Raw genomic sequence first — 57,311 nt, 5'->3', positions numbered from 1 at the left:
GGCGGTCTGGTCGGGATAGACGCAGGGTTCCTGGCTGGGGCAGCGTTCGCACTGGATGGCGACGCCCTCGACGGGCATCTGGGCCGCGCTGGTTTCCGGTAGCGCCTGTTCGTGGCCGCAGGCGCGGCAGCAAGCGATCCAGTGAGCTTGCGTCTGCTTCAGCGTGAACATGTCCATTGTTCGTCTCCTCATCGGGATTATCCAGAGTGCCGTTAGGAGTCTAACGGGAAAACGCAGCGAAATGCGACTTTAGTCTTAATTGTTGCAGTGGCGGCGGGGCGGCAAGTTACTGTGCTGTGGCATGCCGAGATGGCATTGCGCAGCGCATGGTGCAAGCGTAGGGCGGATGCCATCGGGCCGCGAGCGCGGCACCGGATGGCCCGAACGATGTCTCGACAGGACTCGGCGTGGGGCGACAGCACGCAGTTTAGAACAACAAGACTCGGTTCAAACCAGCAGAGTCTTCGTTTTAAACCCTACAGAGCGCGACGAGTAGCGGGTCGCGCTCGTAGTCGGCGCGAGTCGTCACTGACGGCTCCAGCGTGCGCGCAGGTAGCCCACGACGCGGAATGGCGGGGTGCGCATGTTCTCTACGCTGACGCTCTGGAGCTGCTCGCCACTGACGCGGATGCGTCCTGAGGTGAGGCGCTCGAGATACTGGATCTGCAGGCGTCCCTCACGCTCGATCAGATAGAGCCCATCCTGCTGAAAACGCTCACTCGGATGCACCGCTGCCAGATCACCCTCATAGAGAAAGTCGAAGGTTTCACCCTCGGCGGGAGTGACCAGGAAGCAGTCGCGCGTCAGCAACTGAGCCGTCGACAGCTCGGCGCCGAGCTCGTCGCTGCCGGCGGCGGCTTCCCAGGGGGCGCAAACGCGCGAGCGCAGCGCCAGCATCCCTTGTGGCTTGGCCGGGGCATCCACCGCCAGGGCGTTCAGGGAGTCGTCGTCGAGCAATTGACGAATCGAGCAGTCGAGCGCAGAGGTGAGGGCGACCAGGCGTGCATGCCCGATCTGCTTGATGGTACCGGATTCCCAGTAGGAGATCGTGACGTCAGAAACGCCGACCCGGCGCGCCAATGCGGCTTTGCTCAGTCCGGCCTGGAGTCGAAGTTGTTTGATTCTTGGTCCTAGCCCGTCCATCCGTCCATCTCGCCTGCATAATGATGCGTTAGCATATCCACTCATCACCGAAGTTTGTTTCGGGTTGGTTGGAACGACGTTCTCGACATTTATCGTAACGTGTCGGAATGTAAGAGAAATTCAGGCTGTCGAGTGGTTGCCGGAAAGTCTCGGATCGCCTTGGCCGTGCGTTGGACGAGACGCTAGGGGCAGGGCAATCGTTCTGCACGATAATGAATCTTAGTGCCTTTCGTTCCACTTGAACAATTTGTGTCGAAGTTTACCCGCGTCGCCGTGAACGCTTGGGCCTGCAGGTAGCCAATGAGGGCGCGTATACTAGGGGGCGTCGGGAGGCCCTCGCGCGAGTCGCGTGGGGCATCTTCACAGGCCCAGGCCTGCTCTTTCATCAACGGATTGGATTCATGACTGTACGCACGCGTATCGCGCCTTCCCCGACCGGTGACCCCCATGTCGGGACGGCCTATATTGCGCTCTTCAATCTCTGCTTCGCACGCCAGCATGGCGGGCAGTTCATCCTGCGGATCGAAGATACCGACCGCCAGCGCTCGACGCTGGAGTCGGAACAGATGATCCTCGATTCGCTGAGCTGGATGGGACTGAGCTGGGACGAGGGCCCGGACGTGGGTGGCCCTCACGGCCCCTACCGCCAGAGCGAGCGCGGCGAGATCTACGCTGAGCACGCCCAGCAGCTGCTGGATGCCGGCCACGCCTTCAAGTGTTATCGCACCAGCGACGAGCTGGACGCGCTGCGCGAAGCGCGGCGCGAGGCGGGCCAGCATCTGGCGCTCAAGTCAGGCGATCTGGCCCTGGACGAGGCCGAGCGCGCCCGCCGCGAAGCGGAGGGCTACCCCTACGTGATTCGCATGCACGTGCCGGACAGCGGGACCTGTGAGATCGATGACATGTTGCGTGGTCGGATCGAGGTCGACTGGGCCCAGGTCGATGCCCAGATTCTGCTCAAGTCCGACGGCATGCCCACCTACCACCTGGCCAACGTGGTCGATGACCATCTCATGGGGATCACCCATGTGCTGCGCGGTGAGGAGTGGATCAACTCGGCGCCCAAGCATCAGCTGCTCTACGCCTACTTCGGCTGGGAAATGCCGGTGCTCTGCCACATGCCGCTGCTGCGCAATCCCGACAAGTCGAAGCTGTCCAAGCGCAAGAATCCGACCTCGATCAACTACTACCGGCGTATGGGCTATCTGCCCCAGGCGTTGACCAACTATCTGGGCCGCATGGGCTGGTCGATGCCGGACGAGCGCGAGAAGTTCTCGCTCGACGAGATGATGGCCAGTTTCGATATCCAGCGCGTCTCGCTGGGTGGGCCGGTGTTCGATCTCGACAAGCTCACCTGGCTCAACGGGGTCTATATCCGTGAGGATCTGGACGACGCCGGGCTGCTCGAGGCGCTGCGCAGCTGGGCCTTCAACGAGAGCTACGTGGGCCAGATCCTGCCGCAGATTCGCCCGCGGATCTCGACCCTGTCGGATGCCATTCCGCTGGCCGGGCACTTTTTCTCCGGGCTGCCCTCGATCAGTGCCGAGAGCTTCGACGGCGTAGCGCTGGAGCGAGAGTCGCTGGTCGAGCTGCTGCAGTTTCTGACCTGGCGTCTCGAGGCGGTCGGCCGCTGGGAGAAAGCCGCACTGCTCGAGGTGTGCCAGTCGCTCTCGGCGGCGCTCGAACTGAAGATGAAGGCCTTTCTGGCCCCGGTGTTCATCGCTGTCACCGGTAGCGCGCACTCCACCTCGGTGCTCGATGCGATGGCGATCATCGGCTCCGACATGACGCGGGCGCGCCTGCGCCATGCCATCGAGGTGCTCGGCGGGGTCTCCAAGAAGCAGGCCAAGCGGCTCGAGAAGCGCTACCGCGAGCTTTGAGGAGAGGCTTGAACGGATCCGTCGACGCTTAAATAAAGTGTTGACGGATCAGTTAGATACCCGTATAGTTCGCCCCGTTCCTGAGACGGGGCCTTAGCTCAGCTGGGAGAGCGCGACACTGGCAGTGTCGAGGTCAGCGGTTCGATCCCGCTAGGCTCCACCAAGGAACTCGCGACCGACGTCGCATTTTTGCGTCCCATTCGTCTAGTGGTCCAGGACACCGCCCTTTCACGGCGGTAACAGGGGTTCGAACCCCCTATGGGACGCCACTTCTACTTCTCTTCTCCTGCTCTCTTTCGACCGTCAACCTGCATGGCTGGCTGTTGATAACTCTTTTCGATCGATCCAAAACGCTTGACAACGTGATTGATTGTCCACTGCGCTCCGCTGCCGCCCTGGCTCCTGCGGGCAAGTGGCTGAAATGCGTATATATCCTGTTTTTTTCTTTTAAATCAAAACCTTAAGATTGGTCAAAATTTGAACAATCTGTCTTCAGGGCGCCTGTCTGGGGGCCTGGGTGACATTATTTGTAGGTTTTTAACAGGCTTATCCACAGAATGTGTGGACATCTGCTGCGGCCAAAAAAAACCGCCGATGGTATCGGCGGTATGGGTAGTGGTGGCGCCAGGGCCGGCGGCCCCGGCGCCGGCCGGGGTCAGCGCGAGCTGGGGTAGTCGCGCTTGGCGTGGCCAGTGTAGAGCTGGCGCGGGCGACCGATGCGGTAGCCGTTGCTGATCATCTCGTTCCAGTGGGATATCCAGCCGACGGTGCGTGCCATCGCGAAGATCACGGTGAACATGTTGGTCGGAATGCCGATCGCCTTGAGGATGATGCCGGAGTAGAAGTCGACGTTGGGGTAGAGCTTGCGCTCGATGAAGTACTCGTCTTCCAGGGCGATCTGTTCGAGACGCTTGGCGATCTTGAGCTGCGGGTCGTCGGCGATACCGAGCTCTCTGAGTACCTCGTCGCAGGTCTCCTTCATCACCTTGGCGCGCGGATCGAAGTTGCGATAGACCCGGTGGCCGAAGCCCATCAGCTTGAACGGATCGTTCTTGTCCTTGGCCTTGTCGATGAAGCGCTGGATGTTCTCTTCGGAGTCGTCGCCGATTTCGTCGAGCATCGCCAGCACCGCTTCGTTGGCGCCGCCGTGGGCCGGGCCCCAGAGCGCGGCGATACCTGCGCTGATGCAGGCGAAGGGGTTGGCGCCGGTGGAGCCGGTCAGGCGTACCGTCGAGGTCGAGGCGTTCTGCTCGTGGTCGGCGTGGAGCATGAAGATGCGGTCCATCGCCTTGGCCATGATCGGATTGACCTCGTAGTTCTCGCACGGGTTGCCGAACATCATGTGGAGGAAGTTTTCCGCGTAGTTGAGGTCGTTGCGCGGATACATGAACGGCTGGCCGATATTGTACTTGTGGCACATGGCGGCCAGCGTCGGCATCTTGGCGATCAGGCGAATGGCGCTGACATTGCGCTGCTCGGCGTCGTTGATGTCGAGATTGTCGTGGTAGAAGGCGGCCAGCCCGCCGACCACGCCACACAGGATTGCCATCGGGTGGGCGTCGCGACGAAAGCCCTTGTAGAAATTGACGATCTGCTCGTGAACCATGGTGTGACGGCTGACCGTCTCGGAGAAGTCGCGGTACTGCTCGGCGGTGGGGAGTTCGCCGAACATCAGCAGGTAGCTGAGCTCCACGTAATTGGAGTTGTCGGCCAGCTGCTCGATGGGGTAGCCACGGTGAAGCAGTACGCCGGCGCCGCCATCGATGTAGGTGATGCCCGACTCGCAGGCGGCGGTGGCGACGAAGCCTGGGTCGTAGGTGAACAGTCCTTCGCCGGTCAGGCTGCGCACATCGACGACATCCGGCCCGAGTGTGCCGGAATAGACCGGAAATTCAATCGTCTTGTCGACACCATCGACGGAAAGTTTCGCTTTTCTGTCAGCCATGTAAGGCCTCCCTATCGTGACATAACCCTTTGTCTTTCCTGCTATGCGGGCAAAAAATAGTTCGCCCACTATAGGTTTCCGCGAAGGTTTGTCAATTCGCCCAAGTGGCTTTGACAACAGCTTCTATATGCAGGTTCGCGCATTGTCGACAGTTTACGCGGAGTCGCGCGTTGTCGACACTTTGCTCGGTCGATGCGTCTCGTGATCTGCCTCTGCCGGGCGCGCCGGCCTTCGAAGTGAGGCTGGCGTGCCGTGTGTCGCGGCGAGATGCCGGACACGGCCAGGATTGTCGCTATACTGATACAGGTAGAGCCGCCTCGGTCGGGTCCGACTCTGCCGGGGCGGCCGGCGAAAGAGTCCGCGCTGCATCTTTTTGCGGTCGGGATCTGGAGTGTAGTCGCTGACGCCCTGGGTGTCGCCGTGGCGTCCGCGACCCTCCGCTGAGAAAGGGGGGATGGCGCCAGTGGCGGTGTTTCTGGGGGCTGCCGCGGGCAGGCAGTCAGGGGTCGTTCTGGGCATGACCAAAGTTGTAGCCGTTTGTCATGCCGGCCCTCAAACCCTATAATCATCTCCCGCGCGATATGGCATCGTCAGCTCGGCCTGGGCCGCAGGGAAACCCGTTCCGCGACCGAGATCCTGCTTCTAAAAACCACAGCCCAAACGGGCCAGACCCGTCTGGGTCAAGAGAGTGTTGAACAGCCGTGAATAGCAAACGTCCAGTAAACCTCGACCTGTCTACCATCCACTTTCCACTCCCCGCACTGACCTCCATCACTCACCGCGTCACCGGCGTCATTCTGTTCGTCGGGCTGATCTTCGGCTTCTGGGCCCTGGATAAGTCGCTCTCCTCGCCGCAGGGGTTCGAGACAGTGAGCGATGTGCTGGCGCACAACGTACTGGCCAAGCTGGTCGCCTGGGGCCTGCTCTCGGCGCTCGGATTCCACTTCGTGGCCGGTATCAAGCACCTGCTGATGGACGCTGGCTACGGCGTCGATCTCGAAGGCGGTACGCGTAAGGCGCAGATCACGGTCGTGATCAGTGCCGTTCTGGTGGTCCTGGCAGGAGTCTGGGTATGGTAACCAACATCACGAATCTCGGTCGCAGCGGCCTCTCCGACTGGCTGATCCAGCGCGTCTCGGCGCTCGTCCTGGCGGTCTATGCGCTGTTTTTGGTCGCCTATCTGCTGTTCCACCCCCACCTCGATTACGTCACCTGGAGCGGGCTGTTCGCGCAGACCTGGATGCGTATCTTCTCGCTGCTGGCCTTCATCTCGATGGCCGCACACGCCTGGGTCGGTCTGTGGACCATCTCCACCGACTACCTCAAGCACACCGGCGCACGTTTCGGTTTCCAGGCCGTCGTGATTCTCGCCATCTTCGTTTTTCTGGTGTGGGGCGTACAAGTCCTCTGGGGAGCCTGATCCATGTCTACCATGCGAAACCTGACATTCGACGCCATCATCATCGGCGGTGGCGGTTCCGGCCTGCGCGCGGCGCTCGAGCTGGCCAAGTCCGGCAAGAAGACGGCGGTGCTGTCGAAGGTCTTCCCGACCCGCTCGCACACGGTCTCGGCCCAGGGTGGCATCACCTGCGCCATCGCCTCCGCCGACCCCAACGACGACTGGCGCTGGCACATGTACGACACCGTCAAGGGCGGTGACTACATCACCGACCAGGACGCCGCCGAGTACATGTGCACCGAAGGCCCCAAGGCGGTCTTCGAACTCGAGCACATGGGGCTGCCATTCTCGCGCTTCGACAACGGCCGCATCTACCAGCGTCCGTTCGGCGGTCAGTCCAAGGATTTCGGCAAGGGCGGCCAGGCGGCACGTACCTGTGCCGCGGCCGACCGTACCGGCCACGCGCTGCTGCACACGCTGTACCAGAACAACCTGAAGAACAACACGGTGTTCCTCGACGAGTGGTACGCCATCGACCTGGTCAAGAATGCCAACGGCGACGTGGTCGGCTGCATCGCGCTGTGCATCGAGACCGGCGAAGTGGTGCACGTCAAGTCCAAGGCCACCGTGCTGGCCACCGGCGGTGCAGGCCGTATCTACGCCTCCACCACCAACGCCCTGATCAACACCGGTGACGGTATCGGCATGGCGCTGCGCGCCGGCTTCCCGGTGCAGGACATCGAGATGTGGCAGTTCCACCCGACCGGCATCCACGGTGCCGGCTGTCTGGTGACCGAGGGCTGTCGTGGCGAGGGCGGCTACCTGATCAACAAGGATGGCGAGCGTTTCATGGAGCGCTACGCGCCCAACGCCAAGGACCTCGCCGGCCGTGACGTGGTCGCCCGTGCCATGGTCATGGAAGTGCTGGAAGGGCGCGGCTGCGGCGAGAATGCCGACCACGTCATGCTCAAGCTCGACCACCTGGGCGAAGAGGTGCTGATGAAGCGCCTGCCGGGCATCGTCGAGCTCTCCAAGACCTTCGCTCACGTCGATCCGGTCAAGGAGCCGATCCCGGTCACCCCGACTTGCCACTACATGATGGGCGGTATCCCGACCAACGTTCACGGTCAGGCGCTGACCCAGGACAAGGACGGCAACGACGCCATCATCAATGGTCTGTTCGCGTGTGGCGAGGCGGCCTGTGTCTCGGTTCACGGCGCCAACCGTCTGGGCGGCAACTCGCTCCTCGACCTGGTGGTCTTCGGTCGCGCTGCGGGCATCTACATCGAGAAGGCGCTCAACGAGGGCATCGACTACCTCGACGCCTCGCAGTCGGACGTCGACAGCGCCATGGCGCGCCTGTCGCGCTGGAACGAGTCCAGCGGCGGCGAGTCGGTCTCCGAGCTCAAGGCCGAGCTGCAGAGCACCATGCAGAACGCTTTCGGGGTCTTCCGTCAGGAGGACAACATGCAGGAGGGCGTGAGCAAGCTGGCCGAGCTGCGCGGGCGTATCGCCGAAGCGCACCTGAGTGACAAGTCCAACGCCTTCAACACCGCGCGAGTCGAAGCGCTGGAGCTCGACAACCTGCTCGAGGTGGCCGAAGCGACCGCCATCGCGGCGCTGGAGCGCAAGGAGAGCCGCGGTGCTCACTCGCGCTACGACTATCCGGATCGTGACGACGTCAACTGGCTCAAGCACTCGCTGTTCCATCCGGGCGACAAGCGCGTGACCAAGCGTGAGGTCAACTTCACGCCGAAGACGGTCGATACCTTCGAGCCGAAAATCCGTACCTACTGAGGGGGTTGTCACTCATGTCCAGTCTTCAGGTTTCCGTTTACCGCTACAACCCCGAGACCGACTCCGCGCCCTATATGCAGGAGTTCCAGATCGACACCCAGGGGCGTGATCTGATGGTTCTCAACGTGCTGACCATGATCAAGGATCAGGACAGCTCGCTGGCCTTTCGTCGCAGCTGCCGCGAGGGGGTCTGCGGCTCCGACGGCATGAACATGAACGGCAAGAATGGTCTGGCCTGCATCACCGCACTGTCCGAGGTGGTCAAGGACAACAAGCTGGTGCTGCGCCCGCTGCCCGGACTGCCGGTCATGCGCGATCTGGTGGTCGACATGGGGCTGTTCTACAAGCAGTACGAGCGCATGCAGCCGTATCTGCAGAACGACACCGCAGCACCGGCGATCGAGCGACTGCAGTCGCCGGAGGAGCGCGACAAGCTCGACGGCCTCTACGAGTGCATCCTGTGCGCCTGCTGCTCGACCTCGTGCCCGTCGTTCTGGTGGAACCCGGACAAGTTCGTCGGCCCGGCCGGCCTGCTGCAGGCCTATCGTTTCCTCGCCGACTCGCGTGACAACGCCACCCAGGCGCGTCTGGCCGAGCTCGAGGACCCGTTCAGCCTGTTCCGTTGCCGCGGCATCATGAACTGCGTCTCGGTGTGTCCCAAGGGTCTCAACCCGACCCGGGCCATCGGCAAGATTCGGGAAATGCTGCTGTCCAACGCCACCTGAGTGTGGGTGCGGGCATCTACGACTTAAATCGTAGCGCGCGGCTTGTTATCATGTGCCGCGCTCGCCGACTGCGACACGGTGTCGCAGTCGAGCCGACTATCAGAATGCTGGCCGGTGCCTCGTGCACCGGCTTTTAACGATCATGACGCCGCTTCGCCTACATGGTCGTAACGCCGTCTCGCGACGGTGACGGAGTGACGCCGTGACGCAGATCGCGACCGGCGCCGACAACACCCCATCAGTGCAGGGTGAACGAGATATGCAAGAAGGCATAATGGAGTTGATGTGGCGCACTTCCCACATGAGCGGCGGTAACGCTCACTACGTGGAAGCGCTCTACGAGCAGTATCTGAACGATCCCTCGACTGTCCCCGACGAGTGGCGCCAGGCCTTCGATCAGTTGCCCCGGTTGGAAGGTACCCCCGCTCATGATGTCCCCCTGAGCCCCATCCGGGAGCAGTTCTACCAGCTGGCGCGTGAGCGTCGTCCCGGGCAGGCCGCCCCCAGCACCGCCGGCAGCAGCGAGAATCGCAAGCAGGTCAAGGTACTGCAGCTGATCAACGCCTACCGCTTCCGCGGCCACCAGCGCGCCGACATCGACCCTCTCGGTCTGCGCCAGGCCGAGACCGTGCCCGACCTCGATCTCTCCTTCCACGACCTCACCCAGGCCGACATGAAGACCGTGTTCCAGACCGGTTCGTTCTTCCTGGGCAAGGACGAGGCGCCGCTCAAGGAGATCGTCGAGGCGTTGGATCAGACCTACTGCCGGTCGATCGGCTGTGAGTTCATGCACATCGTCAACACCGAGGAGAAACGCTGGCTGCAGCAGCGTTTCGAGTCGGTGCGCTCCAAGCCCAAGTACAGCCAGAGCGATCGCGAGCATCTGCTCGAGCGGCTCACCGCCGCCGAAGGGTTGGAGAGCTACCTGGCTTCCAAGTATCCGGGCACCAAGCGCTTCGGGCTGGAAGGTGGCGAGTCCTTCATTCCGATGATGGACGAGGTGATCCAGCGCAGCGGCACCTACGGCGTCAAGGAAGTGGTCATCGGCATGGCCCACCGCGGCCGCCTCAACCTGCTGGTCAATATTCTCGGCAAGAGCCCGTCGGAGCTGATCGACGAGTTCGACGGCAAGAAGCGGCTCGAGCGCGGTTCCGGTGACGTCAAGTATCACCAGGGTTTCAGCTCCAACGTCATGACCCCTGGCGGCGAGGTGCACCTGGCGCTGGCTTTCAACCCCTCCCATCTGGAGATCGTCTCCCCGGTGGTCGAGGGGTCGGTGCGGGCGCGCCAGGATCGTCGCGACGACGTCGACGGCGAGCAGGTGCTGCCGGTGGTGATCCACGGCGACGCCGCCTTTGCCGGTCAGGGCGTGGTCATGGAGACCTTCCAGATGTCGCAGACCCGCGGCTACAAGACCGGCGGCACGCTGCACATCGTGATCAACAACCAGGTCGGGTTCACCACCTCGCGTGCCGATGACGCGCGCTCCACCGAGTACTGCACCGACATCGCCAAGATGGTTCAGGCGCCGATCTTCCACGTCAACGGTGACGATCCGGAAGCGGTGCTGCACGCGACCCAGGTGGCGGTGGATTATCGCAAGGCGTTCAAGCGCGACGTGGTCATCGACCTGGTCTGCTACCGCCGTCGCGGTCACAACGAGGCCGACGAGCCCTCCGGCACCCAGCCGCTGATGTACGCCAAGATCAAGTCGCACAAGTCGACGCGCACGCTCTACGTCGAGCAGCTGATCAAGGAGGGCGTGCTCACCGAAGAGCAGGCCAAGCAGATGGGCGAGCAGTATCGCGACGATCTGCTGGCCGGCAATCACGTGGCCAACGCCCTGGTGAAACAGCCCAACACTGGCCTGTTCGTCGACTGGACGCCGTATCTGGGCCACGAGTGGAGCGGTGACACCGATACCAGCTGCGACCTCGAGCACCTGCGCCAACTGGCGCAGAAGATGAGCGAGATCCCCAATGGGGTCGAGGTTCAGCGTCAGGTATCACGGGTCTACGAAGAGCGTCGCAAGATGCTCGCCGGTAACCAGCCGCTCAACTGGGGCTTTGCCGAGACCCTGGCCTACGCCACCCTGGTCGACGCCGACCACCCGGTACGGCTGACCGGCCAGGACGCCGGCCGCGGGACCTTCTCCCACCGCCATGCCGTGGTCCACAACCAGGAAGACGGTTCGACCTACATTCCGCTGCAGCACATCAAGGAAGGGCAGCCGAACTTCACCATCCACGACTCCTTCCTCTCGGAGGAGGCGGTACTGGCGTTCGAGTACGGCTACGCTACCACCACGCCCAATGCGCTGATCATCTGGGAGGCCCAGTTCGGGGACTTCTTCAACGGTGCCCAGGTCGTGGTCGACCAGTTCATCTCCTCGGGCGAGTCGAAGTGGGCGCGCCTGTGCGGGCTGACGCTGCTGCTGCCGCACGGTTACGAAGGCCAGGGGCCGGAGCACTCCTCCGCGCGCCTCGAGCGCTTCCTGCAGCTGTGCGCCGAGCACAACATGCAGGTGTGCGTGCCGACCACCCCGGCGCAGATCTTCCATCTGCTGCGACGCCAGGTGATCCGTCCCCTGCGTAAGCCGCTGATCGTGATGTCGCCCAAGAGTCTGCTGCGGCACAAAGATGCCACCTCGACCATGGAAGAGCTGTCCGACGGCCGCTTCCAGATGGTCATCCCGGATGTCGGCGAGCGCGATCCGAAGGCGGTGAAGCGGGCAGTCATCTGCTCGGGCAAAGTCTACTACGACCTCGCCAGCTACCGCACCGAGAACCAGCGCGACGATACCGCGATCATTCGTGTCGAGCAGCTCTATCCCTTCCCCAAGGAAGAGCTGTTCGATGCGCTCAAGGCCTTTCCGAACCTGGAACAGGTCGTCTGGTGTCAGGAAGAGCCGCTCAACCAGGGCGCCTGGTATCAGAGCCAGCATCATCTTCGCCTGGTGGCGAGCATGGTGCGCGAAGGGTTGGACCACAGCCTCAAGTTCGCGGGTCGTCCGGCATCCGCCGCGCCTGCCGCGGGCTACATGTCGGTCCATGTGGCACAACAGAGCCAGCTGGTCGACGACGCCTTCAACGCCTGAGGCGCCATGCTGCCGGAACAGACGCGACAGAGAAGAGATTAAGGATACGACATGGCTACTGATATCAAAGCGCCGACTTTCCCCGAATCCGTTGCCGAGGGAACCGTTGCCACCTGGCACAAGAAGGTGGGCGACAGCGTCGAGCGCGATGAACTGATCGTCGAGATCGAGACCGACAAGGTGGTGCTCGAGGTGGTGGCGCCGGAAGCCGGCACGCTCTCCGAGATCAAGATCGAAGAGGGTGATACCTGCGAGTCCGAGCAGGTGCTGGGCGTGCTCGGTGCCGCTGGCGAAGGTGGCAAGGGTGCCGAGGCCAAGGCCGACGACGCCAAGAGCAGCGACGCCAAGTCCGACGATGCCAAGTCCAACGATGCCAAGTCCAACGATGCCAAGGACGACAAGAAATCGTCTGCCAAGAAGCCGGCCGGCGGTGGCAAGCAGCACGAGGTCAAGGCGCCGAGCTTCCCGGAGTCGGTGCAGGAAGGCACCGTCGCCAGCTGGACCAAGAAGGTCGGCGAAGCGGTCAAGCGCGACGAGGTGCTGGCCGAGATCGAGACCGACAAGGTCGTGCTGGAAGTGGTCGCGCCGGCCGATGGCGCCCTGGCCGAGATCAAGGTCCAGGAGGGCGAGCAGGTCGAGTCCGAGGCGCTGCTGGCGGTGTTCAGCGAAGGTGCCGAGGGTGGTGCCAGCGATGACGCGCCCGCCGAGCAGGCCTCCAGCGACGACGACGGCGAGGCGGATGCCAAGGTCGACGGCAAGATCCTGGCCCCGGCGGCGCGCAAGCTGGCGGCCGAGAACGACCTCGACGTGGCCAAGATCGAAGGTACCGGCAAGGGCGGTCGCGTCCTGAAGGAAGACGTGCAGAAGGCCATCGACAGCGGTTCGGCCAAGAAGTCTGCTGCGCCCAAGGCCGACAAGCCGGCCGGCGCCGCCAAGGCCGCACCGGCGGTCGAGGGCGAGCGTCCCGAGCAGCGCGTGCCGATGAGCCGTCTGCGTCAGACCATCGCCAAGCGTCTGGTCCAGGCTCAGCAGACCGCGGCCATGCTCACCACCTACAACGAGGTGGACATGAGCGCGGTGATGGCGCTGCGCAGCCAGTACAAGGACACCTTCCAGAAGGCCCACGACGTCAAGCTCGGTTTCATGGGCTTCTTCGTCAAGGCGGCGACCGAGGCGCTCAAGCGCTTCCCCGACGTCAACGCCTCGATCGACGGCACCGATATCGTCTATCACGGCTACCAGGACATCGGTGTCGCCGTCTCCACCCCGCGTGGTCTGGTGGTGCCGGTGCTGCGTGATACCGACAGCATGAAGCTGGCCGATATCGAGAAGGCGATCGGCGACTTCGGTAGCCGCGGCCGCGACGGCAAGCTCGGCATCGAGGACATGCAGGGCGGCACCTTCACCATCACCAACGGCGGTATCTTCGGCTCGCTGATGTCGACGCCGATCCTCAATCCGCCGCAGACCGCGATCCTGGGCATGCACAAGATCCAGGAGCGCCCGATGGCGGTCAACGGCAAGGTCGAGATTCGCCCGATGATGTATCTGGCGGTCTCCTACGACCACCGCATGATCGACGGCAAGGACGCGGTCCAGTTCCTGGTGGCGATCAAGTCGCTGCTCGAGGATCCGGCGCGTCTGCTGCTGGACATCTGACCGCCCGACATTCGGATCCGCCGGGGTGCGCCCCGGCGGATGGCACACGAGACGAACAGGAAATCTTTCATGGCCGATAAATTCGATGTGATCGTCATTGGCGCCGGCCCTGGTGGCTATGTAGCCGCGATCCGCGCCGCGCAACTGGGCCTCAAGACGGCCTGTGTCGAGAAGTGGGTGAACAAGGAAGGCAAGACCGTCCACGGTGGCACCTGCCTCAACGTGGGCTGCATTCCGTCCAAGGCACTCCTCGAGACGTCGCACAAGTTCGTCGAGACGCGCGATCACTATGCCGAGATCGGCATCAACGTCGGCGACGTCGCCACCGACGTCAAGAAGATGATGGAGTTCAAGAACAGCGTCATCGCCAAGAACACCGGCGGTATCAGCATGCTGTTCAAGTCCAACGGCGTCACCGCGCTGGAAGGTACCGGCAAGTTGCTCGACGGCAAGCAGGTCGAAGTGACCGGCCAAGACGGCAAGAGCCAGACCTACGCCGCCGACAACGTCATCATCGCTTCCGGCTCGGTGCCGGTGAACATTCCGCCGGCGCCGATGACCGATGACATCATCGTCGACTCCGCCGGTGCGCTCGAGTTCAGCGAAGCGCCCAAGCGCCTGGGCGTGATCGGGGCCGGCGTCATCGGTCTCGAGCTGGGCAGCGTGTGGAGCCGTCTGGGCAGTGAAGTGACCGTGCTCGAGGCGCTCGACAGCTTCCTGCCGATGGTCGATCAGGCGATCTCCAAGGAGACCCTGAAGCTGCTCAAGAAGCAGGGCCTGGACATCAAGCTGGGCGCGCGCGTCACCGGCTCCGAGGTCAAGGGCAAGGGCGACAAGCGCGAAGTCGTGGTCCAGTACACCGACAGCGACGGCGAGCAGGAGCAGACCTTCGACAAGCTGATCGTGTGTGTCGGCCGCAAGCCCTACACCGACAAGCTGCTCGACGATGGCGCCGGCGTGAAGCTCGACGAGCGCGGCTTCATCTTCGTCGACGACCAGTGCCGTACCAGCGTCTCCGGCGTCTACGCCATCGGTGACGTGGTGCGCGGCCCGATGCTGGCGCACAAGGCCTCGGAAGAGGGCGTGATGGTCGCCGACATCATCGCCGGCCAGAAGCCGGAGATGAACTACGACACCATCCCCAGCGTCATCTACACCGCGCCGGAAGTGGCCTGGGTCGGCATGAACGAGCAGCAGGCCAAGGAGCAGGGGATCGAGGTCAGCACCGGTACCTTCCCGTTCTCCGCCAGCGGCCGTGCGCTCGCCAACAACGCCCCGGAAGGGATGGTCAAGGTCGTCGCCGACGCCAAGACCGATCGCATCCTCGGCGTGCACATCCTCGGTCAGCACGCCGGCGAACTGATCGCCCAGGGCGTCATCGCCATGGAGTTCGGCTCCAGCGCCGAGGATCTGGCCCTGACCTGCTTCGCTCACCCGACGCTTTCCGAAGCGGTCCACGAAGCGGCGCTGGCCGTCGACGGTCACGCCATTCACATGGCCAACCGCAAGAAGCGCAAGTAAGTCCTACTCTTCGCGCATCTTGCCAGAGGTGCCGTTCTGGTTTCGGAGCGGCACGGGGGCGGGGGCCTTTCAGCGGCCCCTGCCATTCGAGTCACATGCAACCTAATGGCATGAATCGATGAACCTTCACGAGTATCAGGGCAAGCAACTGTTTGCCGATTACGGTCTTCCGGTGTCCAAGGGCTTTGCCGTCGACACCCCCGAAGAAGCGGCACAGGCCTGCAAGAAAATCGGCGGCGACAAGTGGGTCGTCAAGGCCCAGGTCCATGCCGGCGGTCGCGGCAAGGCCGGCGGTGTCAAGCTGGTCGAGAGCCCGGAAGCCGCCAAGGCGTTCGCCGAGCAGTGGCTGGGCAAGAACCTGGTGACCTACCAGACCGACGAAAAGGGTCAGCCGGTCGCCAAGATTCTGGTCGAGAACTGCACCGACATCGCCAGCGAACTCTACCTGGGTGCGGTGGTCGATCGCGCCACTCGTCGCGTGGTCTTCATGGCCTCCACCGAGGGCGGTGTCGAGATCGAGAAGGTCGCCGAGGAGACGCCCGAGAAGATCCTCAAGGCCGAGATCGATCCGCTGGTCGGCGCTCAGCCGTACCAGGCGCGTGAGCTGGCTTTCCAGCTGGGCCTGAACAAGGACCAGATCAAGCAGTTCACCAAGATCTTCCTGGGTCTCTCCAAGCTGTTCCACGACAAGGATCTGGCCCTGCTGGAGATCAACCCGCTGGTGATCACCGACGAAGGCAACCTCCACTGCCTCGACGCCAAGATCAACCTGGACGCCAACGCCCTCTACCGTCACCCAGACCTGCAGGCGATGCGCGATCCGTCGCAGGAAGACGAGCGCGAAGCCCACGCCCAGGAGTGGGAACTCAACTACGTCGCACTCGACGGCAACATCGGCTGCATGGTCAACGGTGCCGGTCTGGCCATGGGTACCATGGACATCGTCAACCTGAACGGCGGTAGCCCGGCCAACTTCCTCGACGTCGGTGGCGGCGCGACCAAGGAGCGGGTGGCGGAAGCGTTCAAGATCATCCTCTCCGACACCAACGTCAAGGCCGTGCTGGTCAACATCTTCGGCGGCATCGTGCGTTGCGACATGATCGCCGAAGGTATCATCGGTGCCGTCGAACAGGTCGGCGTCAACGTGCCGGTGGTGGTGCGTCTGGAAGGTAACAACGCCGAGCTGGGTGCCGAGAAGCTGGCCTCCAGCGGTCTGAACATCATCGCTGCTACCAGCCTGACTGACGCGGCTCAGCAGGTCGTCAAAGCGGCGGAGGGCAAGTAATGAGTATCCTGATCGACAAGAGCACCAAGGTCATCTGCCAGGGCTTCACCGGTGGCCAGGGGACCTTCCACTCCGAGCAGGCGATCGCCTACGGCACCAACATGGTTGGCGGCGTCACCCCGGGCAAGGGCGGCCAGGAGCATCTGGGCCTGCCGGTGTTCAACACCGTCAAGGAAGCGGTCGAGCAGACCGGCGCCGAGGCCAGCGTGATCTACGTGCCGGCCGCCTTCTGCAAGGATTCGATCCTCGAAGCCGCCAACGCCGGCATCAAGCTGATCGTGTGCATCACCGAAGGTATCCCGACGCTGGACATGCTCGACGTCAAGGTCAAGTGTGACGAGCTGGGCGTGCGCCTGATCGGCCCCAACTGCCCCGGCGTAATCACCCCGGGTGAGACCAAGATCGGCATCATGCCGGGTCACATCCACAAGCCGGGCAAGGTCGGTATCGTGTCGCGCTCCGGCACCCTGACCTACGAAGCGGTCAAGCAGACCACCGATCACGGCTTCGGCCAGTCCACCTGTGTGGGCATCGGCGGCGACCCGATCCCGGGTTCCACCTTCATCGACATCCTCGAGATGTTCGAGAAGGACCCGCAGACCGAAGCGATCGTGATGATCGGCGAGATCGGCGGCACCGCCGAAGAGGAAGCCGCGGCCTACATCAAGGCCAACGTCTCCAAGCCGGTGGTCTCCTACATCGCTGGTGTTACCGCACCTCCGGGCAAGCGCATGGGCCACGCCGGTGCGATCATCTCCGGTGGCAAGGGCACCGCGGACGAGAAATTCGCCGCGTTGGAAGACGCCGGTGTCAAGACCGTGCGTTCGCTCGCCGAGATCGGTGATGCGCTGAAAGCCGTTACCGGCTGGTAAGCGCTTCACGGCGCGCAGCTTGCGCCGCGACAACGGCCCGCCAGGCACTGCCTGGCGGGCCGTTTACGTTGTGGGCTAACGTTCTGGACTAAGGTTGTAGGCTGGCTTTGTGGGCTAGCTATGCCAGGAGTTGAGCCGACGGCGCTGTCGCCTGAGAAACAGGGCGTGGCCGGGAAACAGAGCGGCACGAGAAATCAGCGCGGTACCGAGAGCCAGCAGATAGCTTGAGTCGGCGATCTCTCGGATGCAAGATCAGGCATGTGCGACGCCGATCGCGCTAGACGTTCCCTCTCAAGATAATCCTATGGGGTGGTGCAAGATAGCTGTTGGATTATCCGGGTTTAGCATGGGTTCAATGGGCCGGTAATGAAAAGAGCTTTTCAGGCAAATGAAAAGGCTGGCGAAATGCCAGCCTAAATCACGATCGATCATTGTCGTATCACTAGAACTGGAAGATAGCGCTTGCCTGCAGGCGGCTTGCGTCATCAGAGTTGCCGTTGATCTGTTCGACCTCAGCATTTTGGTACTCAAGACCCACTGTAAGGCGCTGCGTGATATCCCATATAACGTTGACAAAGGCATAGTCGATGGTCTCGAACTGGCTGCCGTATTTTTTGGGCATGTCCTGATCGAGACGGGAAAATCCGACAGAACTGAACCAGTCATCGGTCCAGTTATGGTTCAGGGAAATACCGAAGGCCCGCGTCTCGATGGCCTTGAGCTTGTTGTCATCGTTGACGTATACATCGGGGGCGTTACGGTGCCCAGTATTGCCGGGGTTGCCCATGTAGTTGCCGATACCTTCGCCGTAGGTGGCACTACCATGCAGGCTTGTCATGGGTGTGAAGGGCAGGTTGAATTGCGCCTGAATCCCGTAACCTGTGGTCTCGTCATCCACGGTGTTGGTGATGTTGTTGGTAGAGAGTTGGCGTGCCACCCCGGAAAGCGCGAGCAGGCGCTTGTATTCGTAACGTACCGTCAAGTCGGGAAGTTGGCTTTCACCATCGGCGACGCCGGCGTCGTCACGTGCGATCACCGTATCCGGATCTTCCACGGAGAACGATAGATGCCCCGCACCTACCGGCAGGGTATAGCGCAACTGCGCCTGACGCTCGAAGGCATAACCCTTGGGATCGCCAAGCGCTAGGGTACGTGTCCCGCCCACGAAGCTCATGAAGTTCGTCCAGGTGCGCCCAGCGAGGAAGCCGTTGAGCTCACCGTAGGCCTGACGCAGGTTGAAGGAACCGTCGGGAATGAAGTGGCCTTCGAGATACGTCGTCAGGCGGCCGTAATCGGTCATCGTGTGTGTGCGGAAGTTGAGCCGTGACTCATAGGCGGTAAAATCGCTACGTCCATCGGTACGCTTCGATGAATCCATGATCGCATAGGGGTTGGTGGACTTGCCGAGGTCATAGTCGAAGTCGTAGAGCATATCGAGCTTGATGTAGCCACCAAAGGCGACGTCGGTCTTGGTGCCGGGAATATTGATGGTCGACCGATGGTTCCACGGCGGACCTACACGACTAGGTTCACCGGTGACAACGGGTTGCCCCGCTTCGACGACGTCAAAAGCGTGAGCGGGAACGGTCGTCACGATGGCCATGCCTGAAGCGAGTGATACCCAGAGCGCGAGCTTGGTCATCTTGAATTTTGTTATCGCGGATCGCATTTGTGAGCTGCCCTTTGTAGGAAGTTATGAGCGGTTTTCGCTTGAACGAGTATGCGGTCCTGAGGCGTGGAGAAAATTAATTTTTCATCGTCTCCCTATGCATTTTCCTGATGGCGTCTTAATGAAATTCCACTGAATTAAGTCGTGAAAGGGAGTGAGTGTGAGAGGTCGCCGATGCTTGTTTTGTTGCAAACTTTGCTGCCCTGCTAATTGTTTTCTCGTTATGTTTTGTTCGAAATGAAAGTTTCGCTTTTTCTTATGAATTATGGAGGCTGAAAAAGTTCTTCGCAAAAGTCCGGGTAGCTCTCGGGTTTCCGCGAAGAACCAAAATAAAGCGCCAGCTTATTAAGTCTCTGCTGAGATGCGTCATCGGTATTTCGACGGCACGCCACGAGGTAGGTGACCTGCCGATTAAGGGGCTTTTGACATTCTTACAGACTTTCGCTGCATATGGCGGCATAGATATGGAGATTGGAATTGCTGATGACGGCGCCGAGCTTTTCCAGCGAGAAGAAGACGACGCCATAATGGACCATGCTTCGCCAGTCGTGCTCGCGGATCAGATGCAGCCTTCTCGAAGAGCGTTTCGGGATAGACGAGACAGCGCCCCATGCCCACGAATGCCGGGCAGATCGCGCGCCCCACTGTTTTCGTTGGCAACCGCATAGAGGTCGTCGAAGCCCATTGGGAAGGCGGAGTAGTGGTCTATATCTTCTTCCTGCTTCTCATGATCGACGGCGAAGCCGGCCATTGGGGTGTGGGGAAACGACGAGCCCGCCGATGATGTGTGCCATTTTCGATACCTCGTTCCCAAGGTAAACACTGCATAAATATCTGCGTAGGTGAATCGCTGAGTTACGCGGCGCCTGCAATCCCCACCTATACCCTATAGGTGTCGGATCCCGCGTGATTGACCACCCGCTTGGTAAATAACTCAGGGTGCTTGGCCTGCCATTCCTTCATCACCTCAATCGGCGAATGATGGTGTAGCGCCTTTTGTGGAATGTGGTGATTGTACAGCCACGTATAGCGTTTCAGCGTCTGCTCCAGGTCTTCGCCTGAGGCGTATCTTCGAGTCGCCAGCACGTCGCTGATATGGCCGTCAAAGTGCTCCACCATGCCGTTCGTCTGAAGCCTATCCGGCTTGATCAGACGATGCTCGATACCATGGGCTTGGCACTCTTGGTCGAACGCATGGTCACCACTGGGCTTGCGCTCACCGACCCGTGTGAAGCGATCGGTGAAGCATTTGGCATTGTCCATGAGCACTGTCCGAATTTTGAACGTTGCCTTCTGTTCCACCTGCCTCATGAACGCCTGCGCCTCCTTCGTGGCCTGACTGCACCTGACTTCTAGATAGACCCAGCGGGTGGCACGGTCGATGGCGACGTAAAGGTAGCGTTTCTGCTGCTCGTCAGGCATCTGAGGTAAGTGTTTGATGTCGATGTGCAGAAGCCCGGATCGTAGTCCTTGAAAGGCTTGTGCCGAGGCTTCTCATCATCGCCGGCATCTTGCCGAGCCAGTTCTGCCAGTGTTGGAACTTCGCGCCGCTGGAGCATACGATGCAGGCCTGAGCGAGATAACCGGGGGGCGGGAACTCACGCGCCACGACAAGGAGATCATCCAAGCCAAGGCGAAGGAATTCGCGCGCTGCGATCAGCACCTCCTCCTGCTCGGACGTGAGCGTGGCCAGCAGGTTGTGACGCGTGTGTGATCGGTCGTGCACATCGTCACGGTACCGCCAGCGCCGAATGGTTGCGGTGGCGACGCCATACTGGCGGGCCAGATCGCTATCCGTGATGCTGGAGGGCGCTGCCTGGATCTCGGCACGGATCTTCGGTGTCGTGGTCGCTTGTTTATGCAGCTTGATGTTCATGAACCTGCTCCCGGATGAATTGCTGAAGAAGCTCTCTGGCAGCTAGCAGAGGATAGCTTCTGCAGGCGATTTGATCATCCGGGATCCCTCATATAGGCTTCGGTTGCGGTGTTCCGTGCGTATTGAAATTCACCTGCCTGTCGATGTGTTCAGTCTTTTCCAAGGGGAAGTCAGTCGCTGTTATTGAGCGCTAGCAGCGCCATACCCGTCGTCATCGGGGCGTAGTAGAAGCGGTGAACTTCCTCGACGCGCTCGGTCATGGCGCCGCGCATCACGAACCACATGATGACTTCACCGCCCTCGGCGCCGGCCTCCGTCATGACTTCCTTGTGCGACAGTGCGGCAAGCTCGCGGGGTTGGTCCTGGATGCGCTGTAGCCACTGCTTGTCCCATTCTTCATTAATATGCCCAAAACGCTCGCCATTTAGTTGGTGCGAGAGGCCACCAGTGCCGACGACTGCAACGCGGGTGTCCTCGGGATAGGCCTCGACGGCGCGCCGAATGGCCTCGCCCAGCTTATAGCAGCGCAGGCCCGTGGGCAGCGGATGCTGGATGACGTTGACCAGAAGCGGCACGACCTTGACCGGCCAGGCCGTGTCATCGTGATCCCAGAGCAGCGGCATGGCGGTGAGGAAGCCATGATCCAGTGCCATTTCCTGGCACAGGGTCAGATCGAACTCGTCGGCGACCAGGTGGTTGGCGAGATGCTCGGAAAAGGCCGCATCCCCGGGGAAGTCCGGCAAGGGGCGCTTGCCGTAGCCTTCGTCGGCCACTTCGTAGCTGTCGGCCACACCCAGCGCGAAGGTGGGATAGCGGTCGAGAAAGAACTCGGTGCCATGATCGTTGTAGACGAGGATGACGACATCGGCCTTGACCTCATCGGCCAGCCAGCGCTTGACCGGCTCGTAACCGTCGAAGAGGGGCTGCCAGGCGGGGTCGGCCTGTTTTTTCTGGTCATAGGCGCGCCCAATCGAGGGCACATGAGAGGAGCCGATGCCGGCGACGATCTTGCCCATTAGGTTGCTCCTGGCACGTTGCGGGTGGACATGAACTGCTCGTAGCTCTCGCCACGCATCTGTGCGCCGATGGTGTAAAGCCCGTAGCCCAGAGTGGCGCCAAGCTTGAGGAAGAAGAACAGGTTGCCGCCGAGCTGGGTCAGACGCAGCCAGTCACGCTGGCGAATGGCCTGTTTCTGTTCTTCCGACAAGCCGTAGCGTTCCATATAGGCTTCTTCGTCGGCCTTGAAGGCCTCGCGGTTCTCGTCGAATTTGAGCGAATTGCACATCTTGTTGATGGCATAGCCTTGTCGCGAGAGCGCAAGGTCGAAGACATAGGTGCCGGGAATGCCCCAGCGCTCTTGTGCATCCGACATGGCGTGTTTTTCCTTTTCTATTGTGTGGTGACGTGACGCATGGCGTCAGCCATCGCGATGCATGACGAAACGTGCGTGGCGCTCGGCAAAGCGCCAGGCGCCCTGATCGAGGACGCACAGATCGTCGAATTCACCGATCATGGTGCGCCCCGCCAACGGCCAGCCGAAGTGACCGTCCGGCGCGTGCTGGGTATCGGCGGCGAAGACTTGCACGTAGGTGGTGACCCGCGCGCGCTCGGGGCTTTCCACCTGAACACGGATATTGCTGCAGAAATGTCGCGTGATGCGCTGTGCAGGGCGTGCCCGATAGCTTGCCAGGATCGCGTCGCGCCCGGCGAGCGGTTCCTCGGGAGCGGTGGGCCGAAACAGCTGGCCGTCCGGCGTGAAAAGCGCCACGAGCCCGGCATAGTCCTGACGGTCGGTGGCGGCAGCGGCATTGAGGACCAGACGGGTGCAGGCCTGCTCGATGGCCGCTCGGGATGCGTGGGACAAGGCGATCATGCGTGGTTTCTCCAGTGGTCGAGCGCCCGGGCGACAGCGGCGGGGCGCTCCATGGGACTCATGTGGCCGGCCTCCTCGATGACCTCGAGACGGCTGCCGGGAATGAGCCCTGCCATTTCCTCGTGGCGTTCCAGCGGACTCCAGGCATCTTGGCGTCCGCACAGCAGCAGGGTCGGGCAGGCGATGCCGGACAGTTGCTCGGTGGCGTCCGGACGGGCCAGCAGAGCGTCGATCTGGGCGGCGAAGGTGTCGGGATCCTTGCGCTCGATCATCGCCAGAATCGCCTCGACGAGTGTTTCGTCGTCGAGGCGTTCGGGGTGCACCATGCCTTGCAGCCAGGTGCCGCCCATCGCGCGCATCCCGTCCTGGCGGGCCTTGGCCAGCAGCGCGTGACGGTTTTCGCGTTCGCGCTGGCCCGCTTCTCCCGCCGCCCGACCGCGGAAGCCGGTATCCAGCAGCGCCAGGCCCGCGAGACGCTGCGGTGCGCGACGCTGGATCTCGAGGGCGACGCGGCCGCCCATGGAATGGCCCACCGCGATGAATCGCTCGGGCGCGTCTTGCAAGGCAATGTCGGCCATGGCACCGATGGAATCGGCCATGCCGTAGTCGGGCGTGGGCAGCGTGGGGGCGACGAGATGTTCGCGCACATGGGCCCAGACGGCGGCGTCGCACAGCAGGCCCGGCAACGGCAATAGCGGGACGGATGTCATGAAGCGGCTCCGTGGGAGTGGGCCGCGGTGTCGCCATTCCAGACGGCACGCGGCACATGCAAGTGGCCTTCGAAGAGCAGTCGGGCGGTGCGCAGCAGTCCCGCGCGGACGATCTCGCCGTCCGCGTCACGGGTCAGCTCGACGGTGAACTCGCCGGTCGGGTGCTCGATCGACAGGCGCTGTGTCGCTCCCTCGTTCAGCACCGCCAGCCCCTCGGCCACGGTGCCCGGGACCAGGCAGCCACTGGCCACGCTGACCGCACCGAGCACGCCGATGGCCTCGTGGCAGCGATGCGGAATGAACGATCGCGTGGCGAGGTTGCCTCCATGTCGAGGCGCGGCGATGAGGGTCATCTTGGGCACGGTGCGCTCGCTGACGTCGCCCAAGTTCATGCGCGATCCCGCCTCCAGGCGGATGCGTTCGAGGCGTTCTCGCAGTGCGGTGTTAGCTTCCAGGTCGGCACAGCTTTCGTGGCCGCTGACGCCAAGATCTTGGGCGCGTAACAGGACCACCGGCATGCCGTTATCGAGACAGGTCACGTCGATGCCCTCGACAGTGTCGCGCGAGTGGCCGGTGGGCAGCAGGGCGCCACAGCTCGAGCCGGCGGTATCCTGGAATTCGACGATCAAGGGGGCTGCGCTGCCCGGCACGCCGGAAATCTGGGCATTGCCGGCGTAGGCGACGTTACCGCCGGGCGTCGGGACATGGATGATCGCCACTTGGCCGGTGTTGACCATGTGCACGCGTACCGGCGTCGTGCCGTCGTATGCCGTCACCCAGCCGCGCTCGATGGTGAAGGGGCCGACACCGGCGAGAATGTTGCCGCAGTTCTGGCCATAGTCGACGCGCGGGGCGTCGACGACGACCTGGGCGAAAAGATAATCCACATCCACGTCGTCCCGGGTCGGACGATCGACGATTGCGACCTTGCTGGTCAGCGAGGTCGCCCCGCCCAGGCCGTCGATCTGACGCGCATCGGGCGAGCCCATTGCGGCGAGCAATACCGCATCGCGCCGGTCGGTGTCGCGGGGGAGGTCCTCGGCGAGGAAGTACAGCCCCTTCGAGGTGCCGCCGCGCATCTGCAGACACGGGATGCGCGTCTGGCTCATGACGAGGACTCCATGGCACGTGCCAGCGCCTGCGGGTCGTCGTAATAGGTCAGGCCCTTGTCGGCCAGTCGCTGGCGCATGTCGTAGATGTCGAGGCCCAGTTCGCCATTGGCCAGGCGCACGCGCTTGTCTTCCTCGGCGGCGGCGCGCTTGCGGCTGGCGGCGACCACGCCGTCGGCCTCGTCGCGACGCACCACGACCACGCCGTCGTCGTCGGCGACGACGATATCGCCGGGGTTGACCCACTGGCCGGCGCAGACGACGGGAATGTTCACCGAGCCCAGGGTCTCCTTGACGGTGCCCTGGGCATGCACGGCGCGCGACCAGACGGCGAAGCCCATTTCACGCAGGATGCGAGTGTCGCGCACGCCGCCGTCGAGGACCAGGCCGCGCACGCCGCGGGCCTGCAGCGAGGTGGCCAGCAGGTCGCCGAAATAGCCGTCGACACAGGGCGAGCGCGTGGCTACCACGAGGATGTCGCCGGGCTGGCACTGCTCCACGGCGACATGGAACATCCAGTTGTCGCCGGGCGAGACCAGCACGGTCACCGCCGAGCCGCTGATGCCGCGATCCTGCTGAATGGGGCGGATCGCGGGGTCGAGCAGTCCCTTGCGGCCCTGGGCTTCATGCACGGTGGCGACGCCCTCTTCGCCGAGGGCATCGATGTGTTCGTGCTTGGCCCGGGGAATGTCGCGTACGACGATACCGGGCGTTTCCAGTGAGGTCGTCATGCCAGATTCTCCGTGACGCGAGGAAAGATGCTTTGATAGCCCTCGGCATACTGGATGTTCTTGTTCGCGGTGATGCCGATGTTGCGCTTGGCCTGCACGCCACGCTGCAGGGCGACGCGGGTATAGTATTCCCAAAGGTGTTCCTGGCCGGCCATGCACTGAATCGCGCGGTACTTGTCGTCCCACACCTCGGTGATGTCGAGCAGCACGTCGGGGCGCCACTGGCATTGCTCCGGCTGGTGCGGCTCGAAGCAGTAGACGGGCGGGGCGCCGACGATGGTCTCGCCGGGATTGTGGCCTTCCGCCTGGGCGATGATGCGGGCTTCCTGGGCGAGGTCGGTGGCGAGCGGGTGATCGTAGTTGTAGGGATCCTTGAGCGAATGCGTGAGCACGAACTCGGGCTGCACGCGGCGATAGACCTCGACGAGCCGGAACAGCGTTTCCTTGTCGGCGCGCATGGGGTAGTCGCCGATATCGAAGAACTCGACGCTGGCCCCCACGGCCGCGGCGGCCGCTTCGGCTTCCTCGCGGCGGGCCGCCTTGACCTTTTCCTCGCTCATGTTTCCCTGGCGCCACAGCTTGGCGGATTCGCCCCGTTCGCCGAACGACAGGCAGACGATATGCATGGCATAGCCCTGCCGGGCGTGCAGGGCGATGGCACCACCGGCCCGCCATACGAAATCCGCCGAGTGTGCGCTGACCACCAGGCCAGCGGGAGAAGAAGACGCGACAGTCATGAGCGATAACCTACCGTTGAAGACGATGGTTTCATCCTGTCAGCTTGCCTGAAACGCGAATAATGTTTTTCGTTGGCGTCAATATGCGTTTTGCTTATGCGCCGATCCCCGCCACGATGCGGATGGCCATGCTCCCTTTATGGCATATCGTGCGGCGCCCCCATGCGGCATGCTGGACGCAGATTCATGTCGAAAGGGTCAGCCATGACCGAGCTGCATCGCGAGGCATTCGATTACGCACCCAACATGCGGCGCTTGCGTGCGGTCATCGCCGTGGCCGAGGCGGGCAGCGTGATGCGGGCGGCCGAGGCATTGCACCTGTCGCAACCCGCTGTGACACGGGCGGTGCGTGACCTGGAAAAGGAGCTCGGCCTGGCACTGTTCGAGCGCCATCGCAGCGGCATGTTATGCACCACGGCGGGGAAGATAGTCCTGCATCGCTTCCGGCGTGCCTTGCAGCAATTGACCGAGGCCGAGACCGTGCTGGCACGTCTGCACCCCGAGGGCAATTTCGAGCGCCTCCCGCAACGCTTGTCGCATCGTCAATTGACGGTGCTGGTAGCCGTCGCCGATCTGCATAACGAACCCCTGGCGGCCAGGCGGCTGGGCCTGACCCAGCCGGCGGTCAGCGGCAATCTGCGTGATCTGGAACGCCTGCTGGGCATCGCGTTGTTCCTGCGCACGCAACGCGGCATGCTGGCCACCGATGGCGGTGCGGTGCTGATTCGTCATGCCAAGATGGCCCTGCGCGAGCTGTACCTGGTCAGCGATGACCTCTCCGCCTGGCAGGGCGAGGTGCGGGGGCGCGTGGTGATCGGTACCTTGCCGCTTTCCAGCTCGCTACTGGTGCCGCATGCCGTGGATGCCTTGTTGCGTGAATTGCCGGGCCTGAACGTGACCATCATCGAGGGCACCTACGACGCCCTGTTCGAGTCGCTGCGTCATGGCGAGATCGATATCCTCATCGGTGCGCTGCGTCAGGCGGGTACCAGCGAGGACACGCATCAGCAACGTCTCTTCCATGACCGCCTCGCCGTCGCGGCACGCCACGGTCATCCCCTGATGAAGCACGCCGCGCTGCAATTGAGCGATCTGCTCGATGCGCAATGGATCGCCCCCCGGCAGGGCACGCCGGCGCGCGTGAGTTTCGAGCAGGAGTTTCGCAGTGCCGGCCTGCAGCCGCCTTCGGTCGTGGTGGAGTCCGGCAATCTCAGTACGATTCGCACCCTGCTGCTCGACAGCGACCGCGTGACGCTGGTCTCGCCCCATCAGGTGTTCTTCGAAGTCCAGAGCGGCCAGCTGGCGCTGCTTCCCATCAAGCTGACGGGCACGCTCCGCCCGATCGGCATCACCACACGTGCCGACGACTCTCCGACCCAGGCCTTGAAAGTCCTCAAGGATATCTTGCTGACGCTTGGGGAGCGCATGGCCGATCCTTCCTCGTCTACTCGGGCGTGACCGGGATAGCAAAAACGTATACCCAAGCATGTGATTTGAATTTGTTGTCGTGAATGAGGGCCGGGTACGGTGCTTTCAGGCTCCGTTTCTTTGCGTCCTGGTGGGAAAACGGAGAATAAAATAAGACAAAAGTTGAAAAAAAGTCGGGAGACGCCGGAATGAAGACGTTGAAAAGCCGTGCCCTATTAACCCTGGCCGCTGGTATAGCGCTGGCTGCCAATACCGGCGTGAGCGCTGCTGAAATCTTGAAGCTCGCACACTTCGTATCGCCGGCGCATGTCGTCAACAGTGCCGTCGTTTATCCATTCAAGAAGGGTGTCGAGCAGCAGACGAGCGGAGAGCTGGAAATCAAGGTCTACCCGGGGGGCGAACTGGGGTCCGGCCCCATGGAACAATATCCGCGCGTGCTGCAAGGGGTGGCGGACATCGTCTGGGGATTGCCGGGGTACACTTCGTCGCAATTCAAGAAATCGATGGTCGTGGAAATGCCCGGTGCCATTCCCGACGACATGCATGGCTACGACATGCTCTGGAATGCCTATGAAGACCAGTTGAAGAGTGAGTTTCCCGGCACCAAGCCACTGGCGCTCTGGGTCAGCGAGCCGAACATTTTCATCATGAAAGATGAAGAAATCCGCACGCCAGAAGATCTCAAAGGACTGAAGATTCGTGTCTCGGGAGAAATGACGGCTGCGCTGATCGATGCCTACGGTGGCACGCCCGTACAGATGCCCGCCGGTGAGATTTACAATGCGCTGCAAACCGGCCTTATCGATGGCTTGGTGACCGGCGCCAGTGCTATCAACGACTTCAAGCTCGATGAAGTGGCCAACGTCTATTCGGTGGGGGCGCCCCTAGGCCACATCATGTTTTATCTGGTTATGAATCAGAAAAAATATGGCAGCCTTCCCGCCAAGTTCCAGCAAGCCATCGATGATAATAGTGGTGAAAAACTCTCTCGCAGCGCTGAGCAAGGATGGAATGCCCGTGCCAACGAAACCTTGAAAAGCATTCGTGAGGATTCCGATAATAAGGTGATTGAGCTCAGTCTGGAGGAGATCGCAGAGTTCAAGCGCATTGCCGATAATTTCCGCGAGCGGCGTCTGGCGGAAAGTGGAACTCATGACGTGCTTGATGCCATGCGTGGGGAGTGAGTTCTTGATGAGTCACTTTCTCACGCGGGTGGCCCGCACGCTGGATGGATTCGTAAGACTTTCCAGCGTGATCGGCACCTTGGCCCTGATCTTCGCGGTATCGGTGACCTTGGCCGATGTCGCGGGGCGTCTGCTCGGATACCCCTTGCCGGGCGGTCAGGACCTGTCACAAATGACTATGATCATCATCGTGTTCGGTGGTATGGCGCTCTGTGACCGGCAGGGCGGAAATATCGCCGTGGATATCTTTGAAGACAAGTTTTCAGCGCAGATGAATCGTTGGCTGGATGTGGTGGGCTGGGTACTGGGATGTGCCATCTTCATGGCTATTGGCTATACAATGCTCGGCGCGGCGGAAATCTCGAAGTTGCTCAACTTGAGCACCAATATCATCGCGATTCCCAAGGCGCCGTTCCAATACATCGTGGCGTTTTTTGCCTTTTTGACGGCGCTTTCCATGCTGGCACGCATCGTTTCGACGTTATTGGCTTCATCCCACCGGCATGCGTCTTTGCAAAAGGAAGATGACTTATGAGTACCGAGCTGGTGGGTGCCCTGGGCATCCTTGCGCTGTTGGCGCTTCTGGTACTGCGAATTCCTGTGGCCTTCGCGATCTTCGTCGTGGGCTTTGGAGGGATTACCGTGCTCGACAGCCTCAACTCCGCCTTGAGCCTGTTGGCTAGCGAAACCTTTACCATCGCCTCGAACGCCGAGCTGATCGTCATCCCCTTATTCATCTTGATGGGCAACATCGCCACCGAGGCGGGCATGAGCCGCAAGCTTTATGATGCCGCCTATGCACTCATCGGCTCGGTGCGGGGCGGTCTGGCGTCGGCCACGGTGGTGGGGTGTGCCGGCTTCGCCGCGCTCTGCGGCTCCTCCGTGGCATCGGCACTCACCATGGGACGCGTCTCGCTCAGCGAGATGGAGCGTTTCAACTACAGTGCCAAGCTGTCCACGGGGTCGGTGGCGGCCGGGGGGACCCTGGGGATTCTCATTCCGCCTTCTACCGGCTTCGTGATCTACGCCATCCTCACGCAGCAGTCAATCGGCCGCCTGTTCCTGGCGGGCGTGTTGCCCGGCATCATGCTGTGTCTGCTGTTTGTTCTCCTGATCATGCTGCTGGCCACCATCAAGCCGGTTCTCGCGCCCTCCGGTCCCAAGACGTCATGGCGAGAAAAGCAGCAGGGGCTGCTGGGCGCGACGCCGATCCTGCTTATCATCCTGCTGACGATCGGCGGCATTTACTCGGGCATCTTCTCTCCCGTGGAAGCCGCCGCCGTGGGCGCCGCCCTGACGATCCTGTTCGGCGCCGCCATGCGCAAGCTGCCCCTGGCTTCCTTCTGGCGGGCGGCACAAAGCTCCATCACCACCACGGCGACCGTGATGCTGATCCTGATCGCCGCGCACATGCTCAACCCCTTTCTGGCCTTGAGCCATATTCCGCAGGCCCTGGGTGATTTCCTGATGGCCCTGGATATCGGGCCGTATGGCGTCCTGCTCTTGATACTGGCCTGTTACCTGGTACTGGGCTGCTTCCTGGAAGGGTTCGCGATGCTGGTGCTGACCATGCCGATCTTCTTCCCTGTCATCACCCAGTTGGGGTTCGATCCCATCTGGTTCGGCGTGCTGGTGGTGCTGACACTGGAAATGGGACTTATCAGCCCGCCAGTGGGCGTGAACGTCTTCATCGTCAAGTCCGTGGCGCCCAATGTGCCGCTGCGCGACATCTTCGAAGGGGTCATGCCGTTCTGGCTAGTGATGATCGCGGCCATCGGGCTGTTGATCGTCTTTCCCGATATTGTGCTGTTTCTTCCCGATACGATGATGGGCTAGGCGTGTAAACCCATCAGGGTGTTCACGGATAGCCCCAGCCGACTAACCAGAGGTTGGTAAGCCAAACTGAGATGTAGGCGATGCCAGTGGTACGGATGAAGCCAGGCCGTTAGATGCCTGCCTCGCTCGTCCGAGCTTGCATAAGCCTGTGCCTAGGTGTTGGGTCCCGAGAAGTAGCGGTTCGGGTTGTCATGGAACCGTTCTGCCTAACCGTTGGCGGGAGGGCCGTAAGGCTTGGTTCGACGATACTATAGCCCCAACCGCTGACAGCGTTCGCGTGGCCTTTTTGGATCCAAAGACGTCACGTCGCGTTCGAGGCGTGCCCTACGCCGCCCAGCCCGAACAGCGTGCCGTACCGTAGCCCGATGTAGGCATGCTCGCGCATCAGCATCTCCGCCCGGGCCCCCTCACCGCGTGATAGCGCCTGAAACACGAGTTGGTGCTGGGTATGTGCTATGCGCAACTTGCCGTATTCGCGATCCAGCGCCGTGTCATCGATGATGATCGAATCGGCTGAAGCGAAGGGCAGATGATCGTTGCGCGCGATCGCATCGTGGATTACACGGCTGCCGGTGGCGCCGACGATGGCACGATGAAACTCCTGATTGAGGGTGGCCCAGAGTTCGATATCTGCCTGGTCGAGATACCCCTTTTCCAGCAGCGCCCCTTCACGCGACAGGCAGTCACTCAAAACGGCCTCGACCTCCTGCGGCATGCCTTTTTCCGCCAGGCGGCGCGCCGCCAGCCCTTCCAGGGCACCGCGTACCTCCACCGCACAGAGCACATCCTCTTCGGAGAACTGACGCACGACATAGCCGCGAGTTCCGGTCTTCTGCAGCAGGCCCTCTTGCTCGAGCGTACGGAAGGCCAGCCGAACCGGCATGCGCGACACCTGGAGCCGTTCGGCGACATGCAACTCCTTGAGGCGCTCGCCTGGCGCGTAGACGCCTTCGCTGATGAGCTTGCGCAAACTGGCGATGACATTGAGGCGACCATTTTTTTCCGATTTTTCCGGCATCTACTCGCTCCTATCGGCGCCTTCATCTTTGGATCCAACTAAAGGCTATCTTGACCCAGGGAGGCCTTAAAATCTTTACTTTGGATCCAAAGAACAAAAAGTTCACTCACTCTGAGGAGATTACCATGTTCCCCAAGAATACTTGGTACGTGGCCTGCACGCCGGACGAGATCGAAGAGAAGCCGCTCGGCCGCACGGTATGCAACGAACGAATCGTCTTTTTCCGTGGCGAGGGTGGCCAGGTTGCTGCCGTGGAAGACTTCTGTCCCCACCGAGGTGCGCCCCTGTCGCTGGGTTTCGTGTGTGACGGGCAACTGGTCTGCGGCTATCACGGACTCGAAATGGGCGGTGACGGTAAGTGCTCCAGCATGCCGGGCCAGCGCGTGCGCGGCTTCCCCCGCATTCATGCGTATCCCGTCGTCGAGCGTCACGGCTTCATCTGGGTCTGGCCCGGGGATGCCGAGCAGGCCGACCCGAACCAGATCCCCGAACTGCACTGGGCCAACGATCCCGAGTGGGCCTATGGCGGCGGGCTCTATCACATCAATTGTGATTACCGCCTGATGATCGACAATCTCATGGACTTGACCCATGAGACCTACGTTCACGCATCCAGCATCGGCCAGCCCGAGATCGAGGAATCCGCACCGGAAACCAAGGTCAATGGCGACGAAGTGCTGACCATCCGGCACATGGAGAACATTCCCGCGCCGCCGTTCTGGCAATCCGCGTTGCGCGCCAACAACCTCGCCGACGACGTCCCCGTGGATCGCTGGCAGATCTGTCGCTTCACCCCCCCCAGCCACATCCTGATCGAAGTGGGTGTCGCGCATGCCGGCAAGGGGGGATACGATGCGCCGGCCGATGCCAAGGCATCGAGCATCGTAGTGGATTTCATCACGCCGGAAACCGAGAACTCCATCTGGTATTTCTGGGGCATGGCCCGCAACTTCAATCCGAACGACGAAACCCTTACCGAGCAGATCCGCGAGGGCCAGGGCAAGATCTTTGGGGAAGACCTGGAAATGCTCGAGTCCCAGCAGCGTAACCTGCTCCTTTATCCCGACCGCCGCCTGCTGATGCTCAACATCGATAGCGGGGGTGTCCAGGCTCGACGGGTCATCGACCGTATCCTCAAGGCGGAAGCCGAAAACGCGCAGCCCCAGCAGGCCGCCACCGCCAGTTGATGGATCTTGCACAACGAAGGATCGGCGCGTGCCGATCCTTTCCCGGTTCGCCGTTCCCCCGGCAGTAGGTCATCCCATGAACGATAGTACGCTGTCTCTGTTCGTCAGAGTCACCCAGAAATGCCAGGAAGCCGAGGGCATCTTCAGCTACGAGCTGTCCGATCCTCACGGGCGCCCCCTGCCCGCCTTCAGTGCCGGCGCGCACATCGATGTACGCGTCAAGGAAGGCGTGATTCGCCAATACTCGTTGTGCGGTCATCCGCAAGAACGTGATCGTTACTTCATCGCCGTCCTGCGCGAGCCCCGTTCTCGCGGCGGCTCCGTCGCCATGCACGACGAGATCGAGGAGGGCGATCTTCTGCAGATCAGCGCCCCCAAGAACCACTTTCCCCTCGAGCCCGCCAGGCGTTCGATCCTGTTCGCCGGCGGCATCGGTGTCACGCCGATTCTGTGCATGGTCGAGCGTCTGTCGCACACCCAGGCTCAATTCGAGATGCATTATTGCGCCCGCTCGCGGGAGCGCATGGCCTTCGCCGACCGCCTTTCGCAGTCGGCCTATGCCGACCAGGTGCATTTCTATTACGACGATGCACCGGAAGCCGGCAAGCTGGATGTCGCGGCCGTCGCCGGTGAACCGAACGACGAGACGCATATCTACGTCTGCGGCCCGGGCGGCTACATTGACCACGTCATGTCGACCTGCAAGGCCCAGGGCTGGCCACCGTCCCAACTGCATACCGAGTACTTCAGCGGTGTGGAGACGATGTCAGAGGAAGACGAGAGCTTCGAGGTGAAGATCGCCAGCAGCGGCGCGACCTTCTCGGTGCCCAAGGACAAGAGCGTCTACGAGGTACTGAGCGAAAACGGCATCGACATCATGGTGTCGTGTGAACAGGGGGTCTGCGGCACCTGCCTAACGCGAGTCCTCGAGGGTGAGCCGGACCATCGTGATCTCTACCTCGACGACGACGAACATGCCGCTAACGATCAGTTCACGCCGTGTTGCTCTCGCGCCAAGAGCAAGACGCTGGTGCTAGACTTGTAAGCCTCACCTATCCATACCTTCTGGCGGTGTCCCGATGCTTACGGGACACCGCCACTTTCAAGTGGTTTGCGCACGAGGACCCGCGAGCGATACAACCGCGAAGCGAGCCACCGTGCATGCGACACCATGCCGGAGACACGCGATCAAATTCTTCCTGGCCCTTGAGCGATAACGCTGCCGGTACACACTTGGGCGTGTCACGAACATGCACTGGCAGCAGCTGGATAGCCGTGTCTCCCCGCTCTGAAACGTTACGTACCTGTCACCGTTCTCGCGGCTTGCAACGTCTGTGTCGGCGGTAGGGGCTAGAGGCTAGGTTTTAGGTCCCGAGAAGTAGTGGTTCGGGTTGCCATGGAACCGTTCGGGCTCTTTCTGCCATTGCTCAAGGATAAACCCAATCGGTGTCTTGCCCTTGAGCGCTCTGAGAGGTCGGGCACTGTTATAGGCCCATAGATAATCCTTCAGATGGGACTGCAGCTGCTCCAGCGAGGTGTAATGGAACGCCCGAACCGTGGCCTCCTTGATGGTGCGGTTCATGCGTTCCACCTGACCGTGCCAACGCACTAACGGCAAGGTAGAACGGTTCATTCAGACCTTTCTGAACGAGTGGGCCCATGCACGGATCTAAGCAAGTTCGGACGAGCGGGGCAGGCATCTACCATCTGACTTCATCAGCTCAACTAGCATCGCCCGCATGCCAGTTTGTACGGTTAGCCGGCCGGGGCTATCCGTGAACAACCTGATGGGTTTACACATCTAGTTGGCGATCAGCGCTGCTGACGACGAGCCATCATGCGCAGGAAGGCGCGGCCGGCGGTGGCGAGAAAGATCGGGAAGCCGGCCAGCAGATAGAAGTAGTAGGTGACGAAGCGCCAGATCAGCACCGAGGCGGCGGCTGCCTGGGCGCCGATCAGTGGGGTGAGCAGTGCCGAGGAGGTGAGTTCGGCGCCGCCGGCGCCGCCGGGCAAAAAGCTCAGCTGGCCGGCGGCCATCGACACCATCTGCACCAGGAAGGTCCAGGCCCAGTCGATATGCTGCCCCAGCCCCTGAACCACCAGGAACAGCACGCTGTAGCGCACCAGCCAGTGGGCGCAGCAGAGCAGGAAGATCGCGAACAGTAGCCTGCGTGGCAGGCGCAGGGTCTCGACCAGCGAGTTGCGAAAGTGCAGCAGGCGCCGCGCCAGACCGAAGCGCGAGCGGCGCTTGACATTGAGCTTCTCGAGCCAGCGCCCGGTCACCTGCATCACCCGGTTGTAGTGGCTCAGGGTCAGCCACAGGATCGCCAGCGCACTGACCAGCAGCGTAGTGGGCAGGCCCACCAGCCAGCCCAGCTGCAGATCGACCGCTTCGATCAGCACATAGGCGGCGACGCCGACCAGGCCGGAGAGGAAGAACAGCAGGTCGGTGAGCTGATCGACGGCAAAGATCGCCGAGGATTGCGCCGGGCGCACCCCGCGCCGGGCGAGCAGACCGAGCAGGGTCAGCGGGCCGCCGGTGCCGCCCGGGGTGGCACAGATGGCGAATTCGGTGGCCATCACGATCGAGAAGGCGCGCGCCTGTGACAGCTTGCCGGCGCGCCCGGCCAGCAGCAGGCGCAGGCGCAGGGCGTTGAGATTCCAGCACACGAAGATCATGCCCAGCATCAGCAGCAGCGTGGAGGTGGGGAAGCCGCGCAGCTCGGTGACGATACCGCGCCCGCCGATCAGCAGGGGAATCGCCAGTGCTGCCACCAGGCCCAGCACCAGACACCAGATGATCCGTTTCATGCCGCCGAACGATCCTTGCGCATGGCGAGGTCGGGGGCGTGATGATCCAGCCAGTGCTGCTTGGTCACCGCCTGGCGTCCTTCACCCATGAGCTGCTCCACCAGCCGATACCAGTAGTCGTAGGAGGTGCGGTAGCGCATGTCGACCGGATGCAGGGCCAGGCGCAGCAGCGCAGCCTGCTGGAAGCGGCGCTGCTGGATCGCACTGACTACCCGCGACATGCCGCGTCGCCAGGCGCTGCGCGCGCTCCAGACGATGCTCGGCGCCTTGATCGGATCGAAACCGGGCAGGCGGTAGAGCTGCTGCGGATCACTGGTGTAGGTGAAAGGGCGCTGACGCAGTGCGGCGCGGGTGCCCTGGCTCATCAGCCAGGCCGGCGCGACGAAGCCGCCGTGGGGCCAGCCGCAGGCATCGAACTGGGCCATGCCATCGTCGAGCAGGGCGCCGGCGGTGGCCTGGTCGAGGGTGTAGAACTCCCCCTCCCAGGTGTAGATGCGGCGCATGTAGAAGTCGTGCAGGGTGCGCGGCCGAGGGGCATCGTCACGATGGAAGTAGCCGTGCAGCACCAGCTCGTCGCCACGGGCGAGGCGGCTATCCAGGACCCGGCGCAGCTCGTCGCTATGGCGACACTCGCCGCGGCCGTGGAAGTCGGGCACCACCAGCCAGGTGATGGGAATCGGGCCGAGCCGCTCGCTCAGGCGGTCGATCTCCTCGACGAAACCTTGGTAGTCGGGCCAGGTTTCCGGCGCGATGTCGTGCAGGACCAGTGAGAAGTGCTGATCAGCCATGCTGCGATCCGTGCTGTGTCGCCGCAGTACTGGCGGTGGCGCTGGTCAGGCGACGGTAGTGCGCGAGGAGCCCGTCGATGACGATGTCCCAGTCGTGGTGGCGCTCGACGTAACGGCGCGCCCGGCGTCCAGCCTGTTCGGCGTCGTGCTGGGTGAACAGCTCACGCACCGCGCGCGCCATGTCGGCGGGGGAGTGCGGCTCGCTGAGCAGACCGCAGCCCAGCGGTACGTTCTCGGCCAGCGCACCGGCGCGCGCGGCGATCACCGGAATCCCGCTGGCCATCGCCTCGAGGGCGACCAGGCCGAAGGTCTCCTGGGTGCCGGCGTGGACCAGGACATCACTCGAGGCGAGCCAGCCGGCGACCTCCTCGGTCGGCGTGTAGCGGTCGATCACACTGACGTTGTCCGGGGTCTGGCTGGGCATGCTGGGTCCGACCAGCAGCAGGTGATAGCCCTTGCCCAACTGGCGTGCCATCTCCAGCAGGTGGTGCAGGTTCTTCTCGCGCGAGCCGCGGCCGACGAAGATCAGAAGCTTGGTGTTGTCGTCGAGACCGAGCTTGGTGCGTAGTGCCGGATCGCGGAAGCGCGGGTGGAAACTTTCGAGATCGACCCCCAGCGGCTGTACCGCGACATGCTCGATCCCCAGCCGGGTCAGGCGCTCCGCCATCACCCGGCTGGGCGCCAGCACCTGATCGAAACGGCGATAGAGCCGGTGGACGTAGCGTTCGACCAGGCGGTCGGTGCCGCTGCCGAGGCGGTTGCTGATCAGGCGGGGCAGGTCCGAATGATAGAAGCCGACCACCGGTACGTCGAGCTTGCGCCCGGCGTCGAGCGCGGCCCAGCCGGTGACGTAGGGGTCGCCTGCCTCGATGATGTCCGGTTTGACCCGCAACAGCTCGCGCTCCCAGCCGCGGCGGCGCAGCGGAAAGCGGTAGCCCTGACTGAACGGCAGCGGCGGTGAGGGGACCTCGTGAACACCGCCATGGGAGACCAGTTGGGGGCCGGGGATCAGTAGACTGCAGGTGACCCCGGGGAGCTTGGCCAGGCGCCGGTGCTTGGCGTCGAGGTAGGTACGAACCCCGCCACTGGCGGGGGCATAGAACATCGTGACGTCGGCAATATGCAACGAGCCGCTCCTCTAAAAAACGATCCCTGTCGATACGGCGCATTCCGAGAATGGCGATGACGCCAGAAAAGACCGGATGACGGAGTGCCGGCGGATCGCTCCCACCGGACGTTGAAGGTCTTTCCTAGACAGCAGTATATCGCGTCGCTGTCACAGGGTGTTCACACCATGGTGGTAGCCTGCCAGCGCCGTCCCTGGCGCCTGCGGCTCGGTTCATGTCACTCGGCGGGCGTCGCCACCAGCGAGCGGGTCGCTTCGCGCGCCTCGACGAGCTTGACGCGCAGCGTGCCGCCCAGTTGATAACAAGGTTCGCCGGCGATCTGGATGCGGCCTTCCTTGTCGTCGATCGCCACCTGATCGCGGTCGCTGTGCAGCATCGGCGCGGGGATGAAGGCGGTGGCGCCGTTGGCGCTCAGCCGCACGCGCATGCCGCCACGACGGATATCGATGATATCGGCGTCGTACACCGTGCCTTGATCCAGGAACTGCCCCAGATAGCGCACATAGAGCCAGTCTTTGACGTCGCGTTCGGCCATTCGGTTCAGTCGGCGACGCTCGGTCAACTGCTCGGTCAGGCGCTGGCTGGCTTCCGCCGGCGCTGCTTCGCCCTTGAGCACGCGCTTGATCAGGCGATGATTGACCATATCGCCGTACTTGCGGATCGGTGAGGTCCAGGTGGCGTAGGCGGGCAGACCCAGGCCGAAGTGGGGGCCAGGGCGGGCGGACATGTTGGTGTAGCCCTGGAAACGACGCAGGCGGGCATCGAGCCAGGCGTCCTCGCGGCTATCCAGCGCCCGGCGCAGTTCACGGTAGCGCGGCAGCTCGCTGAGCTGTTCGCGCTCCACCTCGATCCCCTGAGCGGCGAGGAACTCCAGTGCCGGGTCGAGTTTTTCGGGCTCGAAGGCGTGGTGGACGTTGAAGATACCGTGCCCCACTTCCCGCGACAGCAGGTCGGCGCAGCAGGCGTTGGCGACGATCATCGCCTCTTCGATCATGCGCTGGCCGGTGCGGCGGGTTTCGGTCCGGATAGCGAGCACGTTGCCGGCGTCGTCGAGATCGAAGACGTAGTCGGGGCGATCCTTGAACACCAGGGTGTGCTGCTCGCGCCAGGCCGCGCGGGCCTGGGCCAGATCGCGCAAGGCCTCGAGCTGGGGCGCGATCGCCGCCGCCGGTGTCGCGGCGTTGTTCACCCCTTCGAGCCAGTCGGAGACGTCGTCGTAGACCAGCCGCGCCTGGGAGCGGATGGTCGCGGCGAAGAAACGGTACTCGCCGAGCGTGCCATCGCGGCCCACCTGCAGACGGCAGGCGAGCACCGGGCGTTCGACGTCGGGCTTGAGCGAGCACAGATCGTCGGCCAGCGCTTCCGGCAGCATGGTCACGTTCTGACCCGGCAGGTAGACGGTGAAGGCGCGGGTACGCGCTTCCTGGTCGGCCGGGTGGGACTCGTCGACATAGGCAGTGGGATCGGCGATCGCCACCGTCAGGGTCCAGCCGTCGTCGCTGGTCTCGACGCGCAGGGCGTCGTCCATGTCGCGGGTCTTCTCGCCGTCGATGGTGAAGAACGGCTCGGCGGTGAGGTCTTCGCGCTTGAGACCCTCTTCCTGCAGCGGCCAGCTCTCGGCGGCCGGCGGGCACTCCTGCTCCAGCGCATGGCGCGCCAGCGTCACCCGCCACGGCACGGCGGGGTCGTCGCGCTTGACCACCAACTCATCGATCTGGGTGAAGAAACCGCGGTCGTCGGGACGCAGCGGATGGCGTACCAGACGTGCCACGACCCAGTCGCCGTCGGCGATGCTGGCCTCGTCGAGGGAGCGCTTGATGCGCGCCTTGAGCGGCTGGTTGATCGAGGGGTGATCGGGGATCACCGCAAGCCGGCCCTCTCGCAGCTGGACACGGGCGATGAAGCGATCGAGGGAGGCTTCGATCAGCTTCTCCGGCTCGGCCTGCTTCTTGTCGCCATCCTCCTTGATCGCGGCTTCGATACGGTCGCCGTGCAGAACCTGCTTCATGGCGGGCGGGGGAATGAAGTAAGAGGTTCCGTCCTCGGTCTCGAGGAAACCGAAGCCCTTGTCAGTGGCTTTGATCGTGCCCTGGGCACGCGGGGTCTGGGCGCGGATGTCTTGCTTCAGCTGGGCCAGAAGAGCGTTGTTCTGCAGCATCGTATCGAATCGGTCGTTGGGCGAGAGCGACACTATACGGATTCCGGCGTTTTCACGCCAACCCGCCGCGCCGGCTCGCGGCCGGCACGGCCGGTGCTTCAGCCCGCGTCAACCGCCTCGGCGATCGGCGTGTCGCCCGCCAGCAGCACGTACTCGCGCGCCGGGGCGGGGTGCCCGAGCACCGCCAGGGCCACGCTGGCGACGTCGTCGCGTGATATCTCGCCACTGGCTGCGGCCGCCTGCGACAGCGCGACGCGGCCGCTGCCCGGTTCATCGGTGAGACGCCCCGGCCGCAGTACCGTCCAGTCGAGCTCGCTGGCCATCAGGTAGGCGTCGGCGGCGCGCTTGGCGACCAGATAGGGCTGCAGCTTCTCGGGCCCCGCCAGCGGGTCGACGTGCAGGGTGGAGACCATCACGAAACGCCGGATGCCGGCTTCGCGCGCCTCGTCCACCGCGCGCATGGCGCCGTTGAGATCGATCATCAGGGTGCGGTCGAGGCCGGTGGACGCGCCGGAGCCGGCGGTGAACAGCACCGCGTCGCAGCCGGCGAAGGCGGCACGCATGTCGCCGGCGAGATCGCCGATCACGCTCTCGACGCCCAGCTCGTCGAAGAAGGCCTGCTGAGAAGTGTCGCGGAGCATGGCGCGCACCGACGTTCCCTGGGCGGCGGCCTGCTGGCAGAAGCGGCGGCCGATCTGACCGTTGGCACCGATGACCAGTGTCTTGCTCATCTCGTCTCTCCTCGCTGTTGTGACGACGTCTCGGGTCTACCTCTGAGCATGGCAGAGGATGCGTGATACGACCAAAGTGGGGGCTGGTGAAGTGGTATTACAGTGGTTATGTTAGTGGTATTGAACTGGTATCTATCCTGACGCCTAACCTTGGAAAGCCGCGCCATGCCGTCGTCACTCTCCCGCCTGCAACTCGATGCCTCGCGCGCCACGCCGCTCTATCGGCAACTGGCGCAGCAGCTGATCGAGGCGATCGAGTCGGGGGACTGGGAGGCGGGCGAGGCGCTGCCCTCCGAACGGGTGCTGGCGGAGACGCTGGACATTTCACGCATCACCGCGCGCAAGGCGCTCGACCGACTGGTGGCGCTGGGGCTGATCCAGCGCAGCCGCGGCTCGGGCACCTTCATTGCCCCCCGGCTCAACCAGTCGCTGACCCGGCTCACCAGTTTCACCGAGCTGCTGGTGCAGCGCGGGCATCGTCCGAGCTCGCGCTGGCTCGAGCGACGTCTGGGCGTGCCCACGGCGGAAGAGGGACTGCGCCTGGGGCTGACCGCGGACAGCCGGGTAGCGCGGTTGAAGCGTCTGCGCCTGGCCGACGACGTGGTGGTGGCGGTGGAGGAGAGCTGCCTGCCGGTGAGCGTGGTGGCCGACCCGCAGGCGGTCGAGCACTCGCTCTACCGCTATCTCGAGAGTCAGGGCACCCCGGTGGTACGGGCGCTGCAGCACGTCTCGGCGTGCAACGCCGACGCCGAGCTGGCAGCGCTGGCCGAGGTCGCCGAGTCCCAGGCGCTGCTGGTGATGACGCGTCTGGGCTATCTGGCGGACGGAAGGGCGGCGGAATTGACCGTCACCTACTGCCGTACCGACTACTACGACTTCATGGTGGAACTGACGCAGTGATGCCGACGGCGGCATCACCCGAGGAGAGTACATGCTGTACGGCAACATCCTGACCCCGGACGGCTGGCGCCTGGGCTGGCTGCGCTGGCAGGCGGGGCGGGTGACGGCGATCGACGGCCAGGCGGTCGACCCCAACGACAACGCGCATCCGCGGCTGCTGCCCGGGTTCGTCGACCTGCACGTGCATGGTGGCGGCGGTGCCGACGCCATGGAGGGCGGCGAGGCCGCGGCGACCCTGGCACGCACCCATGTGCGCTTCGGCACCACCAGCCTGCTGGTCACGACCATGACCGCGCCGCCGGTGGAGATCGAGCGCGCCCTGCGCGATGCCGCGGCGTGGATTGCCGCGCCCCCCGAGTGCGCCGCGCGGCTGCTCGGCGTGCACCTGGAAGGGCCCTATATCAATCCCGGCAAGCTCGGCGCTCAGCCGCCCTGCGCGCGCCCCGGCGTGATCGCGGAGGTCGAGGCGCTGCTGGCGCTGGCACCGATCCGGCTGTTGACCCTGGCTCCGGAGCTCTCCGGGCACGCCGAGCTGATCCGTCATCTGGACGGGCGCGGCGTGCGAGTGCAGATGGGCCACTCGCTGGGCAGCTATGAAGAGGGCGTGGCCGGGCTCGCCCACGGTGCCCGCGGTTTCACGCACCTGTTCAATGCCATGAGTGGCCTGCACCACCGCAAGCCGGGCATGGTCGGCGCCGCCCTGGCCCACGCCGAGTACGCCGAGATCATCCCCGACCTGTTGCACGTGCACCCGGGGGCGATCCGCGCCGCGCTGCGCTGCATTCCGCGGCTCTACGCCGTGACCGACTCCACCGCGGCGGCGGGTATGCCCGACGGCGAGTACCGGCTCGGCGCGCAGCAGGTCACCAAGTGCCTGGGCGGGGTGCGCCTGGCCGATGGCACGCTCGCCGGCAGCACCCTGACCATGGATCAGGCGCTGCGCAATCTGGTTGCCATCGGTCTCGATCTGGCCGATGCCGCCCAGCGGCTGTCGCGCTTCCCCGCTGACTTCCTCGGCGAGCACGAGATCGGTCGGCTGGCGGTCGGCGCCCACGCCGACGTGGCGGTGATGAGCGCCGATCTCGATCTCGACGCCGTCTATGTCGGCGGCGAGTGTGTCCACCGCCGCGACGCGGCGCCCACCGTGGAGACAGACCCATGTCGCTGATGCTGGAAGAGGCGCTGAGCGCCCCGCAACGCCTGCGCGAGCAGTGGCAGGCCAATGCCGCCACGGTGGCCACGTTGGGGCGCGAGCTGCGCGCCACCGATCTGCACGGGGCCGTGACCGTGGCCCGCGGCAGCTCCGATCATGCGGCGGCCTATTTTGCCTACCTCGGCATGAAGCGCCTCGGGTTGCCGATCACCTCTATCCCGCCGTCGCTGACCACCCTTGCCGGGACGCCATGGCGGGTCTCCGGGCAACTGGCGCTGGCGATCTCGCAGTCCGGGGCGAGCCCCGATCTGATCGCCACCCAGCGCGCGCTGGCGGCGGGCGGGGCGCGTACCCTGGCGCTGGTCAACGCCCTCGACTCCGAGCTGGCGGCAGCCTCGCAGCACAACCTGGGCCTGCATGCCGGGGGCGAGCAGAGCGTGGCCGCGACCAAGAGCTATCTCGCGACCCTGGCCGCGGCGGCGCATCTGATCGCGGCGTGGCAGGGCGACCCCGAGCTGCTGAGCGCTCTCGAACGGCTACCCGAGCGGCTGGAAAGCGCCGCCGCCTGCGATTGGCAAGCCGCGGTGGAAGCGCTGGTCGATGTCGACCGGCTGCTGGTGATCGGACGCGGGGTGGGGCTCGCCGTCGCCCAGGAAGCGGCGCTCAAGTTCAAGGAGACCTGCGGCATTCAGGCCGAGGCGTTCAGTGCCGCCGAGGTCAAGCACGGCCCGATGGCGCTGATCGAACCCGGCTACCCGGTGCTGGTGCTGGCGCCACCGGGGCCGGATCAGGCCGGCCTGCTCGACCTGGCGGCGTGGCTGCGCGGGGTCGGCGCAAGAGTACTGCTGGCGGCGGACGCCAGTGTCGCCGGGCGCGAGCTGGACGTGATTGACGCCGGCCACGACGATCTCCAGCCGCTGGCGGTAATCCAGAGCTTCTATGTCATGGCGGCACGCCTGGCGGTGGCCCGCGGCGGCGATCCCGATCGTCCGCGGCATCTGCAGAAGGTGACCCGCACGCTCTAGACCGCGCTCCAGCATCACGCTCGGCCGCCTCCCCGTCGCCCCCATTTACTATCTCGGGTGGGGGCGCGGGCAGGCGCTACCCATTCACGCTTTGACACGCCGCCGGAGGTCTCATGGCTGCTTCTCCCCACATTCTCAGTGCGCCCCTGCGAGGCCTGGTGGTGGCGCTCGGTGAGCTACCCGATCCGGTCTTCGCCGCCGAGGCCCTGGGGCCTGGGATTGCGCTCGATCCGCTCGATGACGCCCTTCACGCTCCCTGCGCTGGCGAGGTGATCCAGTGCGCGCGCACGCGCCATGCGGTCACTCTGCGCGACGATGCCGGTGGCGAGTGGCTGTTGCACCTGGGGCTCGATACCGTCGATCTGGCCGGCGACGGCTTCAGCCTGCTGGTTGCCGAGGGTGAGCGGGTCAGCGCCGGCACGCCCCTGCTGCGCTTCGACGCCGACCGGGTGGCGCGCCAGGCCAAGGCGCTGCTGACGCCGATCGTGCTGACCAACGCCGTGGATCAGCGCCTCGAGCTGCTGGTGACCCCGGGGCAGGTGGTCGAGCGCGGCGAACCGCTGTTGCTCTGTCATGGTGCGGGTGGTGAGCGAGAAGGTGGCGAGGCTAGCGGCGGCGAGGGCACAGACAGTGCGAGTGGCACCGAGGCGGTGAGCGGCGCGGGGCGTGATGCAGCGAGTAGCGCAGGCGAATGTGCTGACGAAGGTGCCGAGGCCCGCGGCGAGGCGATTGTCGCCGCTGCCAGCGGTATCCATGCACGCCCGGCGGCGCGTCTGCGCGCCATCGCCCGGGCGCACGACGTCGCCCTGCGGCTGATGGCGGCGGATGGTCGCGAGGCCGACGCCGCGAGTGTCAGCGCGCTGCTCAACCTGGGGCTGGTTCAGGGTAGCCGGGTGACCCTGGTGGCCCGGGGCGCGCAGCGCCAGGCGGCACTCGCCGCCGCCAGCGCACTGCTGGGCACCGAGGAGGTGGCGTCTGACGTCTCGAAGGCGCCCGACGCCGCGTCGGCCGGGGGCGTTTCCACGGCGCCCGAGACCGCGCCGCCGGCGAGCGGCGTGCGCCAACAGGAGGAGGGCTTGCTGCGGGGCATCAGTGCCAGCGCCGGGATCGCGATCGGTCCGCTGCGGCGCTACGACCCGCCGCTGCCGCGGGTCGCCGAGACGGTCGCCGACCCGGCGACGGAGCGTCAGGCGCTGGCGGCGGCGCTGGAGACGGCCGCCGCGACGCTGGAAGCTGCCCGGCGTTCGGCCGAAGCCCAGGGGCAGCGGGAGGAAGCAGAGATCTTCGAGGCGCACCTGGCGTGGCTGGAGGACCCGGCGCTGCGTGCGGTAGCCGAGCGCCATATCGCCGCTGGTCAGGGCGCCGGGCAGGGCTGGTACGCGGCGCTGCAGGCGGAGATCGAGCGCCTGCGCCAGAGCGACAGCGCGCTGCTGGCGGCGCGCGTCGACGATCTGCGTGACCTGCAGCGGCGGGTGATGGTGGTGCTGGCGACGGACGACGGCGCTGCGGAAGCCGCGGATGATGATCTCGATGGGGCGATTCTGACCGCCCGCGAGATGACGCCGTCGCAGTTCGTAGCCGTGGCCGAGCGTATCCAAGGGCTGTGTCTGGCCGCCGGGGGGGCTACCTCGCATCTGGCCATCCTCGCCCGGGCGCGGGGCATCCCCTGTGTGATGGGGCTGGGCGAGGCGCTGCTCCAGCTCGACGCCGAACACGCGGTACTCGATGCCACCCGCGGCGTGCTCGAGAGTGCGCCCGACGCCGAGCGCCTGGCGGCGCTGGAGGCCGAACGTGAACGTCGACAGGCGCAGGCACGCAGCGCGGCCGAGCAGGCCGGTGCGGCGGTGATCACCCGCGACGGTCGCCGGGTGCAGGTCGCGGCCAATGTCGGTTCGGCGGCGGAGGCGCAGGTCGCCGCGCGAGCCGGCGCCGACGGCGTGGGCCTGTTGCGCAGCGAGTTTCTGTTCCTGGGACGCAGCGCAGCGCCGACCCGCGAGTCCCAGCGTCACGAGTATGCCGCCGCGCTGGCCGCACTCGATGGCAAGCCGGTGATCGTGCGCCTGCTCGATATCGGCGCCGACAAGCAGCTCGACTATCTGTCCCTGCCGGCGGCCCCCAATCCGGCCCTGGGCGAGCGCGGTATCCGCCTGTGGCAGGCCTTGCCCGAGCTGTTCGAGACCCAGCTCGATGCGCTGCTGCTGGCGGGCAACGAGGCGCCGGCGGCGGACGCGGCGATGCCGCTGCACCTGATGCTGCCGATGGTGAGCGATGTCGGCGAGCTGCGCTGGGTGCGCCAGCGCCTGGCGGCGCGCGCCGCCGCACTCGGGGTCGGCCGGCTGCCGGCCCTCGGGGTGATGATCGAGGTGCCGTCGGCGGCCCTGTGCGCCGCGAGTCTGGCCCAAGAGGCCGACTTCTTCTCCATCGGCACCAACGACCTGACCCAGTACGCCCTGGCCATGGATCGCGAAGTGGCGGATTTGGCGGCGCACTGCGACGTGCTCCACCCCGGCGTGCTGCGGCTGATCCAGGCCACCCTCGAGGGGGCCCGAGGCCGCTGCCCGGTCGGGGTGTGCGGGGCTGCTGCCGGCGATCCGCTGGCGGCGGCGCTGCTGGTGGCGATGGGGGTCGACGAGCTGTCGCTGGAACCCGCCGGCATCGCCGGTCTCAAGGCGTGGCTACGCGAGCTCGACGCCGCGGCCCTGGCCGCCCGGGTGCCGGAACTGCTGGCGCTGGACGATGGCGCCGCGGTGCGCGCGGCGCTGGCGGCGTGGCTCGATGCCTCGGCGCCTGCCGCACCGGCGTGACCCAGCGCCGATGCCATATTCACACGCACTAGCAATAGTACAAGCACAATAGCCAGGAGAGGGTCATGCTCCAGACGATGGGTACCCGGCTGATGGCCGGACTGCAGAAACTCGGGCGCTCGCTGATGCTGCCCATTGCCGTGCTGCCGGTGGCGGGGCTGCTGCTGCGCCTGGGCCAACCCGACCTGCTCGACATCGGGTTCATCGCCAATGCCGGCAACGCGGTCTTTTCCCATCTGGCGCTGATCTTCGCCATCGGCGTGGCGGTGGGGTTCGCCGATGACGACAACGGTGCCGCCGGGCTGGCCGGGGTGGTCGGTTACCTGGTGCTGGAGGCGGTGCTCGAGACGCTCAACCCGGAGATCAACATGGGCGTGCTCGGCGGGATCATCATCGGCAGCGTGGCCGGGCTGCTCTACAACCGCTACAAGGCGATCAAGCTGCCGGACTATCTGGCGTTCTTCGGCGGGCGACGCTTCATCCCCATCGTCACCGGGCTCTCCGCCGTGGTACTCGGCGGGCTCTTCGGGGTGATCTGGCCGCCGATCCAGCACGCCATCGACCAGCTCGGCCAGTGGCTGATCGACGCCGGCGATCTGGGGCTTTTCGTCTATGGCGTGTTCAATCGGATCCTGATCGTCACCGGTCTCCACCATGTGCTCAACAGCTTCGTGTGGTTCGTGTTCGGCAGCTACGACGGTGCGACCGGCGACCTCAACCGCTTCTTCGCCGGCGACCCCAGTGCCGGCGGCTTCATGGCGGGTTTCTTCCCGGTGATGATGTTCGGGCTGCCGGCAGCGGCGCTGGCGATGTACCACGCCGCGCCGCGCGGCCGCCGCGCCCAGGTCGGCGGGCTGCTGTTGTCGCTGGCGCTGACCGCCTTCCTCACCGGGGTGACCGAGCCGATCGAGTTCTCGTTCATGTTCCTGGCGCCGCTGCTCTACGCCTTCCATGCGCTGATGACCGGCCTTTCGATGGCGCTGATGGATCTGCTCGGGGTCAAGCTCGGCTTCACCTTCTCCGCTGGCGCCTTCGACTACGCGCTCTCCTACGGTCTCTCGACCCACGGCTGGATGATGATCCCGGTGGGGCTGGCCTACTTCGCGCTCTACTACCTGGTGTTCCGCTGGGCCATCGCGCGCTTCGATCTGCCCACGCCGGGGCGGGAGCCAGAGACGGCGACCGCGACCGCGGCGACCCAGGCCGGTCCGCGCGGACCCGCGTTCGTCGAGGCCCTGGGCGGGGCGGCCAATCTGCTCAGCGTGGGCGCCTGCACCACGCGCCTGCGCCTGGTGACGAAAGAGGCGGATACCATCGACGAGGCGGCGCTCAAGGCGCTGGGCGCGCGCGGCATTCTGCGGCTGCGCGGCGGCGGGCTGCAGGTGATCCTGGGGCCGATCGCCGACGCCGTGGCCGACGATATCCGCAGCGCGCTGCGTCAGCAGGGCGCGGCGGTCGCTGCCGTGCCGGCGCCCGCGGCGGGGGACGCGGAGCACGCCGCGCTGGCCACCGCCGAGCTCGATGCCGACTCCCGGGCGGCGTGGCTGGCGGTCGTGGGCGGACACGACAACCTGCGCCAGGTGAGTGTCGTCGCCACGACCCGGCTGCGCCTCGAACTGACCGACCGTCGGCAGCTGGACGAGTCCACGCTGCGCGGGCTGGGCGCCGCCGGGGTGCAGCGCTTCGCCGACGGTACCCTGCATGTGGTGATGGGGCCGCAGGCGGCGGCCGTGGCCAGGAGTCTGGCTGACTGAGCCTCACGCGCGGTGCGACAGTGGTATCTTGAGGCGCGGACGACGCCTGTGTCGTCTGCGCCTCGGTGCGGCGCTGTGCCCGCGCGTCGTAAGAGCTCAGCGAGCGCAGGCTGCGCTCGCACCCAGTCCCATTCGCCCTAGTTCCATTCGCCAGAGTTCCATTCGCCAGAGCCACAGGAGCGCTCATGCCTCTCTACCTGATTGCCAGCGATCTCGACAGTACCCTGCTCGACGCCGAGCACCGTGTCGCAGCGTTGACCCGCGAGACGCTGGCGCAACTGGTCGCGCGCGGCCACACCCTGGCGCTGGCCTCCGGGCGTCACCACCTCGATATCGCCGCGATCCGGCGCCAGCTCGAACTCCCCGCCTGGATCATCAGCAGCAACGGCGCCTGCGTATTCGATGCCGACGACCGCGTGGTCAGTGAACGTCTGGTACCGCCGGCGCTGGTGGAGGCGCTGGTGGCGCTGCCGCGGCCGGCGTCGGTGCGGCTCAATCTGTATACCCGCGAGCGCTGGCTGATCGACGCCGAGGCGCCGGAGTTGTTGCCACTGCACGCCATGACCGGTTTCACCTACCAGGTCGATGCGCTGCGCGACCTGAGTCAGGAGGCGGTGAGCAAGGTGCTCTATATCGGTGAGCCGGCGCTGCTCGCACCGCTCGAGCGCACGCTGCGCGAGCGCTACGGTGAGGCGCTGCACATTACCTATTCGGCGGCCAATTCGCTGGAGGTGATGCAGCGCGGGGTCGACAAGGGCAGCGCGCTGGCGCAGACCCTGGCGGCGCTGGCGATGCCCGCCGCGCAGGCGCTGGCCTTCGGCGACAACTTCAATGACATCGAGATGCTGACGCTGGCCGGCAACGCCTTCGTGGTCGCCAATGCCCACCCCGAGGTGATCGCCCGACTGCCCCGGGCGGAGCGCATTGGCGCCCATCACGAGGCGGCGGTGGCGCATACCCTGCGGCGTTTCTTCGCGCTCGACTGAGAGGGCGCTTACAACATACCTGCGTTCTACGTCGGCGGTCAGCTCGGCTCGCGGCCGCTCTGGGCCGAGTCGTCCAGCCGGCGCAGCTGCTGCCACACCTCGCGGCGGAGATCGGCCAGGCGCGGGCGCTCGTCGGCGGTGAAGGCGATCGGGCGGGTGGTGGCGATGGCGCGCAGACCGAGCCTCGCGGTCAGCAGGCCGGCGCCCAGTCCCTGACCGGCGCGAGTGGAGAGCTTGGCGGCGAGGTTCATCGACAGCAGGTCCATGCCGGCATCGGTGACCATCTCACTGGCGCCGGCGAAGGCCATGTTGCGCAGTACCTCGCGGAACAGGCGCAGACGGCTGGCGTAGCCGAGCTGCAAGCCGTAGAGCGCGGCGATACGATCGAGCATGGAGATGTTGCGCCACGCCATCAGTGCCATGTCCACCAGGGTCAGCGGACTCACCGCGACCATCACCGCGGTCTCTCCCGACATTCGTGTGATCAGCCGGCGCGCCGCCTGGTCCCGCGGGCGCAGCAGGTGCCAGGCGAGCAGTTCACGGGTTTCGGCGGCGCTGTGATGCGCCTCGTGCGCGGCGATGAAGGATTGCCAGTGCGGATGCCCCTGCGCGAGCCCCATCTGGGTGCGCAGCGACTCGGCCAGCGCCAGCGGTTCGGCGTTCTCCTGGGCGCCTTCGCCGCTCGCCGGCCAGGTGTCGTCGAGGCGCTCGCGCAGGCGGGCGTGGCGGCGCAGCTTGCGTAGTCGCCACAGCTCACCCAGCAGCGCCTTGCCGCCGAGGCCGAGTGCCAGCAGCCCCAGCGCGCTCCAGGCGCCGGCCAGCCAGTCGCCGCCCAGGGTGGCCTGGTAGAGGGTCTGGCCCGCCTCCAGGGTGCCCAACCCAAGGCTGGCGGTGAACAGCACCAGCAGCCCCCAGCGACGCTTGCGCGGCGGCGCCAGGGCGGCATCCAGCGCCGGCGAGGGCATCTCCTCCTCGGGCGCCGGGGTCGAGGCCTGCTCGGGCAGGTAGGCGTGCGCGCCGCGCAGCGTCGCGGCGTCGTCGGTGCGCTCGTCGCTGGCGGCGGGCTGGTCGAAGCGGCGGCCGGGGCGTGGATCGCTCATCGCAGTTTGTCTCCCAGCAGCCAGTCGAGCGCTGCGTCCATGCGGATGTGCGGCAGCGCGCCGCCATCGGCTCGCGGCGGGCGAAAGGCGGTGAAGGTGAAGCCCTGACGCTGCCAGAAACCGGCATCGGGCGGCCGCGCGGGGACGTCGCCGGGATAGAGCAGCAGCGGGGCGTCGTCGAGGCCGTGTCCACGCAGCGCCGGCTGGCGCTGGCCGTCGCTCTCCACCTCGCGATTCTCGGTGGCGCGGATCGCTGCGAGTGAGAAAGCGCGTACCGGGACGTCGGCGTAGCGCAGATCCTTGAGCGGTTCGGCCAGCAGGGATTCGAGCAGCGCAACCAGATGAGGGTGCTGATCCGGGGTGACGTGATCGGCCTTGGTGGCGGCGATCGCCAGCCGGTCGATACGCGGCGCGAACAGCCGGTTGATCAGGCCGCGCTTGCCATAGTCGAAGCTCTGCATCAGCGTGGTCAGGGCGGCGGCGAGATCCTCGAAGCGTTCGGGGCCGGCGTTGAGCGCGCCGAGCACGTCGACCAGCACGATCTGACGATCGAAGCGGCGAAAATGCTCACGGTAGAACGGCTTGACCACGTGCTGCTGGTAGTGGCGAAAGCGCCGCGTCAGGGTCTTGTAGAGGCTCTCGGCGGGCAGCGCTTCGAGCTGGCGACGGTCCGCCTCGGCGATGCCGGGCAGCGGAAAGAACTGCAGCACCGGCGCGCCCTCGAGTTCGCCGGGAAGCAGGAAGCGCCCCGGCTGCAGATGCGAGAAGCCGGCCTCGCGGGCCTGCCGGAGAGTGTCGGCGTAAAGCCCCGCGAGCTCGGCCAGGCGGGTCTCGTCGAGCGTCTCGTCGGGGCGATGGGCGGTGACCGCGCGGCGCCACGGCTCGGCGAAGCGCTGGCGCTCGGGGCCCATGGCCGCGAGCTGGGTCTCGCTCCAGCCGAGGAAGTCGTGGCCGAGCAGCGGCAGGTCGAGCAGCCACTCGCCGGGATAGTCGATCAGATCCAGGGTCAGATTGGCGGTATCGCCCAGCAGGCCGCGGGCGCGCCGGGTCTTGAAGCGCAGCTTGAGGCGCAGCTCGCTGATTCCGCGGGTCGGCTCGGGCCAGCGCGGCGGCTCGCCGGACAGGCTGGCGAGCGCCTCGTCATAGGGGAAGCGCGGAATGCCCAGGTCGGGCTGCGACATCCGCTGGGCACCGAGCAGGCGGCCTTCGCGGGCCGGCTTGAGCAGGTCCAGCCGGGCATCGATACCGGCATGACGCAGCTGGTTGACCAGCGAGGTCAGGAACGCGGTCTTGCCGGCGCGGGAGAGCCCGGTCACCGCCAGGCGCAGCTGGCGATCGCGGCCGCGCTCGATCAGGTTGTGAATCTCTTGGGTCAGGTCTCGGGGCATCGCCTCGTTTTCCGCACGCATTCGCCGTCAGGGTAGCTGAAATGTGTGGGTAAACCGCTGTTCAGGCAAGGGTCCGACACAAAAAGGGCGCCCGGATACGTGAACGCCCCGCACTGGGCGGGGCGCTACTGGAGGGTTCCGTGTCGTCGTCGGATGCTGAATGCGGCCGACCTCGACGCACTCAGTTGGCGAAGGTGAGGTAGATCGCGAACACCAGCACCAGCAGCAGGATGCCCACCGGCACCGCGCCTTTCCACGGAGTCAGATCGACCGCCTTGACGTCCTCCTGGATCCAGGCTTCACGCCGCGGCGCAATCTTGCCGATCAGCAGCATGCCGAGGATCAGCAGCACGAACACCCCGGCGACGAAGTGGTACTGGTTGGTCAGGTCGAGGATGGCGTTGAACGGCGGCACGAAGTAGCCCAGCGCGATCAGTACGATACCGCCGATCAGGCCGAAGATGGCGGCACTTTCGGGGACGCGCTTGGTCAGCAGGCCGACGATCACCACCGCCAGGATGGGGATGAAGTAGATCGCGTTCATCGTCTGCAGATAGTCGAACAGGCTCTCCTGTCCGGCCAGCAGCGGGGCGATCGCCATCGATGCCACTGCCATGATCCAGCCGAACACCTTGCCCGACTTGACCACCTCGGCCTCGCTGGCGTCCTTGCGGAACACACCCTTGTAGAGGCCCAGGCTGAACAGCGTGGTGGTGCTGTTGAGTGCCGAGTTGAACGAGGAGAGGATGGCGCCGACCATCACCGCGGCGAAGAAGCCGGTCAGCCACGGCGGCAGCAGATGAAACACCAGATGGCCATAGGCCTGGTCCGGGGCGATACCGTCGCCGGCGTAGAGCTGGAAGGCGATGATCCCCGGCAGCACCAGATAGAGCGGGCCGAGCAGCTTGAGGAAGCCCGTCAGCAGTACCCCCTTCTGGCCTTCGGCGAGGCTGCGCGCGGCAAAGGTGCGCTGGATGATCTGCTGGTTGGTGGACCAGTAGAAGAGGTTGATCAGGAAGACGCCGGTGAACAGCGTCGGCCACGGGACCTGCTGGTCCGGCCCGCCGAGGGAGTTCAGGCGCTCCGGCTGGACTTGCTGGATCGCGTGCCAGCCGGCGGCGATGCCGTTGCCGTCACCCACCGCGTCGAGCCCCAGGTAGACGATCAGCAGACCGCCCACCAGCAGGCCGATGGCGTTGATGGTATCGGACACCGCGACCGTGCGCAGGCCGCCGAACAGCGCGTAGATCGCGCCGATCAGGCCCACCCCCCAGACCGTCAGCCACAGCAGGGTGGTGCTCGAGTCGATGCCGGTCAGCACCGGCAGATCGAGCATCCCCTGCAGGCCCACGGCACCGGAGTAGAGAATGATCGGCAGCAGGATCACCGCGTAGGCGATCAGGAAGATCACGTTACAGATCAGTTGGGTGGTCGGGCCGAAGCGCTCCAGCAGCAGCTGCGGCACGGTGGTGATGCCGCTGCGCAGGAAGCGCGGCAGGAAGAACAGCGCCAGCAGCACCAGTGCGACCACGGCGACCACTTCCCACGCCATGACGCTCAGGCCGTCGGCGAAGGCGGCGCCGTTGAGCCCCACCATCTGCTCGGTGGAGAGGTTGGTCATCAGCAGCGAACCCGCGATCAGCGGGAAGGTCAGGCTGCGTCCGGCGAGAAAGTAGCCGCGGGTGTTGCTGAGATCGTCACGGTGGGTGATGCGCCATGTGATCAAGGCGACCAGCCCCGTGAAAAAGAGAAACGAGATCAGAGTCCATGCATGCATTGGGGCAGTTCCTGGTTGAATGCATCCCGGCGGCGCCGTCTCGGGCTTGCCGCATTACGCTGCGGAGTGTCGGGTAAGTGGGCGCAAAGCGCTATTCGCCATTTGTCTGACATAGCCTGTGCAATGTCTAGGCATGAGCTGGGGCTTACCGAGATCGAAGAGCCGAATGGCGCGATCAGGGGGGAGAGCGTGCCGAGAAGGGCGGTGGCAAGCGGCTCGAGTGCCCGGCGGGATGGTCCCGGGGGTAGCTGAAAAGGGCCAGATACGCCATTATGCCCAGCCAGCGGCATCGCCGGGATGGCAGCATGGCTTCAGACGCCGGCCTCCATGTGTATCTTGTCGGGGGCTGGCAGCAGGTACTGCGCCGAGAAGCAGACGCGGCGCTCTCTATAGGTCGGCGCGGCTTGGCGGCGGCGCCTATGCTAGACTGCGGCTGTCACAGAGGCACGGATGCTTCGCTATCCCGTCGTTTTTCGTCGCAAGTTATCATCGCATTGCCCTTGCCATGGCAAGGCGAGGTGTTGTCGGCGCGCTTCGTTGCCGCCTGCCGCGGCAGGCTCGGCCCGGTGTCCGTGGTGCCACCGGATGAGCGTGTTGTTACCGGACAAGATAGTTTTGAAAGGAGTGTGAGTGTGAGTGCATCGATCCGGCAAGGTAACCTTCAACGACGCAAGGGTCTGATACCCGCGGCGGCCCTGGCTGGGCTGCTGCTCAGCGGCATCGCCCAGAACGTGCTGGCTTTCGGCTTCGACGACGTCGCCAAGCAGGCCGAGGAACTCTCCCAGCAGGGTTACAGTGAACCGGAACGCAATCTGCCCGACGAGCTGCGCAACCTGAACTTCGCCCAGTACGAGCAGATCCAGTTCAAGCGCGACCGCGATGTCTGGAGTGGGGATGGGGTGCCGTTCACCCTGAGCTTCTTCCACGAAGGCATGCATTACGACAGCGCGATCAAGCTGCACAGCGTCGACGAGCAGGGTGAGGTGCACGACTTCACCTACAAGCCCGACGACTTCAGCTATGGTGATCTGCAGCTCTCGGACAAGGTCAAGAACAGCACCGATCTGGGCATCGCCGGCTTCAAGGTGAACTACGCGCTCAACGACAACCCGCGCAAGGACGAGACCATGGTCTTCCTCGGCGCGAGCTATTTCCGCGTGGTCGGCAAGGATCAGGTCTACGGTGTCTCCGGGCGCGGCCTGGCGGTCGATACCGGTCTCTCCTCGGGTGAAGAGTTCCCGCGCTTCAAGGAGTTCTGGGTCGTCAAGCCGAGCAAGAGCAGCCAGTACCTGACCATCTTCGCGCTGCTCGACTCGGCCAGCGTCACCGGCGCCTACCGTTTCGTGCTGCGCCCCGGCGCCGACACCGTGGTCGACGTCAAGTCGCGGCTCTACCTGCGCCGTCCGATCGAGAAGCTGGGCATTGCACCGCTCACCAGCATGTATCTCTATGGCCCGGCGCAGCCGTCCTCCGAGCTCAACTATCGCCCCGCCATCCATGACTCCAATGGCCTTTTGATCAGCGACTCGCAGAACGGCTGGACCTGGCGTGCCCTGGCCAACCCGGCCAAGCTGATGATCAACGAGCAGGCGACTCCACGGCTGCGTGGCTACGGGCTGATGCAGCGCAACCACGACTTCGCCGCCTACCAGGATATCGCCAACCGCTACGATCTGCGTCCCAGCGCCTGGGTCGAGCCGCAGAACGAGTGGGGCGCGGGCAAGATCGAACTGATCCAGATTCCGAGCCCCAACGAGACCAACGACAACATCGTCTCGATGTGGCTGCCTGAGACCGCGCCCGAGCCCGGTACGCCGCTGGACTACGACTACCGTTTCACCGTGACCAAGAACGAGAGCCGCTATGCCGATCCGTCGCTGGCCTGGGTCGAGCAGACCCGCCGCTCGCGCGGTGAGGTGCTCAAGGACAATCTGGTGCGTGAAGCCGACGGCTCGCTGGCGTTCGTGATCGATTTCGACGGTGCCGCGCTCTCGGGTCTGGGTGCCGACGCCAACATCAGTGTCCAGGCCAGCGTGGGCGACAACGGTGAGCTGGTCAGCAGCCGCGCCGAGCCCAATCCGGCCACCGGCGGCTGGCGGGTGTTCGTCAAGGTCAAGCGCAGCGACAACAGCAAGCCGCTGGATATCCGCGCCTATCTCAACAAGGGTGACCAGCGCCTCTCCGAGACCTGGTACTACCGGTTGCCTGCCAATGGTTGATGCGACTCCCTCACAGCGGATCGCATCGCCCGATCAGTACCTCGAGCGCCTGGCGCTCGAGGCCCAGGACCGCGAGGCGCGGCGGCGCCTGCTGGCGAGCGATCTGGATACACACGACATGGCCGCGCTGCACGCCGCCCTGGGCGGGCACGAGCCGGACGCCGAGGATCCCGCGGCGCAGTCGGTAGGGCGGCGGCTGGCGCTGGCCTACGCCGAGCCGCCGCTGGCGCCGCCGGAGGTTCTCACCACGGATGCGGCGGGTATCACCCGTCTGCAGACCGCGCCGCCGATGCAGCGCACCCCGCTGGCGCCGGAGGCATGGTCGACCAACCCGTTCGTGCGTTTCGGACAGCGTTTCCGCAACTGGGTCGGGCGCGGTTTTCGCCGTCGCGTGCGCCCGGCCAAGCCCAAGCCGCGCTGGCAGTGGGTCGCTACCGGGCGTCGCTGGGTGCTGCTGGTGCTGATCTTCGGGCAGAGCGTGATCGCCGCCAACCAGATGCGCACGGTGCTGCCGGGGCAGGGCGCGCAGTGGCTGGAGATGGCCATTCTGGGGCTTTTCGTGCTGCTGTTCGCCTGGGTCTCGGCGGGTTTCTGGACCGCGCTGATGGGCTTCTTCCAGCTTCTGCGCGGGCGCGACCGCTACGCCATCGATTCGGACGTGGGTGACGAGCCGATCGACCCCAGCGCGCGCACCGCGCTGCTGGTGCCGATCTGCAACGAGGACGTGTCGCGGGTGTTCGCCGGGGTGCGCGCGACCCTGGAGTCGTTGCGCCAGAGCGGCAATGACCGTCACTTCGATCTGTTCATCCTGAGCGACACCTTCGACCCCGACACGGCGATCGCCGAGACCCACGCCTGGCTGGCGCTGTGCCGCGATCTCGATGCCTTCGGTCAGGTCTTCTATCGTCGGCGCCAGCGCCGGGTCAAGCGCAAGAGCGGCAACCTCGACGACTTCTGTCGGCGCTGGGGCGCGCTCTATCGCTACATGCTGGTGCTCGATGCCGACAGCGTGATGAGCGGCGCTTGCCTGACGCGTCTGGTGCAGATGATGGAGGCACACCCGGATGCCGGCATCGTGCAGACCGCGCCGCGCGCCTCGGGGCGTCTCAATCTCTATGCGCGTATGCAGCAGTTCGCGACCCGCGTCTACGGTCCGCTGTTCACCGCCGGGCTGCACTTCTGGCAGCTGGGCGAGTCGCACTACTGGGGCCACAACGCGATCATCCGCATGGCGCCGTTCATGCGCCACTGCATGCTCGCGCCGCTGCCCGGCAAGGGCTCAATGTCGGGCGAAATCCTCTCCCACGACTTCGTCGAGGCGGCGCTGATGCGGCGTGCCGGCTGGGGTGTCTGGATCGCCTATGAGCTCGAGGGCAGCTACGAGGAGATGCCGCCCAATCTGCTCGACGAGCTCAACCGCGACCGCCGCTGGTGTCACGGCAACCTGATGAACTTCCGGCTGTTCCTCTCCAAGGGGATCCACCCGGTTCATCGCGCGGTCTTCCTGACCGGCCTGATGTCCTACATCTCGGCGCCGCTGTGGTGTCTGTTCCTGGTGCTGTCGACGGCGCTGCTGGCCGTGCACACCCTGAGCACGCCGAACTACTTCCCCGAGCCGGGGATGATGTTCCCGGTCTGGCCGCAGTGGAACCCGACCCTGGCCGTGGGCCTGTTCGGCGCCACCGCGACGCTGCTGTTCCTGCCCAAGGTGCTGAGCGTGGTGCTGGTGTGGATCCAGGGCAGCCGACAGTTCGGCGGGCCGTTCAAGGTCTTCGTCAGCATGGTGCTGGAGTCGCTGTTCTCGATGGCGCTGGCGCCGGTGCGGATGCTGTTCCATACCCGCTTCGTGCTCACTTCGCTGATGGGTTGGGCGATCCAGTGGCGCTCGCCCTCGCGCGAGAACAGTGAC

46 protein-coding genes, 2 tRNA genes and 3 pseudogenes (2 of these 51 cut by a window edge) are annotated in these 57,311 nt (G+C 64.6%); 28 read left to right on the top strand and 23 right to left on the bottom strand.

Annotated elements, in window-relative coordinates; translation table 11 throughout:
- Together ABV408_RS12755 and ABV408_RS12750 are read right to left on the bottom strand one after the other, a co-directional pair.
- On the bottom strand, window positions 1-177 hold the 5' portion of the coding sequence (locus tag ABV408_RS12755) for a hypothetical protein (RefSeq protein ID WP_353979306.1). Its footprint begins 18 nt before the window's first position; only the first 177 of its 195 coding nucleotides appear in the window; its start codon is at window positions 175-177; its stop codon lies beyond the left edge, outside the window.
- A gap of 348 nt (window positions 178-525) precedes the next feature.
- Complete coding sequence (locus tag ABV408_RS12750; RefSeq protein WP_353979305.1) at window positions 526-1,080, bottom strand: helix-turn-helix domain-containing protein; 555 nt, start codon at window positions 1,078-1,080, stop codon at window positions 526-528.
- 464 nt (window positions 1,081-1,544) lie between these two features.
- On the opposite strand from ABV408_RS12750, the gene gltX reads away from it, so the two are divergent.
- The 3 genes from gltX to ABV408_RS12735 all read left to right on the top strand — a co-directional run bounded on the left by gltX (window position 1,545) and on the right by ABV408_RS12735 (window position 3,292).
- The gene (gltX, locus tag ABV408_RS12745) at window positions 1,545-3,023 is read left to right on the top strand and encodes a glutamate--tRNA ligase (RefSeq protein WP_353979304.1); all 1,479 of its coding nucleotides are present in this window, start codon (window positions 1,545-1,547) and stop codon (window positions 3,021-3,023) included.
- Between the two features lie 87 nt (window positions 3,024-3,110).
- Window positions 3,111-3,186, top strand: a tRNA-Ala gene (locus ABV408_RS12740).
- Between the two features lie 30 nt (window positions 3,187-3,216).
- A tRNA-Glu gene (locus tag ABV408_RS12735) sits at window positions 3,217-3,292 on the top strand.
- A gap of 386 nt (window positions 3,293-3,678) precedes the next feature.
- Here ABV408_RS12735 and gltA read toward each other — a convergent pair.
- Window positions 3,679-4,968 (bottom strand): citrate synthase, encoded by a 1,290-nt coding sequence (gene gltA / locus ABV408_RS12730; RefSeq protein WP_353979303.1) that lies wholly within the window; start codon window positions 4,966-4,968, stop codon window positions 3,679-3,681.
- A 701-nt stretch (window positions 4,969-5,669) separates the two neighbouring features.
- On the opposite strand from gltA, the gene sdhC reads away from it, so the two are divergent.
- The 9 genes from sdhC (at window position 5,670) to sucD (ending at window position 17,323) form a co-directional block, all read left to right on the top strand.
- Complete coding sequence (gene sdhC, locus ABV408_RS12725) at window positions 5,670-6,047, top strand: succinate dehydrogenase, cytochrome b556 subunit (RefSeq protein WP_035470652.1); 378 nt, start codon at window positions 5,670-5,672, stop codon at window positions 6,045-6,047.
- Window positions 6,041-6,388, top strand: a complete 348-nt coding sequence (sdhD, locus tag ABV408_RS12720; RefSeq protein ID WP_110674417.1) for a succinate dehydrogenase, hydrophobic membrane anchor protein — start codon at window positions 6,041-6,043, stop codon at window positions 6,386-6,388. The genes sdhC and sdhD overlap by 7 nt, the downstream gene beginning before the upstream one ends.
- Window positions 6,389-6,391: 3 nt before the next feature.
- Entirely contained in the window at window positions 6,392-8,164 is a 1,773-nt protein-coding gene (gene sdhA / locus ABV408_RS12715; RefSeq protein WP_353979302.1) for a succinate dehydrogenase flavoprotein subunit, read from the top strand.
- Between the two features lie 14 nt (window positions 8,165-8,178).
- Window positions 8,179-8,889 carry a succinate dehydrogenase iron-sulfur subunit gene (locus ABV408_RS12710; protein WP_035470655.1) on the top strand — a complete coding sequence of 237 codons (711 nt, stop codon included), beginning with the start codon at window positions 8,179-8,181 and terminating at the stop codon, window positions 8,887-8,889.
- A 259-nt stretch (window positions 8,890-9,148) separates the two neighbouring features.
- Window positions 9,149-11,986 (top strand): 2-oxoglutarate dehydrogenase E1 component, encoded by a 2,838-nt coding sequence (locus tag ABV408_RS12705; protein WP_353979301.1) that lies wholly within the window; start codon window positions 9,149-9,151, stop codon window positions 11,984-11,986.
- Between the two features lie 51 nt (window positions 11,987-12,037).
- Window positions 12,038-13,645, top strand: coding sequence for a 2-oxoglutarate dehydrogenase complex dihydrolipoyllysine-residue succinyltransferase (gene odhB / locus ABV408_RS12700; RefSeq protein ID WP_353979300.1), 1,608 nt, complete (start codon window positions 12,038-12,040; stop codon window positions 13,643-13,645).
- 69 nt (window positions 13,646-13,714) lie between these two features.
- Complete coding sequence (lpdA, locus tag ABV408_RS12695; RefSeq protein ID WP_353979299.1) at window positions 13,715-15,166, top strand: dihydrolipoyl dehydrogenase; 1,452 nt, start codon at window positions 13,715-13,717, stop codon at window positions 15,164-15,166.
- Window positions 15,167-15,284: 118 nt separating this feature from the next.
- On the top strand, window positions 15,285-16,451 hold the full coding sequence (gene sucC, locus ABV408_RS12690; protein WP_035470658.1) for an ADP-forming succinate--CoA ligase subunit beta: 1,167 nt from the start codon (window positions 15,285-15,287) through the stop codon (window positions 16,449-16,451).
- On the top strand, window positions 16,451-17,323 hold the full coding sequence (gene sucD, locus ABV408_RS12685) for a succinate--CoA ligase subunit alpha (protein ID WP_207031038.1): 873 nt from the start codon (window positions 16,451-16,453) through the stop codon (window positions 17,321-17,323). Before sucC ends, sucD begins: the two co-directional genes overlap by 1 nt.
- Before the next feature lie 442 nt (window positions 17,324-17,765).
- On the opposite strand, the gene ABV408_RS12680 is transcribed toward sucD, so the two are convergent.
- A complete protein-coding gene (locus ABV408_RS12680) occupies window positions 17,766-18,965 on the bottom strand; it encodes a DcaP family trimeric outer membrane transporter (RefSeq protein ID WP_353979298.1) in 1,200 nt (399 codons plus the stop codon).
- A gap of 458 nt (window positions 18,966-19,423) precedes the next feature.
- Complete coding sequence (locus ABV408_RS12675) at window positions 19,424-19,528, bottom strand: hypothetical protein (RefSeq protein ID WP_353979297.1); 105 nt, start codon at window positions 19,526-19,528, stop codon at window positions 19,424-19,426.
- A gap of 74 nt (window positions 19,529-19,602) precedes the next feature.
- Here ABV408_RS12675 and ABV408_RS12670 point away from each other — a divergent pair, with 74 nt between their 5' ends.
- A complete protein-coding gene (locus tag ABV408_RS12670) occupies window positions 19,603-19,776 on the top strand; it encodes a hypothetical protein (protein WP_353979296.1) in 174 nt (57 codons plus the stop codon).
- A gap of 95 nt (window positions 19,777-19,871) precedes the next feature.
- On the opposite strand, the pseudogene ABV408_RS12665 reads toward ABV408_RS12670, so the two are convergent.
- The 8 genes and pseudogenes from ABV408_RS12665 to galB form a co-directional block, all read right to left on the bottom strand.
- Window positions 19,872-20,868 (bottom strand): annotated as a pseudogene (locus tag ABV408_RS12665) (DDE-type integrase/transposase/recombinase).
- Between the two features lie 170 nt (window positions 20,869-21,038).
- On the bottom strand, window positions 21,039-21,884 hold the full coding sequence (locus tag ABV408_RS12660; RefSeq protein WP_353979295.1) for a class III extradiol dioxygenase family protein: 846 nt from the start codon (window positions 21,882-21,884) through the stop codon (window positions 21,039-21,041).
- Entirely contained in the window at window positions 21,884-22,240 is a 357-nt protein-coding gene (locus tag ABV408_RS12655; RefSeq protein WP_353979294.1) for a protocatechuate 3,4-dioxygenase, read from the bottom strand. Before ABV408_RS12655 ends, ABV408_RS12660 begins: the two co-directional genes overlap by 1 nt.
- Window positions 22,241-22,285: 45 nt before the next feature.
- Entirely contained in the window at window positions 22,286-22,741 is a 456-nt protein-coding gene (locus tag ABV408_RS12650; RefSeq protein ID WP_353979293.1) for a nuclear transport factor 2 family protein, read from the bottom strand.
- The gene (locus ABV408_RS12645; RefSeq protein WP_353979292.1) at window positions 22,738-23,451 is read right to left on the bottom strand and encodes an alpha/beta fold hydrolase; all 714 of its coding nucleotides are present in this window, start codon (window positions 23,449-23,451) and stop codon (window positions 22,738-22,740) included. The genes ABV408_RS12650 and ABV408_RS12645 overlap by 4 nt, the downstream gene beginning before the upstream one ends.
- A complete protein-coding gene (locus tag ABV408_RS12640) occupies window positions 23,448-24,560 on the bottom strand; it encodes a 4-oxalomesaconate tautomerase (protein ID WP_353979291.1) in 1,113 nt (370 codons plus the stop codon). The genes ABV408_RS12645 and ABV408_RS12640 overlap by 4 nt, the downstream gene beginning before the upstream one ends.
- Window positions 24,557-25,291 carry a 4-carboxy-4-hydroxy-2-oxoadipate aldolase/oxaloacetate decarboxylase gene (locus tag ABV408_RS12635; protein WP_349788744.1) on the bottom strand — a complete coding sequence of 245 codons (735 nt, stop codon included), beginning with the start codon at window positions 25,289-25,291 and terminating at the stop codon, window positions 24,557-24,559. The genes ABV408_RS12640 and ABV408_RS12635 overlap by 4 nt, the downstream gene beginning before the upstream one ends.
- The gene (gene galB / locus ABV408_RS12630) at window positions 25,288-26,028 is read right to left on the bottom strand and encodes a 4-oxalmesaconate hydratase (RefSeq protein ID WP_353979290.1); all 741 of its coding nucleotides are present in this window, start codon (window positions 26,026-26,028) and stop codon (window positions 25,288-25,290) included. The genes ABV408_RS12635 and galB overlap by 4 nt, the downstream gene beginning before the upstream one ends.
- 204 nt (window positions 26,029-26,232) lie before the next feature.
- On the opposite strand from galB, the gene ABV408_RS12625 reads away from it, so the two are divergent.
- The 4 genes from ABV408_RS12625 to ABV408_RS12610 all read left to right on the top strand — a co-directional run bounded on the left by ABV408_RS12625 (window position 26,233) and on the right by ABV408_RS12610 (window position 30,476).
- Entirely contained in the window at window positions 26,233-27,486 is a 1,254-nt protein-coding gene (locus ABV408_RS12625) for a LysR family transcriptional regulator (protein ID WP_353979289.1), read from the top strand.
- A 158-nt stretch (window positions 27,487-27,644) separates the two neighbouring features.
- A complete protein-coding gene (locus ABV408_RS12620) occupies window positions 27,645-28,640 on the top strand; it encodes a TRAP transporter substrate-binding protein (protein WP_353979288.1) in 996 nt (331 codons plus the stop codon).
- A gap of 7 nt (window positions 28,641-28,647) precedes the next feature.
- On the top strand, window positions 28,648-29,175 hold the full coding sequence (locus ABV408_RS12615) for a TRAP transporter small permease (protein ID WP_353979287.1): 528 nt from the start codon (window positions 28,648-28,650) through the stop codon (window positions 29,173-29,175).
- Window positions 29,172-30,476 carry a TRAP transporter large permease gene (locus tag ABV408_RS12610; RefSeq protein ID WP_353979286.1) on the top strand — a complete coding sequence of 435 codons (1,305 nt, stop codon included), beginning with the start codon at window positions 29,172-29,174 and terminating at the stop codon, window positions 30,474-30,476. Before ABV408_RS12615 ends, ABV408_RS12610 begins: the two co-directional genes overlap by 4 nt.
- 301 nt (window positions 30,477-30,777) lie before the next feature.
- On the opposite strand, the gene ABV408_RS12605 is transcribed toward ABV408_RS12610, so the two are convergent.
- Window positions 30,778-31,494: a GntR family transcriptional regulator gene (locus ABV408_RS12605; RefSeq protein ID WP_353979285.1), complete on the bottom strand. Its 717-nt coding sequence runs from the start codon at window positions 31,492-31,494 to the stop codon at window positions 30,778-30,780.
- 125 nt (window positions 31,495-31,619) lie between these two features.
- On the opposite strand from ABV408_RS12605, the gene ABV408_RS12600 reads away from it, so the two are divergent.
- Window positions 31,620-32,681 carry an aromatic ring-hydroxylating dioxygenase subunit alpha gene (locus tag ABV408_RS12600; RefSeq protein ID WP_353979284.1) on the top strand — a complete coding sequence of 354 codons (1,062 nt, stop codon included), beginning with the start codon at window positions 31,620-31,622 and terminating at the stop codon, window positions 32,679-32,681.
- A 28-nt stretch (window positions 32,682-32,709) separates the two neighbouring features.
- Window positions 32,710-33,726: a PDR/VanB family oxidoreductase gene (locus ABV408_RS12595; protein ID WP_353979283.1), complete on the top strand. Its 1,017-nt coding sequence runs from the start codon at window positions 32,710-32,712 to the stop codon at window positions 33,724-33,726.
- A 312-nt stretch (window positions 33,727-34,038) separates the two neighbouring features.
- On the opposite strand, the pseudogene ABV408_RS12590 reads toward ABV408_RS12595, so the two are convergent.
- Window positions 34,039-34,281, bottom strand: a pseudogene (locus tag ABV408_RS12590) (integrase core domain-containing protein); the annotation flags it as partial.
- Window positions 34,282-34,285: 4 nt separating this feature from the next.
- Here ABV408_RS12590 and ABV408_RS12585 point away from each other — a divergent pair.
- Window positions 34,286-34,486: pseudogene (locus ABV408_RS12585) on the top strand (integrase core domain-containing protein); the annotation flags it as partial.
- Window positions 34,487-34,493: 7 nt separating this feature from the next.
- Here ABV408_RS12585 and ABV408_RS12580 read toward each other — a convergent pair.
- The 5 genes from ABV408_RS12580 to ABV408_RS12560 form a co-directional block, all read right to left on the bottom strand.
- Window positions 34,494-35,492, bottom strand: a complete 999-nt coding sequence (locus ABV408_RS12580) for a lysylphosphatidylglycerol synthase transmembrane domain-containing protein (RefSeq protein WP_353979282.1) — start codon at window positions 35,490-35,492, stop codon at window positions 34,494-34,496.
- Window positions 35,489-36,280 carry a polysaccharide deacetylase family protein gene (locus ABV408_RS12575; protein ID WP_353979281.1) on the bottom strand — a complete coding sequence of 264 codons (792 nt, stop codon included), beginning with the start codon at window positions 36,278-36,280 and terminating at the stop codon, window positions 35,489-35,491. The genes ABV408_RS12580 and ABV408_RS12575 overlap by 4 nt, the downstream gene beginning before the upstream one ends.
- Window positions 36,273-37,406, bottom strand: coding sequence for a glycosyltransferase family 1 protein (locus tag ABV408_RS12570; RefSeq protein WP_353979280.1), 1,134 nt, complete (start codon window positions 37,404-37,406; stop codon window positions 36,273-36,275). The genes ABV408_RS12575 and ABV408_RS12570 overlap by 8 nt, the downstream gene beginning before the upstream one ends.
- Window positions 37,407-37,624: 218 nt before the next feature.
- On the bottom strand, window positions 37,625-39,565 hold the full coding sequence (locus tag ABV408_RS12565) for an exoribonuclease II (protein WP_353979279.1): 1,941 nt from the start codon (window positions 39,563-39,565) through the stop codon (window positions 37,625-37,627).
- Window positions 39,566-39,663: 98 nt separating this feature from the next.
- The gene (locus ABV408_RS12560; RefSeq protein ID WP_353979278.1) at window positions 39,664-40,296 is read right to left on the bottom strand and encodes an NAD(P)-binding oxidoreductase; all 633 of its coding nucleotides are present in this window, start codon (window positions 40,294-40,296) and stop codon (window positions 39,664-39,666) included.
- A gap of 165 nt (window positions 40,297-40,461) precedes the next feature.
- On the opposite strand from ABV408_RS12560, the gene ABV408_RS12555 reads away from it, so the two are divergent.
- The 6 genes from ABV408_RS12555 to ABV408_RS12530 all read left to right on the top strand — a co-directional run bounded on the left by ABV408_RS12555 (window position 40,462) and on the right by ABV408_RS12530 (window position 48,918).
- Complete coding sequence (locus ABV408_RS12555; RefSeq protein WP_353979277.1) at window positions 40,462-41,196, top strand: GntR family transcriptional regulator; 735 nt, start codon at window positions 40,462-40,464, stop codon at window positions 41,194-41,196.
- Window positions 41,197-41,227: 31 nt separating this feature from the next.
- Window positions 41,228-42,364: an N-acetylglucosamine-6-phosphate deacetylase gene (nagA, locus tag ABV408_RS12550; protein WP_353979276.1), complete on the top strand. Its 1,137-nt coding sequence runs from the start codon at window positions 41,228-41,230 to the stop codon at window positions 42,362-42,364.
- Window positions 42,355-43,374: an SIS domain-containing protein gene (locus ABV408_RS12545; protein WP_353979275.1), complete on the top strand. Its 1,020-nt coding sequence runs from the start codon at window positions 42,355-42,357 to the stop codon at window positions 43,372-43,374. The genes nagA and ABV408_RS12545 overlap by 10 nt, the downstream gene beginning before the upstream one ends.
- Window positions 43,375-43,487: 113 nt before the next feature.
- Complete coding sequence (gene ptsP / locus ABV408_RS12540) at window positions 43,488-46,178, top strand: phosphoenolpyruvate--protein phosphotransferase (protein WP_353979274.1); 2,691 nt, start codon at window positions 43,488-43,490, stop codon at window positions 46,176-46,178.
- Between the two features lie 65 nt (window positions 46,179-46,243).
- Complete coding sequence (nagE, locus tag ABV408_RS12535; RefSeq protein ID WP_353979273.1) at window positions 46,244-47,932, top strand: N-acetylglucosamine-specific PTS transporter subunit IIBC; 1,689 nt, start codon at window positions 46,244-46,246, stop codon at window positions 47,930-47,932.
- A gap of 185 nt (window positions 47,933-48,117) precedes the next feature.
- The gene (locus ABV408_RS12530) at window positions 48,118-48,918 is read left to right on the top strand and encodes a Cof-type HAD-IIB family hydrolase (protein WP_353979272.1); all 801 of its coding nucleotides are present in this window, start codon (window positions 48,118-48,120) and stop codon (window positions 48,916-48,918) included.
- 38 nt (window positions 48,919-48,956) lie between these two features.
- Here the strand turns inward: ABV408_RS12530 and ABV408_RS12525 are convergent, their stop codons facing one another.
- The 3 genes from ABV408_RS12525 to ABV408_RS12515 all read right to left on the bottom strand — a co-directional run bounded on the left by ABV408_RS12525 (window position 48,957) and on the right by ABV408_RS12515 (window position 53,183).
- Window positions 48,957-50,018 (bottom strand): TIGR01620 family protein, encoded by a 1,062-nt coding sequence (locus ABV408_RS12525; RefSeq protein WP_353979271.1) that lies wholly within the window; start codon window positions 50,016-50,018, stop codon window positions 48,957-48,959.
- Entirely contained in the window at window positions 50,015-51,406 is a 1,392-nt protein-coding gene (locus ABV408_RS12520; RefSeq protein ID WP_353979270.1) for a YcjX family protein, read from the bottom strand. Before ABV408_RS12520 ends, ABV408_RS12525 begins: the two co-directional genes overlap by 4 nt.
- A 181-nt stretch (window positions 51,407-51,587) precedes the next feature.
- Window positions 51,588-53,183 carry a solute:sodium symporter family transporter gene (locus tag ABV408_RS12515; protein ID WP_353979269.1) on the bottom strand — a complete coding sequence of 532 codons (1,596 nt, stop codon included), beginning with the start codon at window positions 53,181-53,183 and terminating at the stop codon, window positions 51,588-51,590.
- Window positions 53,184-53,815: 632 nt separating this feature from the next.
- Here ABV408_RS12515 and ABV408_RS12510 point away from each other — a divergent pair.
- Both ABV408_RS12510 and mdoH read left to right on the top strand, forming a co-directional pair.
- Window positions 53,816-55,402, top strand: coding sequence for a glucan biosynthesis protein G (locus ABV408_RS12510; protein ID WP_353979268.1), 1,587 nt, complete (start codon window positions 53,816-53,818; stop codon window positions 55,400-55,402).
- Window positions 55,395-57,311 carry the 5' portion of a glucans biosynthesis glucosyltransferase MdoH gene (gene mdoH, locus ABV408_RS12505; protein ID WP_353979267.1) on the top strand. Its footprint extends 582 nt past the window's final position, so 1,917 of the gene's 2,499 nt are visible here — the first part of the coding sequence; it begins with the start codon at window positions 55,395-55,397; its stop codon lies beyond the right edge, outside the window. Before ABV408_RS12510 ends, mdoH begins: the two co-directional genes overlap by 8 nt.

Source organism: Salinicola endophyticus (assembly GCF_040536835.1).
GTDB lineage: Bacteria > Pseudomonadota > Gammaproteobacteria > Pseudomonadales > Halomonadaceae > Salinicola > Salinicola endophyticus_A.
Note: the sequence above shows the minus strand (reverse complement) of the source record. Positions and strands in the feature narration are given on the sequence as shown.

Bases quoted from the DNA above. Each gene is read 5' to 3' on its own strand.
- gltX (WP_353979304.1), top strand. From the start codon at position 1,545: ATGACTGTACGCACGCGTATCGCGCCTTCCCCGACCGGTGACCCCCAT.
- gltA (WP_353979303.1), bottom strand. From the start codon at position 4,968: ATGGCTGACAGAAAAGCGAAACTTTCCGTCGATGGTGTCGACAAGACG.
- sdhD (WP_110674417.1), top strand. From the start codon at position 6,041: ATGGTAACCAACATCACGAATCTCGGTCGCAGCGGCCTCTCCGACTGG.
- sdhA (WP_353979302.1), top strand. From the start codon at position 6,392: ATGTCTACCATGCGAAACCTGACATTCGACGCCATCATCATCGGCGGT.
- ABV408_RS12710 (WP_035470655.1), top strand. From the start codon at position 8,179: ATGTCCAGTCTTCAGGTTTCCGTTTACCGCTACAACCCCGAGACCGAC.
- ABV408_RS12705 (WP_353979301.1), top strand. From the start codon at position 9,149: ATGCAAGAAGGCATAATGGAGTTGATGTGGCGCACTTCCCACATGAGC.
- odhB (WP_353979300.1), top strand. From the start codon at position 12,038: ATGGCTACTGATATCAAAGCGCCGACTTTCCCCGAATCCGTTGCCGAG.
- lpdA (WP_353979299.1), top strand. From the start codon at position 13,715: ATGGCCGATAAATTCGATGTGATCGTCATTGGCGCCGGCCCTGGTGGC.
- sucC (WP_035470658.1), top strand. From the start codon at position 15,285: ATGAACCTTCACGAGTATCAGGGCAAGCAACTGTTTGCCGATTACGGT.
- sucD (WP_207031038.1), top strand. From the start codon at position 16,451: ATGAGTATCCTGATCGACAAGAGCACCAAGGTCATCTGCCAGGGCTTC.
- ABV408_RS12680 (WP_353979298.1), bottom strand. From the start codon at position 18,965: ATGACCAAGCTCGCGCTCTGGGTATCACTCGCTTCAGGCATGGCCATC.
- ABV408_RS12675 (WP_353979297.1), bottom strand. From the start codon at position 19,528: ATGGTCCATTATGGCGTCGTCTTCTTCTCGCTGGAAAAGCTCGGCGCC.
- ABV408_RS12670 (WP_353979296.1), top strand. From the start codon at position 19,603: ATGCCCACGAATGCCGGGCAGATCGCGCGCCCCACTGTTTTCGTTGGC.
- ABV408_RS12660 (WP_353979295.1), bottom strand. From the start codon at position 21,884: ATGGGCAAGATCGTCGCCGGCATCGGCTCCTCTCATGTGCCCTCGATT.
- ABV408_RS12655 (WP_353979294.1), bottom strand. From the start codon at position 22,240: ATGTCGGATGCACAAGAGCGCTGGGGCATTCCCGGCACCTATGTCTTC.
- ABV408_RS12650 (WP_353979293.1), bottom strand. From the start codon at position 22,741: ATGATCGCCTTGTCCCACGCATCCCGAGCGGCCATCGAGCAGGCCTGC.
- ABV408_RS12645 (WP_353979292.1), bottom strand. From the start codon at position 23,451: ATGACATCCGTCCCGCTATTGCCGTTGCCGGGCCTGCTGTGCGACGCC.
- ABV408_RS12640 (WP_353979291.1), bottom strand. From the start codon at position 24,560: ATGAGCCAGACGCGCATCCCGTGTCTGCAGATGCGCGGCGGCACCTCG.
- ABV408_RS12635 (WP_349788744.1), bottom strand. From the start codon at position 25,291: ATGACGACCTCACTGGAAACGCCCGGTATCGTCGTACGCGACATTCCC.
- galB (WP_353979290.1), bottom strand. From the start codon at position 26,028: ATGACTGTCGCGTCTTCTTCTCCCGCTGGCCTGGTGGTCAGCGCACAC.
- ABV408_RS12625 (WP_353979289.1), top strand. From the start codon at position 26,233: ATGACCGAGCTGCATCGCGAGGCATTCGATTACGCACCCAACATGCGG.
- ABV408_RS12620 (WP_353979288.1), top strand. From the start codon at position 27,645: ATGAAGACGTTGAAAAGCCGTGCCCTATTAACCCTGGCCGCTGGTATA.
- ABV408_RS12615 (WP_353979287.1), top strand. From the start codon at position 28,648: ATGAGTCACTTTCTCACGCGGGTGGCCCGCACGCTGGATGGATTCGTA.
- ABV408_RS12610 (WP_353979286.1), top strand. From the start codon at position 29,172: ATGAGTACCGAGCTGGTGGGTGCCCTGGGCATCCTTGCGCTGTTGGCG.
- ABV408_RS12605 (WP_353979285.1), bottom strand. From the start codon at position 31,494: ATGCCGGAAAAATCGGAAAAAAATGGTCGCCTCAATGTCATCGCCAGT.
- ABV408_RS12600 (WP_353979284.1), top strand. From the start codon at position 31,620: ATGTTCCCCAAGAATACTTGGTACGTGGCCTGCACGCCGGACGAGATC.
- ABV408_RS12580 (WP_353979282.1), bottom strand. From the start codon at position 35,492: ATGAAACGGATCATCTGGTGTCTGGTGCTGGGCCTGGTGGCAGCACTG.
- ABV408_RS12575 (WP_353979281.1), bottom strand. From the start codon at position 36,280: ATGGCTGATCAGCACTTCTCACTGGTCCTGCACGACATCGCGCCGGAA.
- ABV408_RS12565 (WP_353979279.1), bottom strand. From the start codon at position 39,565: ATGCTGCAGAACAACGCTCTTCTGGCCCAGCTGAAGCAAGACATCCGC.
- ABV408_RS12560 (WP_353979278.1), bottom strand. From the start codon at position 40,296: ATGAGCAAGACACTGGTCATCGGTGCCAACGGTCAGATCGGCCGCCGC.
- ABV408_RS12555 (WP_353979277.1), top strand. From the start codon at position 40,462: ATGCCGTCGTCACTCTCCCGCCTGCAACTCGATGCCTCGCGCGCCACG.
- nagA (WP_353979276.1), top strand. From the start codon at position 41,228: ATGCTGTACGGCAACATCCTGACCCCGGACGGCTGGCGCCTGGGCTGG.
- ABV408_RS12545 (WP_353979275.1), top strand. From the start codon at position 42,355: ATGTCGCTGATGCTGGAAGAGGCGCTGAGCGCCCCGCAACGCCTGCGC.
- ptsP (WP_353979274.1), top strand. From the start codon at position 43,488: ATGGCTGCTTCTCCCCACATTCTCAGTGCGCCCCTGCGAGGCCTGGTG.
- nagE (WP_353979273.1), top strand. From the start codon at position 46,244: ATGCTCCAGACGATGGGTACCCGGCTGATGGCCGGACTGCAGAAACTC.
- ABV408_RS12530 (WP_353979272.1), top strand. From the start codon at position 48,118: ATGCCTCTCTACCTGATTGCCAGCGATCTCGACAGTACCCTGCTCGAC.
- ABV408_RS12525 (WP_353979271.1), bottom strand. From the start codon at position 50,018: ATGAGCGATCCACGCCCCGGCCGCCGCTTCGACCAGCCCGCCGCCAGC.
- ABV408_RS12520 (WP_353979270.1), bottom strand. From the start codon at position 51,406: ATGCCCCGAGACCTGACCCAAGAGATTCACAACCTGATCGAGCGCGGC.
- ABV408_RS12515 (WP_353979269.1), bottom strand. From the start codon at position 53,183: ATGCATGCATGGACTCTGATCTCGTTTCTCTTTTTCACGGGGCTGGTC.